Annotated in this window: 57 protein-coding genes (1 of these 57 only partly in view); 34 read left to right on the top strand and 23 right to left on the bottom strand. The window is 41.6% G+C overall.

Annotated features, from left to right (window positions below):
- The 4 genes in view from RG47T_RS17430 to RG47T_RS17415 are tightly spaced (at most 9 nt apart) and all read right to left on the bottom strand, a layout consistent with a single transcriptional unit that may run on beyond the window.
- Positions 1-195, bottom strand: partial view of a hypothetical protein gene (locus RG47T_RS17430; RefSeq protein ID WP_074490709.1) — the 5' portion only. The gene continues 48 nt to the left of window position 1, outside the view; 195 of the gene's 243 nt are visible here — the first part of the coding sequence; its start codon is at positions 193-195; its stop codon lies beyond the left edge, outside the window.
- A 9-nt stretch (positions 196-204) separates the two neighbouring features.
- Complete coding sequence (locus RG47T_RS17425) at positions 205-546, bottom strand: hypothetical protein (RefSeq protein ID WP_074490708.1); 342 nt, start codon at positions 544-546, stop codon at positions 205-207.
- 1 nt (position 547) lies between these two features.
- Positions 548-1,318: a non-homologous end joining protein Ku gene (gene ku, locus RG47T_RS17420; protein WP_074490706.1), complete on the bottom strand. Its 771-nt coding sequence runs from the start codon at positions 1,316-1,318 to the stop codon at positions 548-550.
- On the bottom strand, positions 1,315-1,587 hold the full coding sequence (locus tag RG47T_RS17415; protein ID WP_074490704.1) for a hypothetical protein: 273 nt from the start codon (positions 1,585-1,587) through the stop codon (positions 1,315-1,317). The genes ku and RG47T_RS17415 overlap by 4 nt, the downstream gene beginning before the upstream one ends.
- Before the next feature lie 118 nt (positions 1,588-1,705).
- Here RG47T_RS17415 and RG47T_RS17410 point away from each other — a divergent pair, with 118 nt between their 5' ends.
- From RG47T_RS17410 to RG47T_RS17390, 5 genes are all read left to right on the top strand, one after another.
- Positions 1,706-1,900 carry a DUF2188 domain-containing protein gene (locus tag RG47T_RS17410; RefSeq protein WP_074490702.1) on the top strand — a complete coding sequence of 65 codons (195 nt, stop codon included), beginning with the start codon at positions 1,706-1,708 and terminating at the stop codon, positions 1,898-1,900.
- A 1-nt stretch (position 1,901) separates the two neighbouring features.
- A complete protein-coding gene (locus RG47T_RS17405) occupies positions 1,902-2,132 on the top strand; it encodes a hypothetical protein (RefSeq protein WP_074490701.1) in 231 nt (76 codons plus the stop codon).
- Positions 2,133-2,138: 6 nt separating this feature from the next.
- On the top strand, positions 2,139-2,912 hold the full coding sequence (locus tag RG47T_RS17400; RefSeq protein WP_074490700.1) for a DNA-formamidopyrimidine glycosylase family protein: 774 nt from the start codon (positions 2,139-2,141) through the stop codon (positions 2,910-2,912).
- An 81-nt stretch (positions 2,913-2,993) separates the two neighbouring features.
- Positions 2,994-3,329, top strand: a complete 336-nt coding sequence (locus RG47T_RS17395) for a hypothetical protein (RefSeq protein WP_074490699.1) — start codon at positions 2,994-2,996, stop codon at positions 3,327-3,329.
- A 40-nt stretch (positions 3,330-3,369) separates the two neighbouring features.
- Complete coding sequence (locus RG47T_RS17390; RefSeq protein WP_139235726.1) at positions 3,370-3,678, top strand: hypothetical protein; 309 nt, start codon at positions 3,370-3,372, stop codon at positions 3,676-3,678.
- Positions 3,679-3,697: 19 nt separating this feature from the next.
- On the opposite strand, the gene RG47T_RS17385 is transcribed toward RG47T_RS17390, so the two are convergent.
- The gene (locus RG47T_RS17385) at positions 3,698-4,501 is read right to left on the bottom strand and encodes an SOS response-associated peptidase (protein ID WP_074490696.1); all 804 of its coding nucleotides are present in this window, start codon (positions 4,499-4,501) and stop codon (positions 3,698-3,700) included.
- Positions 4,502-4,504: 3 nt separating this feature from the next.
- Entirely contained in the window at positions 4,505-4,993 is a 489-nt protein-coding gene (locus RG47T_RS17380; RefSeq protein WP_074490694.1) for a hypothetical protein, read from the bottom strand.
- A 147-nt stretch (positions 4,994-5,140) separates the two neighbouring features.
- Between RG47T_RS17380 and dinB the strand changes: the two genes are divergently transcribed.
- Genes dinB through RG47T_RS17365 form a run of 3 tightly spaced genes read left to right on the top strand, consistent with a single transcriptional unit; the run spans position 5,141 to position 9,490 of the window.
- Positions 5,141-6,298, top strand: a complete 1,158-nt coding sequence (gene dinB, locus RG47T_RS17375; RefSeq protein ID WP_074490692.1) for a DNA polymerase IV — start codon at positions 5,141-5,143, stop codon at positions 6,296-6,298.
- A 5-nt stretch (positions 6,299-6,303) separates the two neighbouring features.
- Complete coding sequence (locus tag RG47T_RS17370) at positions 6,304-9,246, top strand: DNA polymerase III subunit alpha (protein ID WP_074490691.1); 2,943 nt, start codon at positions 6,304-6,306, stop codon at positions 9,244-9,246.
- Positions 9,247-9,256: 10 nt separating this feature from the next.
- Complete coding sequence (locus tag RG47T_RS17365) at positions 9,257-9,490, top strand: hypothetical protein (RefSeq protein WP_074490690.1); 234 nt, start codon at positions 9,257-9,259, stop codon at positions 9,488-9,490.
- On the opposite strand, the gene RG47T_RS17360 is transcribed toward RG47T_RS17365, so the two are convergent.
- From RG47T_RS17360 to RG47T_RS17335, 5 genes are all read right to left on the bottom strand, one after another.
- Complete coding sequence (locus RG47T_RS17360) at positions 9,470-9,730, bottom strand: aspartate/glutamate racemase family protein (RefSeq protein ID WP_074490688.1); 261 nt, start codon at positions 9,728-9,730, stop codon at positions 9,470-9,472. The genes RG47T_RS17365 and RG47T_RS17360 overlap by 21 nt on opposite strands.
- 73 nt (positions 9,731-9,803) lie before the next feature.
- On the bottom strand, positions 9,804-10,466 hold the full coding sequence (locus RG47T_RS17355; protein WP_074490687.1) for a metal-dependent hydrolase: 663 nt from the start codon (positions 10,464-10,466) through the stop codon (positions 9,804-9,806).
- A gap of 116 nt (positions 10,467-10,582) precedes the next feature.
- Entirely contained in the window at positions 10,583-11,110 is a 528-nt protein-coding gene (locus tag RG47T_RS17350; RefSeq protein WP_216351070.1) for a Crp/Fnr family transcriptional regulator, read from the bottom strand.
- 1,334 nt (positions 11,111-12,444) lie between these two features.
- Positions 12,445-13,197 (bottom strand): glucose 1-dehydrogenase, encoded by a 753-nt coding sequence (locus RG47T_RS17340; protein ID WP_074490684.1) that lies wholly within the window; start codon positions 13,195-13,197, stop codon positions 12,445-12,447.
- A gap of 79 nt (positions 13,198-13,276) precedes the next feature.
- Entirely contained in the window at positions 13,277-13,870 is a 594-nt protein-coding gene (locus RG47T_RS17335) for a Crp/Fnr family transcriptional regulator (protein WP_074490683.1), read from the bottom strand.
- Positions 13,871-14,015: 145 nt separating this feature from the next.
- Here RG47T_RS17335 and RG47T_RS17330 point away from each other — a divergent pair, with 145 nt between their 5' ends.
- Both RG47T_RS17330 and RG47T_RS17325 read left to right on the top strand, forming a co-directional pair.
- Complete coding sequence (locus tag RG47T_RS17330; RefSeq protein WP_074490682.1) at positions 14,016-14,309, top strand: putative quinol monooxygenase; 294 nt, start codon at positions 14,016-14,018, stop codon at positions 14,307-14,309.
- A 218-nt stretch (positions 14,310-14,527) separates the two neighbouring features.
- Entirely contained in the window at positions 14,528-16,180 is a 1,653-nt protein-coding gene (locus tag RG47T_RS17325; protein ID WP_074490681.1) for an aldehyde dehydrogenase family protein, read from the top strand.
- A gap of 139 nt (positions 16,181-16,319) precedes the next feature.
- Here the strand turns inward: RG47T_RS17325 and RG47T_RS17320 are convergent, their stop codons facing one another.
- Positions 16,320-16,823 (bottom strand): DUF892 family protein, encoded by a 504-nt coding sequence (locus RG47T_RS17320; RefSeq protein ID WP_074490679.1) that lies wholly within the window; start codon positions 16,821-16,823, stop codon positions 16,320-16,322.
- Positions 16,824-16,983: 160 nt separating this feature from the next.
- Positions 16,984-17,148 carry a response regulator gene (locus RG47T_RS17315; protein WP_245770855.1) on the bottom strand — a complete coding sequence of 55 codons (165 nt, stop codon included), beginning with the start codon at positions 17,146-17,148 and terminating at the stop codon, positions 16,984-16,986.
- A gap of 25 nt (positions 17,149-17,173) precedes the next feature.
- Here RG47T_RS17315 and RG47T_RS17310 point away from each other — a divergent pair, with 25 nt between their 5' ends.
- Together RG47T_RS17310 and RG47T_RS17305 are read left to right on the top strand one after the other, a co-directional pair.
- Complete coding sequence (locus RG47T_RS17310; protein ID WP_074490676.1) at positions 17,174-17,848, top strand: sensor histidine kinase; 675 nt, start codon at positions 17,174-17,176, stop codon at positions 17,846-17,848.
- Positions 17,849-17,925: 77 nt separating this feature from the next.
- On the top strand, positions 17,926-18,285 hold the full coding sequence (locus RG47T_RS17305; protein ID WP_074490674.1) for a response regulator: 360 nt from the start codon (positions 17,926-17,928) through the stop codon (positions 18,283-18,285).
- A 308-nt stretch (positions 18,286-18,593) separates the two neighbouring features.
- Here the strand turns inward: RG47T_RS17305 and RG47T_RS17300 are convergent, their stop codons facing one another.
- The 3 genes from RG47T_RS17300 to RG47T_RS17290 all read right to left on the bottom strand — a co-directional run bounded on the left by RG47T_RS17300 (position 18,594) and on the right by RG47T_RS17290 (position 23,289).
- Positions 18,594-21,308: a PAS domain-containing protein gene (locus RG47T_RS17300; RefSeq protein WP_074490672.1), complete on the bottom strand. Its 2,715-nt coding sequence runs from the start codon at positions 21,306-21,308 to the stop codon at positions 18,594-18,596.
- Between the two features lie 449 nt (positions 21,309-21,757).
- Positions 21,758-22,621: an SDR family oxidoreductase gene (locus tag RG47T_RS17295; protein ID WP_074490671.1), complete on the bottom strand. Its 864-nt coding sequence runs from the start codon at positions 22,619-22,621 to the stop codon at positions 21,758-21,760.
- 98 nt (positions 22,622-22,719) lie between these two features.
- The gene (locus RG47T_RS17290; RefSeq protein ID WP_074490669.1) at positions 22,720-23,289 is read right to left on the bottom strand and encodes a Crp/Fnr family transcriptional regulator; all 570 of its coding nucleotides are present in this window, start codon (positions 23,287-23,289) and stop codon (positions 22,720-22,722) included.
- Positions 23,290-23,827: 538 nt separating this feature from the next.
- On the opposite strand from RG47T_RS17290, the gene RG47T_RS17285 reads away from it, so the two are divergent.
- The 6 genes from RG47T_RS17285 to RG47T_RS17260 all read left to right on the top strand — a co-directional run bounded on the left by RG47T_RS17285 (position 23,828) and on the right by RG47T_RS17260 (position 28,832).
- Positions 23,828-24,751, top strand: a complete 924-nt coding sequence (locus RG47T_RS17285; RefSeq protein WP_074490668.1) for an AraC family transcriptional regulator — start codon at positions 23,828-23,830, stop codon at positions 24,749-24,751.
- An 81-nt stretch (positions 24,752-24,832) separates the two neighbouring features.
- On the top strand, positions 24,833-25,348 hold the full coding sequence (locus RG47T_RS17280; protein WP_074490667.1) for an SDR family oxidoreductase: 516 nt from the start codon (positions 24,833-24,835) through the stop codon (positions 25,346-25,348).
- Positions 25,349-25,385: 37 nt separating this feature from the next.
- Positions 25,386-26,135 (top strand): SDR family NAD(P)-dependent oxidoreductase, encoded by a 750-nt coding sequence (locus RG47T_RS17275; RefSeq protein ID WP_074490665.1) that lies wholly within the window; start codon positions 25,386-25,388, stop codon positions 26,133-26,135.
- Positions 26,136-26,218: 83 nt separating this feature from the next.
- Positions 26,219-26,971, top strand: a complete 753-nt coding sequence (locus RG47T_RS17270) for an SDR family oxidoreductase (protein ID WP_074493551.1) — start codon at positions 26,219-26,221, stop codon at positions 26,969-26,971.
- A 143-nt stretch (positions 26,972-27,114) separates the two neighbouring features.
- A complete protein-coding gene (locus tag RG47T_RS17265) occupies positions 27,115-27,648 on the top strand; it encodes a DinB family protein (protein WP_074490664.1) in 534 nt (177 codons plus the stop codon).
- 59 nt (positions 27,649-27,707) lie between these two features.
- Positions 27,708-28,832: an alkene reductase gene (locus tag RG47T_RS17260; RefSeq protein WP_074490662.1), complete on the top strand. Its 1,125-nt coding sequence runs from the start codon at positions 27,708-27,710 to the stop codon at positions 28,830-28,832.
- Between the two features lie 510 nt (positions 28,833-29,342).
- On the opposite strand, the gene RG47T_RS17255 is transcribed toward RG47T_RS17260, so the two are convergent.
- A complete protein-coding gene (locus RG47T_RS17255) occupies positions 29,343-30,218 on the bottom strand; it encodes an RNA polymerase sigma factor (protein ID WP_074490660.1) in 876 nt (291 codons plus the stop codon).
- A gap of 116 nt (positions 30,219-30,334) precedes the next feature.
- Between RG47T_RS17255 and RG47T_RS17250 the strand changes: the two genes are divergently transcribed.
- The 4 genes from RG47T_RS17250 (at position 30,335) to RG47T_RS17235 (ending at position 34,367) form a co-directional block, all read left to right on the top strand.
- A complete protein-coding gene (locus tag RG47T_RS17250) occupies positions 30,335-31,114 on the top strand; it encodes an SDR family NAD(P)-dependent oxidoreductase (RefSeq protein ID WP_074490659.1) in 780 nt (259 codons plus the stop codon).
- Positions 31,115-31,254: 140 nt separating this feature from the next.
- On the top strand, positions 31,255-32,358 hold the full coding sequence (locus tag RG47T_RS17245) for a D-TA family PLP-dependent enzyme (RefSeq protein WP_074490657.1): 1,104 nt from the start codon (positions 31,255-31,257) through the stop codon (positions 32,356-32,358).
- Between the two features lie 237 nt (positions 32,359-32,595).
- Positions 32,596-33,414: an SDR family NAD(P)-dependent oxidoreductase gene (locus tag RG47T_RS17240; RefSeq protein ID WP_074490656.1), complete on the top strand. Its 819-nt coding sequence runs from the start codon at positions 32,596-32,598 to the stop codon at positions 33,412-33,414.
- 62 nt (positions 33,415-33,476) lie between these two features.
- Complete coding sequence (locus RG47T_RS17235) at positions 33,477-34,367, top strand: helix-turn-helix domain-containing protein (protein ID WP_074490655.1); 891 nt, start codon at positions 33,477-33,479, stop codon at positions 34,365-34,367.
- 164 nt (positions 34,368-34,531) lie between these two features.
- Here RG47T_RS17235 and RG47T_RS17230 read toward each other — a convergent pair whose 3' ends face one another.
- Entirely contained in the window at positions 34,532-35,524 is a 993-nt protein-coding gene (locus RG47T_RS17230) for an NADP-dependent oxidoreductase (protein ID WP_074493549.1), read from the bottom strand.
- Between the two features lie 13 nt (positions 35,525-35,537).
- Positions 35,538-36,089 carry a hypothetical protein gene (locus tag RG47T_RS17225; protein ID WP_074490654.1) on the bottom strand — a complete coding sequence of 184 codons (552 nt, stop codon included), beginning with the start codon at positions 36,087-36,089 and terminating at the stop codon, positions 35,538-35,540.
- Between the two features lie 108 nt (positions 36,090-36,197).
- Between RG47T_RS17225 and RG47T_RS17220 the strand changes: the two genes are divergently transcribed.
- Complete coding sequence (locus tag RG47T_RS17220) at positions 36,198-37,103, top strand: LysR substrate-binding domain-containing protein (RefSeq protein WP_074490653.1); 906 nt, start codon at positions 36,198-36,200, stop codon at positions 37,101-37,103.
- Positions 37,104-37,451: 348 nt separating this feature from the next.
- Here the strand turns inward: RG47T_RS17220 and RG47T_RS27085 are convergent, their stop codons facing one another.
- Positions 37,452-37,526: a DUF4113 domain-containing protein gene (locus tag RG47T_RS27085; protein WP_074493547.1), complete on the bottom strand. Its 75-nt coding sequence runs from the start codon at positions 37,524-37,526 to the stop codon at positions 37,452-37,454.
- Positions 37,527-37,578: 52 nt separating this feature from the next.
- On the opposite strand from RG47T_RS27085, the gene RG47T_RS17210 reads away from it, so the two are divergent.
- The 6 genes from RG47T_RS17210 (at position 37,579) to RG47T_RS17185 (ending at position 48,794) form a co-directional block, all read left to right on the top strand.
- The gene (locus RG47T_RS17210; protein WP_074490651.1) at positions 37,579-39,234 is read left to right on the top strand and encodes a hypothetical protein; all 1,656 of its coding nucleotides are present in this window, start codon (positions 37,579-37,581) and stop codon (positions 39,232-39,234) included.
- A 27-nt stretch (positions 39,235-39,261) separates the two neighbouring features.
- Positions 39,262-41,070: a DUF4365 domain-containing protein gene (locus RG47T_RS17205; RefSeq protein WP_074490649.1), complete on the top strand. Its 1,809-nt coding sequence runs from the start codon at positions 39,262-39,264 to the stop codon at positions 41,068-41,070.
- A gap of 55 nt (positions 41,071-41,125) precedes the next feature.
- Positions 41,126-42,259: an HNH endonuclease gene (locus RG47T_RS17200; RefSeq protein ID WP_074490648.1), complete on the top strand. Its 1,134-nt coding sequence runs from the start codon at positions 41,126-41,128 to the stop codon at positions 42,257-42,259.
- A complete protein-coding gene (locus RG47T_RS17195; RefSeq protein ID WP_074490647.1) occupies positions 42,252-42,953 on the top strand; it encodes a hypothetical protein in 702 nt (233 codons plus the stop codon). The genes RG47T_RS17200 and RG47T_RS17195 overlap by 8 nt, the downstream gene beginning before the upstream one ends.
- Before the next feature lie 66 nt (positions 42,954-43,019).
- Positions 43,020-47,798 carry a caspase family protein gene (locus tag RG47T_RS17190; protein ID WP_074490646.1) on the top strand — a complete coding sequence of 1,593 codons (4,779 nt, stop codon included), beginning with the start codon at positions 43,020-43,022 and terminating at the stop codon, positions 47,796-47,798.
- A gap of 3 nt (positions 47,799-47,801) precedes the next feature.
- Positions 47,802-48,794 (top strand): DUF4238 domain-containing protein, encoded by a 993-nt coding sequence (locus tag RG47T_RS17185; protein WP_074490645.1) that lies wholly within the window; start codon positions 47,802-47,804, stop codon positions 48,792-48,794.
- A 12-nt stretch (positions 48,795-48,806) separates the two neighbouring features.
- On the opposite strand, the gene RG47T_RS17180 is transcribed toward RG47T_RS17185, so the two are convergent.
- The 3 genes from RG47T_RS17180 to RG47T_RS17170 all read right to left on the bottom strand — a co-directional run bounded on the left by RG47T_RS17180 (position 48,807) and on the right by RG47T_RS17170 (position 52,791).
- Positions 48,807-50,666 carry a hypothetical protein gene (locus tag RG47T_RS17180; protein WP_074490643.1) on the bottom strand — a complete coding sequence of 620 codons (1,860 nt, stop codon included), beginning with the start codon at positions 50,664-50,666 and terminating at the stop codon, positions 48,807-48,809.
- Between the two features lie 456 nt (positions 50,667-51,122).
- Positions 51,123-51,320 carry a PTS sugar transporter subunit IIBC gene (locus RG47T_RS17175; RefSeq protein WP_074490642.1) on the bottom strand — a complete coding sequence of 66 codons (198 nt, stop codon included), beginning with the start codon at positions 51,318-51,320 and terminating at the stop codon, positions 51,123-51,125.
- On the bottom strand, positions 51,304-52,791 hold the full coding sequence (locus tag RG47T_RS17170) for a recombinase family protein (RefSeq protein ID WP_074490640.1): 1,488 nt from the start codon (positions 52,789-52,791) through the stop codon (positions 51,304-51,306). Before RG47T_RS17170 ends, RG47T_RS17175 begins: the two co-directional genes overlap by 17 nt.
- A gap of 254 nt (positions 52,792-53,045) precedes the next feature.
- On the opposite strand from RG47T_RS17170, the gene RG47T_RS17165 reads away from it, so the two are divergent.
- The 5 genes from RG47T_RS17165 (at position 53,046) to RG47T_RS17145 (ending at position 57,645) form a co-directional block, all read left to right on the top strand.
- Entirely contained in the window at positions 53,046-54,761 is a 1,716-nt protein-coding gene (locus tag RG47T_RS17165; RefSeq protein WP_074490638.1) for a sacsin N-terminal ATP-binding-like domain-containing protein, read from the top strand.
- A gap of 30 nt (positions 54,762-54,791) precedes the next feature.
- Complete coding sequence (locus RG47T_RS17160) at positions 54,792-55,172, top strand: Crp/Fnr family transcriptional regulator (protein ID WP_216351069.1); 381 nt, start codon at positions 54,792-54,794, stop codon at positions 55,170-55,172.
- Positions 55,173-55,290: 118 nt separating this feature from the next.
- Positions 55,291-56,169, top strand: coding sequence for an NmrA/HSCARG family protein (locus RG47T_RS17155; protein ID WP_074490637.1), 879 nt, complete (start codon positions 55,291-55,293; stop codon positions 56,167-56,169).
- Between the two features lie 57 nt (positions 56,170-56,226).
- Entirely contained in the window at positions 56,227-57,066 is an 840-nt protein-coding gene (locus RG47T_RS17150) for a pirin family protein (protein ID WP_074490635.1), read from the top strand.
- Between the two features lie 156 nt (positions 57,067-57,222).
- Complete coding sequence (locus RG47T_RS17145; RefSeq protein WP_171972553.1) at positions 57,223-57,645, top strand: cupin domain-containing protein; 423 nt, start codon at positions 57,223-57,225, stop codon at positions 57,643-57,645.
- Positions 57,646-57,671 lie beyond the last annotated feature (26 nt).

Below are 57,671 nucleotides of genomic sequence, written 5' to 3'. Positions count from 1 at the left end.
GATAATCGTTTTTTTATCGATCAATCCAGCCGCTGAATCGCTGATCCCTTCTTTAATTTTCCGGGTGATCTGGCGGCGGTATTGTGCGCCTTTGTCGGTTAAAAATAACCAGCCCAGGCCAATGCCCGCTGTAATGCCAACTGCGATACCAACGATAAGGCCGGTATGATCTTCTTTTTTAAATGGGTTTTTCATATGTAATTTTTAAATATCGGGTACCTGGTAACTTTCGATGAACACGGCAAGGTAAGCCTGCTCCGCTACACTTAATACTTGTCCCTCAAAGTGCTTTATACTGCCGCTTTCAAATACGAATTTTCCCAAATAGTCCGGGTTTTGTTCATCGGGCAGATCATCATTTTCGCCGCCAAACTCTGCCGGTTCGGTGAACAAGTGAGTTTCATCACCAAATGCGTCTTTATAAATCTTATACTCCCCGCTGGAACGCCAACCACGTTCGCCTTCCTTTTCATACATTGGCTCTATGATCACGTAACGGTTGCTGCCGTCCGCCTGTGGAATACTGGTTTGCACCGGATTCATCATATTATGCACCTTTTTTAGCGGATAAGCTACTCATTAATTGATCGTAAAGATCATCTCCTTTAGCTTTAACCGGTTTCAATTTCTTAATAGTCGGGCGTTTACCTTTGGCCTTTTGTTCAATGATCTTTATCAATTCATCATGATATTCATCTTTGTATTTGGTTAAATCCATAGGCTCGGTATATTGCTCGATCAATGCCAGGCCCATGTCCAGTTCTTTCTTGCTTACCTCAATTTTCTCATCAAGCTCCAGATCTTCCTGCTCGCGGATCTGCTGGGCGAAACGGATACGTGTTACCACTAAGGCCTGATCGACCGGGTGCACAATGCATAAACTTTCGGTGCTGCGTAAAACGAAACGCGCAAGCCCGGCCTTCCCTGATTTCTTCAATGCCGCCAGCAACAGCGCGTAGGCCTTATTTCTTTTGGTTGCCGGTGCTGTGTAATAGGAGGTTTCATAAAACATGGGATTGACGGCAGCGATCTCCACGAAATTTTCGATAACGATCTCTTTGGTTTTTTCGGGCGCGGCAGCTTCAAAATCGGCTTCTTCAATGATCACATAGTCATCGTCATATTTATAGCCTTTAACAATTTTATCATACGGGACTTCTTTTTTGGTGTTTTCATTGACCCGCTGAAATTTAATGTGCGCATGGTCACGACTGTCCAGCATATCCAGGTCAAGCCTTGTCTCTTGTACGGCTGAATATAATTTAACGGGGATACTCACCAGACCGAAACCGATTGAACCTGTCCAGATACTTCTCATAGCTTTAATTTTCTAATATTATCATTAATTCCGTGGGGATGGTGCGCCTCGATCTTATCAGCCAAGAAGTGCAATATTTGCTCGCCAACGTTTCCTGGGTTTTGGCAGATTTGCAAAAAATCATGATCATCCGGCGTAAAACTTGCCACATAAGCGCCGTTCTCGTACACCCTGTATTTACATTTATCATCATCATGGTGCGCGTATTCACCCACCTCGAAATGATGTATTTCCTTATCCACACTAATGGTGATCGGGTAATTTTCCATGTTGATATAACCAATGGAGCGCCTTATTGTTTATGACGAATGGGGCAGCGCTAAAGTTCGTATAAAGACAGATTAAACATTAAGCCGGTCAACTTGTTGTTTAAGAAAAGGAGATATTATGCCCTGGACTAAAGGAGATTACCCGCCATCTTATAAGAACCAACCCGAATACTTGCGGGACAAAGCCGTAGAGATCGCGAACGAAGTTTTAAAAAGCACCGGCGATGAGGGCGAAGCCATCGCCACCGGTTTAAAACACGCACGTAAACATTTTGATGAACACTCGGACGAAGTGCCGGCTAAGGAGAAATAGGATGGAAAAGCAGGAGATATTAGAAACTTTTACCTTTTGCGAATTGGAGCAAAAGAAAGAACACAGCTATCGCGTAACCGCGCATGAGGAGCAATATGTCTTAGAACGGGATGGACAGTTTATCGCTGAACTTAATCACGGAAACGGCACCTGGCAACAAGCCAGCGGAACACCGCTTAGTGCAAAAATGATCAACAGAATAGGCGAACGCATCGAAGCCCATTATTGCTAACACGACATGGCTGAATTACCTGACCTTACCGTTTTTGCACAAATACTGAATCACCGTTTCAAAGGAAAAACGCTGAAACAACTGGAAGTAACTGAGCACCGCAAATTAAATGTGAGCGCAAAAGATCTACAGGACGCGCTTGAAAACCAAAAATTAACCAACGTCACCCGCGAAGGCAAAACGTTGCAGTTCCATTTTTCCAATGACCAGGTGCTTGGCCTCCATCTGATGCTGCGTGGCGAATTAGTTGCCATTGAGAACAATGAAAAACCCCGCTTTCAGATCCTCGCTTTTCATTTTGCACAAGGTGATGGTTTTGCAGTCATCGATCTGCAAAAGCAGGCAACACCGACACTCAATCCCCAACCGGTCGCAGCACCTGATGCACTTAATCTGGACAAAAAGGCGTTTGTTGATCTGTTATCTAAAAAGCGCACCGTCATCAAAACTTTGCTCATGGATCAAAAATCCATGCGTGGCATCGGCAATTCCTACGCTGATGAAATTCTTTACCATGCGGTTCTGTCCCCCTTTTCAACCGCCAAAGCCATACCTGTAAAAGAGATTGATAAGCTATTCAAGAGTATCGGGACCGTATTGCAAAAGGCAATTAAGGAAATTGGCGAAGCCAATGGCAATAACCTGAAAGGTGAGCTAAAAGACTTTATGGAAATACACAGTCCGCTTTTAAAAGCTACCAGAAAAGGTGAGCCTATTAAAACTGATAAAATTGGCGGACGCACTACTTACTACACCGATCAGCAGCAACTATTTCTTTAACAGGTAGCTACAGGAACGTAGATAAAGTGCAAACGGAGGCCGAAAACATTAATTTTTAGCGGTAAACTTTTATCTTTAAGCATGGAAGATGATATACCAAGCGCAGAAGAAACGCAGCTCCGGGACTGGCTAAACAACAACCAAGTTTACCCCGGCAAACTTGAAATGCAGTCATTAGTCATCAATTCTTTTTACAGTGAATTCGAAGACCAACCTAATGACGACGACCTCACTCCACTGGACGAACTGGACCCGGACGAATTAGGTATCAGTGAAGGCTTCGACTATAAGACTTTTGAAAAAAGTGATGCAGAAGAAGAACAAGCCTGGCATGAGCGTATCGCTTATGCGCTGAATAACCTTGACCGGTTTCTGGTTTATATTAACGAGGAGTGGCGCGATTTGCCCGAAGAATAACCCCAATGGACTACATGAATAACAAGAACAGCCGCCTGCTATGCTATCCATGAATTACTTCCTGTTACCTGATGCACGGCGTGATATTATTGTTCACGGACCTACCGGGTTGAGGTTGAACGTTTATAGCCTGGAAAACGAAGATTTCCGACCCGCAAAAGGCGAATTGCATGTTTTTGGCGATGATCATGGCGAGTGGATGGCGTTTGAAACCGAAGGTTGGAATGGCGGCGACACGCAAATCTTTTCAAATGCGGTGTTATGGTATGCTGTTTACCTGGATTACCCTTTCATGGAAATCACCACAGACGACCCTCGCCCCGAATACCGGCTGAAAAAAATCGAATAACCAGGCAAAATCGCGTAGTTTAAAAAAGACTAGCCTGTTCTGGCGGTGGTTCTTCCTGACCGTAGACCGGCAGCTTTCTCCCCCAGTCATAATAGGCGTTTGGTACGATACCTTCAGGTTTCGGCTTACGGCTGCGAATGGAGTAAACCGGATAATGCGCGATGGCATCCGATGGCATTTCAAAATGGAAAAACTCATCCATGTCATCATCTCCCAGATCATCCAACACCCAAGCTTGTTCCATTTCAGGTGTCAAGAATAATGGCATCCGGTGCTTATTGTCCCCGGCATTGTGTATCCACTGCATTTTTTCGTTGGCATGCCGCGTGATCATGGTGAATGACGCTAAATTTCGAATATCACCCGTATACTGATCTACTTCCTGGCTAACCTGGTAAAGGGCCGGCACATAAAATCCCTTACGGCCTTCGAGGCTGATATGATACGGGATCTTATTTTTAAATCCTTTTACTTCCCGGTGCTCATAAATGCCAGTAACCGGGATCAGGCAGCGATTGTTACGTATTCTATACCAATAAGATTTTTTATCTCCAATGATCCGTTCAGAGCGGGCATTAACATAGTTTAGTCGCTGTTTTTGTCTCTCGTTAGGGTCGTCAATGAACGTCGGTACCACACCCCAGCTCATATTTGCTAATACTAAAGCTTTCCTGTTGACCACAATCGGGTGGGTTGGCAATACCTCACAGGTTACGTGCAGCATTTCATTTGGATAATGCGACAGGCTAGGGGCCAGTTGAATGCCTTTAAAGTCCTGGGTGACTATCTGTATTTCTGAATGAAAGCTGATATCTCTGCACATAAGCTATTTGATCATGTCATAAAAAAGGGCGGTATGGCTTTGTTCACCCGAGGTGATCTCTGCTTTTAGCCGGCCGTACTCCGTAAATATACGCACATCATAATGATCTTCCTTTTTCATGCGGATATAGTGAATATACGCAGAAACACCCTTCACGTAAGCTTTTTGCAGCCTTTTTTCATGCCTGGCATCTATGGTACCATTATAGAACATTGAAATGCCGGAATCGTTTTTCAACAGCTTAACTACGCCCTGGTATTGGTTCGGGTCCAGCAAGTTTTGGGCCTTACCTTCCTTAGGTGCTAATTCCTTTTCATGGCAATTTGATTCCTGTTCGTCCGCATAGGCCGACAGTAAAAACGTTTTTTGTGATGGTTGGCCCGGCCATTGAAAGCGCTGGATGACCACATAAGGCTTGCCCGCCCCCATGAGTTTCTTCAGGGTGTCCTCCTTGATGCGCAGGAATGGGTTATAAAACAAGCTATCAGTCATTTAGCCCCGCTCTAAAATTATTTTCAAATATAAACAAAATGCTAATATTTTTAGTATTAGTTTTGTTATCCGTTTTCTGAACGAATAAAAGCAAAAAAAATACAATGATTAAACACTGAAGTTTTAATACTAAAATCCGTAGGCATTATGAGCACAGACCGCCAGATCATCCACATGGACCAGGATGCATTTTTTGTATCCGTTGAAGTCCGTAAAAATCCAGAACTGACAGGCAAACCGGTGATCATCGGCAGCCTCTCGGATCGTGGCGTGGTCGCTTCATGCAGTTATGAGGCGCGGAAATTCGGCGTTTACTCAGCAATGCCGGCAAGAATGGCGCGGATGCTTTGCCCGCATGGGGTTTGGATCAAAGGCAACATGGACGAATATTCCAAGGCCTCCCATGAAATCACTGAGATATTAAAGGAAAATGTACCGCTCATTGAAAAGGCCAGCATCGACGAACATTATATCGATATGACCGGCATGGATAAACATTTTGGCACGCTGCTTTATGCAAAGGAATTGCGCGCCAAAGTCATCCGGGAAACGGCGTTGCCAATTTCGTTCGGCCTTTCGGTGAATAAAACTGTTTCCAAAATGGCTACTAACGAATGTAAGCCAAATGGAGAACTGAATATCGAAAAAGCCGTTGTACAACCCTTCCTCAACCCCTTGTCCATTCGCAAAATTCCCGGCTTAGGAGAGAAAACTTTTATTAAGCTGAGCGACATGGGTATTAAGAAGATCTATGAACTTTCACAGGTCCATCCGGAATATATGAACAGTATTTTGGGAAAGAACGGCATCTGGCTGCTACAAAAAGCCAAAGGCATAGATGACTCGCCGATTATTCCCTATCAGGAGCAAAAATCCATCGGCACACAATCAACCTTCAAAAATGACAGCATCGATCTGGTAGCCATTAATTACCTGTTAACTTCCATGGTGATGGAGCTGGCCTTTGAACTGCGCCAAAAAAAGAAACAAACGGCCTGTATCACTGTGACCGTCCGCTATTCCACAAGGGAAGACGTTACTAAACAGGCCGTTATTCCTTATACGGCTTTAGATGGACCGCTCATTAAAAAGGTAAAGGAATTATTCAAGGCGGCCTATCAAAAAAGATTACTGATCCGGCTGGTGGGCGTTCGCCTTTCAAATCTGGTCAATGGCTTTGAGCAAATCGACCTCTATTCGGAATCTGAAGAACAATACAGCCTTTGCCAGGCGATGGATAAAATACGCCGCAGGTTCGGCCCTGATTCCATAAAACTGGCTTCCGGTATCAATCTAAACCTTTAATTCCCATGTACCTTAACGTTCACTCCCAATATAGCCTCCGCTTTGGCACCATGTCAATCCCGGCATTGGTGGAGGAAGCTATTGCCTGCGGTGTGACCCAGATGGTGCTCACGGATATCAACAATTCCACCGGCATCATGGAATTTATGCGGGAGTGCGACGAAAAAGGGATTAAGCCCATCGCAGGACTGGAATTCAGAAGTAATAAACGATTGCTTTACTTTGGCATCGCTCTTAACAAGGAAGGCATGAAGGAATTGAATGATTTCCTCACGGAGCATAACCTGGAACAAAAAACCTTGCCCAATCTTGCTCCAGCATTTAAAAATGCTTGTATCGTTTATCCTTATGGTCATAAGGAGCCGTTGAGAGAAAACGAATTCCTGGGCATCCATTATGGCCAGCTCAACAGCTTATTTAACAAAGACCTTAGCATTATCAGGGACAAACTTGTGGCTTTGCAGCCGGTATTTGTCGCTGATAAAATTGAATACCGCTTACATGAATACTTGCGGAGCATTGATCTGAACGTGGTACTGACAGAGGTAACTGCTGAGGATAAATGTGCCCCCACAGATAAATTTCTCGCACCCGGCCAACTGGAAGCTAAATTTTCCAGGTATGCCTTTATACTTGACAACACCCGGAACCTGATGAACCGCTGTGTGATGGATTATCCCAAAGGCAGGGTTAATTTAAACCGTAAAACCTTTACCGGCAATAAGAAGAATGACCGGGAGCTTTTGGAAAAGCTGGCGATCAGCGGTATGGAATATCGTTACGGCAAATCCAATAAAGAAGCCCTAAAAAGGGTTAAACATGAATTAAAGGTCATTTATGAACTGGACTTTTGCGCTTACTTTTTGATTACCTGGGATATTATCCGTTACTCCAGCTCTCAGGGCTATTATCATGTAGGCCGGGGTTCCGGGGCAAACAGCATTGTGGCCTATTGTCTAAAAATTACGGATGTTGACCCTATCGAACTTGACTTATATTTTGAAAGGTTCCTGAACGCACAGCGGACTTCGCCGCCCGATTTCGATATCGATTATTCCTGGGATGAAAGGGAAGACGTGCAGGATTATATTTTTAAGCGCTACGGCAGTCAGCATACGGCTTTGTTGGGAACCATGTCCACCTTTAAAGATCGCAGCATTATCCGGGAGATCGGTAAGGTTATGGGTTTGCCTAAGTCAGAGATTGACGGCTTCACTGACCAGACGCGGGCGGCAGTCAACCAAAACAATGATACCTTCAGAAAAATCGTAGCTATCCATGAAAGGATGGCCAATATGCCGAACCAGCGCTCCATTCATGCAGGAGGCGTATTGATCACCGAAGAGCCGATTACGTATTATACGGCACTTGACCTGCCGCCAAAAGGTATGGCAACCGTACAGTGGGATATGTATGAAGCCGAAAAGATCGGGTTTGATAAGTATGACATTCTGAGCCAGCGGGGTATTGGGCATATCAAAATGGCGGTCAAGTTGGTTGAAGAAAACCAGCAGCGCAAGATCGATATTCATCAGGTCAAAATTTTCATGAAAGACCCGGTAGTTAACGCCAATCTAAGAAAAGGTAATACCAAAGGCTGCTTTTACATCGAGTCACCGGCGATGATTCAGCTTAACCGGAAACTCAAATGTGATAGTTATTTGGTTTTGGTTGCGGCGAGTTCCATTATCCGGCCAGGTGTTGCCAGTTCAGGTATGATGGGAATGTTTATCAAATACCACCATGCTCCTGACACCGTGCAATACCTGCACCCGGTCATGGAAGAAATATTAAAGGAAACTTACGGCGTGATGGTTTACCAGGAAGATGTAATCAAGGTTTGTATCCATTTTGCAGGGATGGACGGTACCGATGCTGACATTTTAAGGCGGGGAATGAGCGGCAAGTACCGTTCAAAAAAGGAATTTGAAAGATTGGTGGAAAGGTTTCACCAGGAAGCCGTTGCTTTGGGCCGTCCGGAGGATATTGTAAAGGAAGTATGGCGACAGGTATCTTCCTTTGCGGGTTACAGTTTTTCCAAAGCGCATTCTGCCAGCTTCGCCGTGGAAAGCTACCAAAGTCTGTATTTGAAAACCTACTTCCCACGGGAATTTATGGTGGCGGTATTAAATAATTATGGTGGATTTTATGACCGGGCACTATATGTGCAGGAGTTGCAGCGCTCCGGGGGAATTGTACATCTGCCCTGTGTAAATAACAGCGACAGCATTGTCAATATTATCGGGGTAGATGTTTACCTTGGCTTCGTGGGTATTCACGGTTTGAACGAAACATACATTGAACTGATCCCGGAAGAGCGCCGGAAAAACGGACTATACCAAAGCCTGGAGGATTTTATCAAAAGAACCGGTATGGGATTGGAACACGCGATAACACTCATCCGAGTAGGCGCGCTCCGGTTTACCGGAAGGAGCAAAAAGGAATTATTATGGGCGATACATCTTTTATTGGGAGCCAAAGCAAAGCCCAACAATAACGCGGAACTATTTTGCCTGGAGGCAAAGAATTATTCCTTACCCGTTCTGGTCAATACCCAATTGGAGAACGCATATCATGAACTGGAATTGCTTGGATTTCCCTTAAGTATGAACATGTTTGATCTACTGCAAACAGACTATCGTGGCGAAATGGGTGCCAACGATTTGATCAATCATGTGGGTCAGGTGGTTAGGATGGTAGGTCAGTACATATGTGAAAAAACAGTTCATACCAAAAACAATAAAAGAATGTGGTTTGGTAATTTCCTTGATGTAGAAGGGAACAGCTTTGATACGGTACACTTTCCAAACAACACACCGGTTTATCCATTTCGCGGCACAGGATGTTATTTGATACTCGGCAAGGTAGTTGCTGAATTCGGCTTTGCCAGCCTGGAAGTGCAAAAATTTGCCAAGCTGCCCATTTTACCTAATCCCGTAATTTCTTAACTAATAAAAAATGGACAGAATTATTATTAAATGCGCAATTCAAGGCCTGGAGTCAGAACTGCAATTGGATAAAAAGGCGATGCCTGGCGAGGCAGGGCCATGTTTTATGATTACAACAAGCGGAAGTTTTAAAGGCTATATAGCGCGCCAGAAAAACGGCAGTTATAAATCATTAGGAACGTCATATTATACCAGCGAAGATTTACAAATCATCACGGTCCAATTAAGTAAAAGTACTCAATGAAGCAATACAGTCCGCGCCCGCATGCTCAAGCTGTATCGCAATGCCTGATAACATTTTTTCTACGGCATCCCAGTCGCCTGCACTTTGTAGTGAACTAAATTCTTCAAAGTCCACCGAATAGAGCAGTAGTTTAGAAGAATGCGCGCTGCCAAGCCGCTGATTTGTTAGTTGATTAAGCGTCTTATAATAAACAGATGTAGCATACCAGCTAACCCCACCAATCAGTCCTAATGTCTTCATAAATTATTTATTACTTTGGTTATTATTTTCGTGAAGCTGGGTGCTTTTAAGTAGCCGCCAACGGTAGTGTTTATTACTGTTCATTCAATACTCTATTTTTATCTACCCAATATGACAAGCCAACGATTATGGCCATCATTACAACAAAAGAGTAAAACAAAACCATAACAGAGTCGGGCGGTGTGGGGCCGAAAGTATTAGAGAGCGTAATGAGCAAAAGCAATATAACCAATGTCCAAAGCCCCCAGTTACCCGCTTTATTTTTGGCCTTGGTAACGCTGGTATAAACGAATACGCCTGCTAAGAAAATCGCAGTTTCTACTATTAACGTAACGGCTACATGATTCCAAAGACCGAGGCCTACCTTATAATCTCCAAATGGCGACAGGGGTAAGTCTGCTACATGCACTATAACATCCAGCAGCCAATGGCTGAGCACACAAAGACCGATAACTATAGCGCTTCGGTTGTCACGCTTCACCAGCCAGTGAATGCCACCTACAATGATGCCCCACACCAAACCCATAAACAAACTATGTGTATAGGGGTAATGCAGAAATTCAAAGGCGTTCGTTTTTGTATAGCCGGGCTTAACGGCTACTTTTTCTACGCCAAAGACCAGTAAAAAAGGCCAAAGAATGTCAACAAATTGTGTCGCAATAAAAAGCGTGGCTAAAGAAACTTTGGGGGCTGCTTTTTTTGCGGCGAAGGAAACGCCAAAATGACCTATAAACATAATGTTTTGATTTCTTGTGAGTTGTAAAGGTGACAAGAAATTTAAACATTACTCTTGACAAAAATCAAGAAGTTACAGACTTTGTTTTTTTCTTATCCTGCTAAAAGTTTCTGGAGTCATTCCCAACATGGAAGCAATGTATTGTAAAGGCACCTGGTTAAAAAGGGCAGGGTTTTGTTCAAAAAGGCCTGATATCTCTCTTCAGCAGTCATAGATAAATGGCTGAAAATCCTTTGTTCCATGGTAATAAAACCACGGGCAATAAATAATTTTTCAAATTCGTGCCACTTAGGTAGCAAATCGCCCAGTCGATTATAGTTATATTTTGAAATGGTTGAAATTTCAGCATCCGCCAATGCCTGAATGGATAAATGGGCAGGAGTTTCAAATATAAAACTGGATAGATCCCCCGTGAAATAGCCTTTTGTTGAGATCCATTGCGTTACTTCTTTTGTGGCAGTGCTTGCAAACATTCGCAGAATCCCCGAATGCACAAAGCTCAAACCATTACAGCGGTTACCCGATCTCAATAAGAAGTCTCCTTTTTTAATTGTCGTTACTTTAAAAAATGAAACTATTGTGTCCAAATCGTTCGATTCAACAACGCCAAAGTAAGATTTTATGTATTGTTCAAGTTCTGTCATGATTGTGGTGGGTATTCAACATTACCATTAAGGCAATAGTATTGTATGGGAAATCAGGGAATGTGAGTCGAACTCTTTTACAAGAGCCAAATTAAAATACAATAATAATATTTGAATTTTTATCTGTTCATCTCCTATACGCTAAGCATTGTCAGTTGTTCACCGCAGATGTGTTTTTGCAATCCTGTCGGGGTCTTTCCGAATTGCCTTTTGAAAGGTATGAAAAGTGCGACAGGTTTTAAAACCAGGTCAAGATAAATGTATAAATAATACACATTCGGATCGCTTAACAAAATATCAAATATAAAAAATGAAAGACTACGTATTTATTCTTCGATTGAAAGCAATAACCCCAGAGAACATTGCGCAGGTTGGGCCAAAGTGGGCCGAATTGGTTCCTAAATGGGCAGTACAAGGGCATTTGTAGGCAACTCAGTAATGGCAAACGAAAGGTACCTTATTTGGGGTAAAGGCCATACCATTGTCAATTACCCTGTTAGAAGCAATGGCCTTATTGTCCTAGACGTATTTCGCATCAAGCTGGAAGTTTGGAACAAGCCCTTGAACTGGCAAAACAATGCCCGACACTTGATGCGGGAGGTTCAGTGGAAGTTCGCGAGGTTCAGCCGATTCCGTAAGTGCCACATCATTAATTTGTGAAAACTAATGACATTCGCGGGGTAGAATCATTCGTTTTACCCCGTTTGTTCCTGATTAATAGGAGATTCAATTCTCGTTTTTATCCATCAGCTAAATAAAAAATTTAAATCAAAATCACATGAGTATAAATACATCTTCTACGAAATTTTTTCATGCAAATCAAAGGGCTTAAATATAAGCTTATGGATTGCACAATCGCTTCTGGCAGCTTTTTTTCTGTCTACAGGACGACTTAAACTTGTAAACCCAGGTATGGTTGAAGACTTGCCGTTGGCGTTAATTTTTTGAGGCTTGATTTATTTTTCGTGCCATTTAAACTACGCACCGCCTATAATTTACGTTGTTTTTTACTTTATAGCCTATCACAAAAGAACTATTAACGCTAATTTCCAGTTCAATTAAAAACGCCCCGGTTATGCTGCCGGGGCATTTTATTTTAAACCAATTAAATTGTACAGTTGAGAAAGATTATAGCATTCAACCTAAAAATTTAATTTTGAGATTTTAACAATTTTCTAACTCTTGCATAATTAATCATTTTTGGTTTCGTGTAGGATAAATAGCCTTAAATTAATAAATTTATAAACACCAAATTATCACATGACATTTGACAAATTGGAGGATAAACTGCTAACAGTTCGGATTAGTTCTATTAGTCGTGCTAAAAAAACTTATTAAAGTTCTCTTACGCCACCATCCAGCAATAGTTCAGCACCCAACATAAAAGATGAGTCATCTGAAGCCAGGTAAAGTGCGGCGGCTGCAAGTTCTGATGCTTCGGCTACACGTTTAACCGGGGTGAAATTGCCCATTGCTTCTTTCATTGCTGCGGCTCCTTCCGGGCTACCTGCAACTGTTGCAAATACCGGGGTATCAACCGGTCCAGGGGTTAATGCGTTAACACGTATTTTGCGATCAAGCAGTTCAGCAGAGAAGCTACGTGCCAATGAACGTACAGCAGCTTTGGTTGCTGAATAAGCCGCATGGTTAGGAACACCTTTTGCGTTTACAGTTGAAGAAATCAATACTACAGATGCACCGTCGTTTAACACTGGAAGAGCTTTTTGTACTGAAAAGAACGCGCCTTTGAAATTGATGTCGCTAACCTGGTCAAATTGGTCTTCAGTAAAATCTGCCAATGGACCTAAGATATAAACTCCTGCGTTAACAACCAGGGTGTCCACTTTACCAAAATGGTCGGCTACAGTTTGATAGATACGGGTAAGGTCAGCCAGGCTAGAAACGTCGCCCTGGATACCCAGGCCGTTTGCGCCGATTTCGGCAACTGCCTGATCAATCGATTTTTGGTTACGGCCGGTAACGGCTACTTTAGCGCCTTCCTGCGCAAAACGTTTCGCGATGGCTAAGCCAATGCCGCTGGTACCGCCTGTAACAACGGCTACCTTATTGCTCAATTTTTGTGACATAATTTTTAAATTTTAGACCACAAAGTTGCGGGCAATTGTACCTTCAGAACGATGAACTAGCTTAAGAAAAACATGTGAACTAGTTCACTTTTTTTCGCACTTTATCGTTACGAATCTTTGATAAAAACTCTCGGGTCATATTCAAATATGAGGCGAGCGCGTATTGTGGCAGACGCTGCACTACTTTTGGGTATTTGGCAACAAAGTCGTTATACCGCTCCTCGGCGCTCTGGGTTAAATTAGATACAATACGCCGTGCAAGATAAGCTGCTGAATGTTCGGCCATTAGCCTGAACAATGTTGCTAACTCTAAATTAGCATCTTTGAGCTCTTGTTCTGTTTGATGATCGATCTGAAGAATAATACTATTTTCCAAAGCTTCGACAAACTGCGTTGCAGGGGTTTGATGAATATAGCTGTTGTAGTCCGAAAGCCACCAGTCTTCCACCGCAAATTGTATAGTATGTTCGTTCCCCTTATCGTCAATCACATAAGAATGGAAAGCCCCCTTTAATATGTAGATTCGGTATTTGGCAACAAATCCGGGTTGAATCAGCAATTGTTTTCTTTTCACCTTTACTACCTGAAAAGCACTCATTAACCGCCCCATGTTTTCAGGCGAAAGCCGGGTCTTATGATTTATGTTTTCTATAAAGCGCGAAAGATCTTCCATGTTGTAAATACAAATTAACGCATTTTCCAGGCAGCAATTTATGTGAACCAGTTCACCTTTTTTAAGACTTAGCTTGGATAACTTTGCCGTCCGCGATCAGGGCTAATCCTGATTAGCGGATTTAAAGCATTAAAAAAATAATATCATGGAAAAATTTGCATTACTTGCACGCCTGGAAGCCAAACCCGGCAAAGAACAGGAGGTCGCTGATTTTATAAAAAGCGCATTGCCTTTGGCCCAGGCCGAAACACAAACCGTACGTTGGTACGCGCTTCAGCTCGGGCCATCTACTTTCGGAATCTTCGACACCTTCACAGATGAACACGGCCGGGACGCACACTTGGGTGGAGAAATCGCCAAGGCACTGATGGCCCATGCGCCTGAGCTGTTAGCTACCGATCCGGTTATCGAAAAGGTAGATTTACTGGCGGTTAAATAAATAGTAGCTGCTCGGCAGCTAACTTCGGAGATACTTTCGATTAACTCCGGACATCCTATCAGGTTAACAACCCGATGGGATGTTTTTGTTTTAGAACTTTCATTGCAGCAACAAAACGTGAAGTAGTTCACCTTAATTTCTTAAGCTAGTTCATCTTTCTTTAGGTACTCAATCCGGAAATTTGCTTTATCAATTGGAAAATTGATTAAAGTAATATCATGGAAAATAAACAACAGAATTCAATGTCAGGATTATTTCCTGTGATTGATGATATACCGGGAGAAATCAGGTTGCCCCAGCCGTTATATCAACGACAGATTTTGATTAACGGGCAACTCCAAGACTGGGACGGACCCACTCATTTAGTTACTTCTCCAGTCTTTGTAAAACACAATAAAGACGGAAAAGCAGAACCCTTTATGATTGGCAGCTATCCATTAGCAACTGAAAAAGAAGCCAATGATGCATTGGAAGCTGCGCTCAGCGCTTTCGACCATGGAAGAGGCCAATGGCCGTCTATGTATATGCAAGAACGTGTCGACTGCCTGGAAGACTTTCTGGTAAAGATGAAAGCTAAACGTGAAGAGGTCGTTCGTTTATTGGTATGGGAAATAGGTAAGACTGTTCCAGACGCGGAAAAGGAGTTTGATCGTACGGTAGAATATATTTACGAAACGGTTAAAGCTGCCAGCCGCTTACGCAATAAAAACTCCGCAATTATTTGTGCTAACGATTTTATCGGGCACAGTACTAAAGTTCCATTTGGTGTTGTTTTATGTATGGGCCCATTCAATTATCCGCTTAATGAAACGTTCACCACACTGATACCGGCACTGATCATGGGCAATACCATTTTGTTTAAACCGCCAAAGCACGGTACACTCTTATTTGCGCCGTTGCTGGATGCATTTGCCGAATCATTTCCCGCAGGTGTGGTAAATACTGTTTACGGTCGGGGCCGGGATATTGTGCCCACCTTAATGGAAAGCGGCAAAGTAGATGTGCTGGCATTAATCGGCAGCAGCAAAGTAGCTGACAGTCTGAAAAAAATGCATCCTAAGTCTAACCGGTTGAAAGCAATATTAGGCTTAGACGCCAAAAATGCAGCGATCATTTTGGCAGATGCTGACCTGGATAATGCAGTCCGCGAAAGTGTCGCAGGGGCATTGTCATTTAATGGACAGCGTTGTACCGCATTGAAAATCTTATTTGTCCACCGTGACATCGTAGAAGAATTTAATCAGCGACTAATTTACGCGGTGAATCAGTTAAAAGTTGGTATGCCCTGGACAAAAGGTGTAAATATTACCCCGTTGGCAGAACCTGCTAAACCTGCTTACCTGAAGGATGTTATTGGCGATGCGTTAAGCCACGGAGCACAGGTGATCAACAGAACAGATGATGAAGAAGATAGCTTTGAATCTATCGTTAAGCCTGCCATCGTTTATCCTGTAAACAAAAACATGCGGCTTTATCATGAAGAGCAGTTCGGCCCGGTTATCCCGGTGGTGCCTTTCGAAGATTTGGACATGCCGGTGTCTTTTATCAGCAACTCCCCATACGGGCAGCAGGTGAGCATTTTCAGCGGAGATACGAAAAAAATAGCTTATCTTATCGATACCCTTAATGGTGAAGTGGGCAGGATCAATATTAATGTGCAATGCCAGCGTGGCCCGGATTCATTTGCCTTTAACGGTAGAAAAGACTCGGCAGCAGGAACACTATCTATTGATGAAGCTTTACTGGCCTTTTCGACAGATTCTGTGATTGCCACTAAGCAAAGTGATGCGAACAGCAAAATATTTGAAACAATCCTGGCGGAAAATCAGTCCAAACGTTTGAATAGCCAGTCCACCGTTTGTCCTTTTTAATTAATGGTGAGAATTCATTTATCATGCTTTAGTATATTCAAAGAAAAAAGCTCTGGCTGCATTGGGCCGGAGCGTTTAATGACTGGCTAGAAGATGGCATAAATCTAAGTCTGACATGATAATAAATATGCTAGCTTAATTAAGCACCGAAAAGAGTTTTTGTACGGTCTATCTTAGCATCTTTAAAATTTAGTGTTAGTAATAAGCTAATGGGTTTGTTTTTTAATTCTGATGCGGCAGTTTGTAAGATTTTGAATGAGGCCGTCTCCATGTTGGCAATGTTGTATAGGTAATATCGTAATGACATATCACGCAACGACGGACTATCTCCAAAAAATGGAATCGAGCTAAATGCATTCTCAACAACACAAATAAGACTACCGCTGTTATTAACTGTGGGTTCTGCATCAAGCAATTTGAATATGGCATTCAAACTTGATAATTGGAGAGTTACATCCTCAGTCAGTTTTTCAATTGGTTTTTTAAGATCTTCGAAGTAACCTTGTAATCCAATTTCAGGCAATCTTTCGACAAAATGCGATTTTGCTGTATAGATGTGATTTAAATGGACTACAAAAAACGTACGTACCTTTTCAGGTACTAATTTATTAATCGTCTTGTCGTAATAAAGTTTGTTTTTCATAAATCAGTTTGATAGACATGGAGTGAAATTGCTAAAGAGATAATGTCGGCGGTAAATCATTGGAGAGTATTTTTATTACAAACGGGATAAAGATTTTCAATTGTGACTGAAAAAATGTTAGCGATTTTTATGAAATTGCTAAAGGAACAAAATGCGCAAATCAAGCGGCCAACTGTTTTTTTATTCTTTCAAGTAAGTAATCTATATCAAAAGGCTTGGCAACAAAATCATTTGGCGCACCAGGCAGGTTAAGCGATGCAGCAAGGTCATGTGTCCCTGAAATCAGAATAACGGGTACTGAACAGGTCAGGTTATTCGACTTCATCTCTTTGCAAATCGAGCGGCCATCCATGCCGCCAAGCATTACATCCATCGCCAGTCACGAATTAAAGACTCCTCTTACCTCGATTAAAATGTTCATTCAGGCGATGTTGGATAAAGTGAAACCTGATGAGGGTAGTTTTGAACACGATGCGTTACAACGTGTCAACCGCCAGGTTAACAAAATGACAACCCTGATTCAAAATCTACTGAATAACACCAAATTACTTGACGGAACAATGGAGCTCCATTGTGAACGATTCAACCTTCATCAATTGATTGAAGAAGTTGTATTCGAAGCTAAATTAACTTTGCCCGGTTATTTTTATATTTTGAAAGATTGCTCAACAGCTTACGTGTATGCGGATCGCCTCAAGATCAGCCAGGTGCTGGACAACCTGATCAGCAATGCAGCTAAATATTCGCCTAAAGGAAGTGAGATCACTATAAAGTGCAAGGTTGAACAAGAAAAAGTACACCTTTCTATAACAGACAATGGAATTGGGATAGCTAAAAATGAACAGGAAAGATTATTTGACCGCTATTATCGTGTAAATAATGACAAGATTAGAAATATATCCGGATTCGGTATTGGATTGTACGTGGTGGCCGAAATACTACATTCACATAACAGTAAGATCTACCTTGAAAGTGAAGAAAACGTAGGATCTACTTTTTTCTTTGAACTTCCCGATGCACTGTAAGAGGCATAAAGAATTTTAATAAAACTATTTATAGTCTTCGGTATAAAAATTGTACCGCAGGAGTTAAATTGAAAATTATGGCATCGAAAATACTCGTTATAGATGACGATCCTGATATCAATGCAATTCTCGAAATGGTGTTAAAGGATAAAGGTTATGAAGTCTATTGTTCGTTAACATCCCTTCCAATTCGGGAAATAGCTGACATCAAGCCCGAGCTTATATTACTCGATTTACGCCTTACTGGTTCAGATAGAAATGGAGATGTTATATGCAAGGATATAAAAAACGATGAAGTTATTGAACAAATACCTGTAATCATTATGTCGGCTGAATTCGATATTGCAAAAATTGCAAGCGATTGTCATGCCGACAATTTCCTCCCAAAACCATTTGAGATTGAAAATCTATATAAAATGATTGAGCATTATATTTAAAACGTTTATATTCAAAAATTCACAGAAATAGCGTTAAATACTGCCATAATTGTCCATTGTGCGGGTGGTTTTCGCTGCACAGCTGGCGGCGATATTATCCATAAGGTTTTTGGCGATAAAGTCAAAGTTTATGAATTATGTGAATCTATAAAATGCGTTTTTATAAAATGAATTTATTGCCCAATTCATAATAAGCAGACCCTTGCGTTGTATTAAAAGTTTGTCCAGCTTTAATGGAACAATCAATGACTTTACCTCCTTTTTGGATAAAAAATATTTTATACTCTTGTCCTTTTATTGGTAAAAAATTAAATCGGCAAGGTAAACCAAAAGGTTGAACCTTCTCCCAAGGTGCTTTCTACGCCTATCGTTCCGCCATGCCGCTCGATGATCTCTGCGCAGATAGATAATCCAAGGCCGAGTCCGGTATAAGTGCTGGATGATTTATTGGCCTGCCAGTAACGGTCAAATAGCTTTGGGATCTGCTGCTGGGAAATCCCCGGACCGAAATCCCTTACCGAAATTTTGGCATATTGATCTATTTTTTCAACGATAAGATGAATTTGGTTTGACCCGGGGGCATATTTAACTGCATTGTTTACCAAGTTTACCAGCACCTGTTCGATACGGAGTTCATCGGCAAAGACGTTAAGGTTCTTTTCTCCGGTCAGGATCAGCTCATGGTTTCCCTCAATACGCACATGGCTACAGCAGGTATCTAAAATCTGTGGGATATCGAACCATTTTTTCTGGAGTTCAAGCTTTCCACCCGAATGCTTGCTCAGGTTGAGCAGATCCTCTACCAAAATGCTCACCTTTGACATGGAAGCACTGGCCCCTTCGATCAATTGATGCGCTTTTGGGTTCGTTATCTGTGTTTTAATGCGTTCAAGCAGCTGCAGATTGGCCTTAAGTACGGTGAGCGGTGTTTTAAGCTCATGGGCGGCTACTGATAGAAAATCGTCACGACGTTGTTCATAGGCTTTGCGCTGGGTGATATCCAGGGTAACCCCAATCATTCTTGAGGGATTGTTTTGGGCGTCGTAGCGTGGACTGCCGGAGGCGTGAATCCATCGCTTTCCGCCATCCGGTAGCTGGATCTCATATTCTGATTCGTATATTCCGTTATTTGCTATGGCACCGGCTACCGCTTTTTGAACGGTTTCTCTATATTGGGGGAGGATGGCTTCCATAAGGTCTGGGAAGTTAAAATCCTCTGCTATATTTCTTCCGAAGTTTAGTTTGCAGCGGTCGCTGCATTCCATTTTTCCAGTTGCAAGTTCAAGGTCATAAGAACCCAAGCTGGCCGCGCTAAGGGCTACGGATAGCCGGTCTGAGATGTCTTGGGCAGAGTGAATGGCATTAACCTGCTCCGTTACTTCTCCCGCTACGATCATGATCGAGTGAGTGCGCCCTTTTCTGTCCTTGATCGGCTTATATATAAAATTGAAATAGCAGTCTTCCAGCTTGCCCTCGCGGTGCAATACGACTTTTTCGCCTGTTCCATAGGCAGATTTGCCGCTACTGTAAACCTGATAAAGTATTTCTGAAAACGGTTGTCCCTTCAATTCGGGAAGTGCTTCGTCCAAGGGCTTTTCCAATATGGCTCCTGTTTTCCCCCAAAGGCGAAGCAGTTCGGGGTTGGCTGAGATGATTGACAGCTCCGGGCCCGATAATAACCCAATGGCAACAGGGGCATCAAAGAACAGTTCCAATGCCCGCTTTTCGCTGTAAGCAAGTGCTATATTGCGTTTTTTGAGTTCGATGTTCAGCGAAGTGAGTTCAATATTTTCCTTATCACCTAGTATACCTGCTGCCACAAGGATCTGGTTTGCAGCGTTAAGTTCTTCATTGGTAACATGGAATTCCTCATTGAGCTGGGCAAGCTCTTCGTTTGTATTTTGGAATTCCTCATTTACCTGAGCAAGTTCCTCATTAGTTGCCATGTATTCCTCGTTCACCGCGGACAGCTGTTCGTTGGTTTGGTTAAGCTGTAGCTGGGTATCCTCCAGTACTTTCCTGACTGCGACGATCTGGGTAATATCGCTGACAGTCGCCATAATCTTTATAACCGTTCCATCGGTTCCAAGAAGGGGATGATAAGCGAAATCCACATAGTATTTTTTCGAGCTGCCATCGGGTGCGGTAATATCAACAGCTATTTCCTTGATCTCTAATGCATTTCCTGATGTCATCACTTCCCTTAACATTTCGGGGAAGGGCTGATCGAGTAGTTCCGGAAAAACCTCAAGGATCTTTTTGCCAATGGTTTGCTCTGGGCTGCGTCCCCATAGCTTAAAGATCGGTGCGTTGGCCATCTCAATAATGAATTCTTCTCCCTTCAAAATGGTCATGCCGATGGGTGAACTGGTGATCAATTGCGACCGTTCATTTTCCAGGGCTTGCAATTGGTCGGACAACTTTTGTAGCTGTTCGTTTGTAGCATTGAGTTCTTCATTGGTGGCCTGATATTCTTCGCTAACCGACTGTATTTCTTCGTTAGCTGCATTTAGTTCTTCGTTAGCCGCATTTATTTCTTCGTTGGCAGCTTGAAATTCTTCATTGATTGCCTCCAGTTGCTCATAGGCCAGTTGTTCGCCAAGCTGTTTTTCCTGGGCTAACTTGAGGGCATTGATCCGGTCAGATACTTCGGTCGCGGTGTGAAGTATGCAAATGACCTTACCTGTATCGTTCTTTATGGGGCGATAAATGAAATCAAAATAATAAGTTTGTTCGGTGTCCTCAATGTTGAGTTTAGCAGGGATATCCTTTGCTTTATAGGTCTGACCTGTGCGCTGGGCATCTTTTAGAGTATGGGTGAAAGGTTGTCCTTTTAGTTCAGGAAACGCTTGTTCGAAGGGCATTCCTTGTACCGATGTATCTTTTCCCAAGATATTGAGCATTCCCTGGTTGATAGCCTCAATCCTTAGGTCTTCTCCGGTGTAAATGGCTGTTGCATCATTAGAAAGCAGCAGAATGTCAAGAAGGGCTTTGCTGCCCAGTGAATTTACAAAATCTGTCATTAAAGGCGATAATGGAAACAGGCAATAGTTTCCCTTGATACAAAAATAAAAAAAGCAATGAAAAATAAAAATGTGTAGGAAAGATAACTATAGCTATATATTGGCTTTTATCTGAAATGTTTAGCACGCAATGGCCCATGCTAACGACTGCAACAATCTCTTTGGTCAATAAACGAAACGTTCATAGCGTCTATTTTATTAATTAGAGCCATGAAAAAATCACCTGTTCCTGCATGTATTAATTATATATCTATCTTATAATATAAATAAATCTTAATTGGCGAGCATCGGATTAGAAACAAAAACTAAACTGATCCCCAGACTGGACGTGATTCAAACCAATTATTGGCTACGGCAGGAACGCCTGTTTACAGGCCAGAAAACCTGGAATATCTGGCTATTCACTGCCGTTTTTTATTGGCCGAAAGTGTTAAATATCTTCTTGCTGTTTACGCTAATAATTCGCCCATGCCGAAGATCGTTAGGCCTTCTCCAAATTGCTCAGCAACAGCTTGGTTAGCTGCTTCGATGTATTCCCCTGTGATCGGGTCAACAACCGTCCTCAAAGGTCTTTTGCCTTTTTCTGTACCGATCAGCTTAACGATGGCGTCCGCCACATCCTGCGGATTGGGGTTTTTGGTTTGGATCAGCCCGCCTATCGCAGCCATCATTTTGTTCGGGATATCGGCGATCACACTGTAGCCTTCAAATACGGACTGGTCTGAAGCATACTGTGTTTTCTGCTGCATTTCGGTAGGAAAGGCACCCGGCTCCAGGATAGCCACGTCTATACCTAACCTTTTAACTTCGTAATGCAATCCTTCGCTTATTCCTTCCAGACCGAACTTAGACCCGGCGTATATGGTTGCGAACGGAAAAGAAACCCTGCCAAAGCCGCTGGTTACATTAATGATCAGGCCATCGTTCTGCTTACGCATAGCCGGCAGCACCTGCTTGATGAATCTCCAGGGCGCGAAAACGTTCACATCGAAAATGGCCTGTACGTCAGCGGTAGTGAAGCTTTCCGCTACACCGTTCATCGAAACCCCGGCATTGTTGACCAGTACATCGATGACGCCTTCTTTTGCGATGATGCTGTCGACCGCCGCTTTAACACTTTGGTCGTCGGTCAGTGTTACATCCAGAACGGTAACATTTTCTAATGCGGATAGGGTTTCGGCTTTTTCTGCATTTTTACCTTTGGTATCTCTCATCGTGGCATACACCTGGTGGCCTAAAGCAGCAACGCTATGTGCCGTTAGCCATCCGAAACCACTATTGGTTCCGGTTATTAATACGATCTTTTTGCTCATCTTTTTAATTGTTTAAATAAGGAAGCAAAAGTTGTGAAGTGAGGCAGGAATACTTTTACCATTTGGTAAAAAGCACTGTTTACCGTTAAAAAAGACACTTAACGGACATTTCGCCTGATGCGGCTTAAGGATTGCTGGGTAATGCCCAGGTAAGAAGCGACATGGGAAAGCGGCACCCGATTGACAAGGCCCGGAAAATGTTGATTGAATAACAGGTAACGGTTGGTCGCATCTTCGGAGACCAAAGGACTTCTGCGTTCGATCGCTTTCAACAGGCAGTTTTTTAAGATAAGGTTCTCGATGTCTTTCCAGCCAACGATGGTATTGCCGATCTCATCCCAGTCCTTTTTGGAAAAAACAAGGAATTTACAGACGGTTTCTGCCTGAATATATTCGGATGAAATGATCTGCGCCTCGAACCTTTGCTGGTCTGAAACAAAATTATTTTCTTCAACAAATGAATGCGTGATCTCTTCCCCTTTATTATTATAGTAACAAAACCGAACCACGCCTTCCAATAGAAACCCTACGTACCTTGGGACCTTACCGGCTTCAGAAAAATAGTCCTCTTTATGAAATTCAAGCGTTGTCGCCTTATTTAGAATAAGGTCTATTTGCTGCCTGTTTAGATTGCCGAATTGCAGTATGTAATTGATGAACGCTTCCATAGGTCAAATTACGTTTTTATTGTGGGTAATCTATTTATCATTTGGTAAAATCATGTTATGCAAACATAATCGAAAGCGAACAAAACTGGTGATACTAACGAACCACACCACCTAATTCCGGGCAAGATGATGTTGGGCCTCAACCGGCCTGATTTCTCCGAATTCGCTTTTGATTTGATTAAAAATCATGAAATCCAGCCTTTCGAACTTAAACGAGAACATCCCAATAATTCTAATTAAGTTATAAGTCTATTATAAGCAATTTACAAGTAGCATATTGTGAGCCGATTACCCCATGGGCTACAATTTATGACAGCCATCACAGGGATAAAATCGAAACGATTGACGCAAGCTTTGAAGATATTCATTAAAATTTAGTCTTCGATCAAGCTCATCCATTGGAATGGACAAATGGTTTTCTAACGGATATAAACGAATGATTACCCGTAATTAAATTGTAAAGGTTTATCCCGCATTAGACAATACTGCGCAGATAATGTATTTTTACTTTACCATAAAATATAACTTCAAGTAATAGATGCCCGGAACATCTGTAGATCAGAAAACAATTAATAACATTTGGGATATTCCCGATTTGCTGCCTATTTCAAGGGAGGGCTTCCAACCGTGGAACATTCACATTATTCCAAGGGCTCCCCATACCTGTAAAAATTATCTTTCACCGAACAGAAGGGATTTCTACAAAATAATGTATGTAACAAAAGGCATTGGCGTGTTTACACTGGGTTCAAACACTTATCATATAGACAGCCCTACGATCTTGTTTATTCATCCCGGTGAAATCATTTCCTGGAAAAAGTTGAACAAGGAGTCAGAAGGGTACGTTGGTTTTTTTAAAAGAAAATATGCCGACCGTTATCTTAGCTTAAGGGCATTGATTGAAAAATACGAATTATTTACTGACATAAATAAAAGTGTCATTAGATTAACCCAGGATGACATTGCTGTTTTAAATCCGTTGTTTGCTCAGATGCTTGAGGCTGAAAAATCAGGCGGCGCAATGGCGGAAGAAACCATGCAAGCTTACTTGCAGTTACTTTTATTAAACTGTACAAGGATAGCCAACTATGCTGAACCCGATGCAATTTCCGGCGACTATAAGCATCTGCATGAGTTTTTTCATTTGTTAGAAAAAGAAGCCAGCAAAATTAATTACGTAAATCCGATTCGTTTAAAAACAGCTACTGCATTCGCTGAAGAATTATTTATCCACCCAAATTACCTTAATGCGTTACTAAAAAAGCATACCGGCCAAAATGTAAGTGTGCATATCAAAGGCCGTTTACTGGAACAAAGTAAGATATTCCTGCTACAGACTGATTGGAGTTTGGAGGACATAGCCTATGCAGTTGGCTTCGCCGATCAATCCAATTTTAGCCATTTCTTCAAAAAACAGAGTGGGATGTCTCCTGCTAATTTTAAAAAAAATCATATTCTTTGATTTTCACAAATTTATCTTTGATTCTTCTTCAAAACAGCTAGCCAATCCTGATGACCTTTGTATCAGCAAAGAAAATCAGCGATGAAAGCTCAGTCAAAAAAGATAGCACTTTTTACACAGGTTAATGACCAACTAAGCCTGGCCAATGCGCAATTTCTTGGGCATGCAGGTTTTAATGTCGCTATCACTGCCTCAACCCAAACCGACCTTTCAACTGCTGTAGAATTTATAGGCCACGGTGCAATGGGCATATTAAATGAGTCGGAAAATATTGGCGGGTTATTTACTATCTATCAAAAAGTGGCCTGCTATTTTGGTGGCAGGATCAATTTGCTATTGCTTAATGCTAATATCTCATTTCAGGAGATTACTGACTTCAGTGAAGCCTATTTTACGATACAATATGCGCTTCCTTATCTGGACCCGGAAGCTGTCATCCTATTGAATACAGGACTTCTTACCAGGGAAATTTTGAGTTCCGCATTCCAAAAACGTAAAAAACAACAGGGTTTAAATACGGCACTCAAATGTGAATTGCCAAAACCATTATTGTCATCTTATTTCAATGATATAAAACTCGGGGACGAGCGTTCCTGATCTCTATATATTTCTTATCCATAAAAATTAAAAAAAAATGAAAAAGTTAGAAAACAAAGTAGCAGTAGTTACAGGAGCATCAAAAGGTATTGGTGCAAGTATTGCCAAACATTTAGGCGCAGCAGGTGCAAGCGTAGTCGTGAATTATGCATCAGCAAAAGATGGTGCAGATAAGGTAGTTGCTGAGATTACCGCCAATGGTGGAAAAGCCATTGCTGTTCAGGGTAGCGTAGCCAACGAAGCTGACATCAGCCGTTTATTTGCAGAAACCAAAAAAGCCTTCGGCGCAGTTGACATCCTGGTGAATAACGCAGGTGTTTACAAATTCGGTGGCTTAGAGGATGTGAATGCAGCTGATTTTCATAATCAGTTCGACACAAACGTACTTGGCCTGCTTTTGACTACCAAGGAAGCCGTTAAAAATTTTAACGAAAAAGGTGGCAGTATCATTAATATCGGTTCTGCCGTTAGCAAAACAACTCCTCCGGGAAGTTCAATTTACACAGCCACCAAGGGTGCCGTGGCAGCAATCACCGGCGTATTAGCGAGAGAACTTGGTGCCAAAACAATACGTGTAAACTCCCTTAACCCTGGTTTGGTGGAGACTGAAGGAACTCATACAGCAGGTTTTATCGGCAGCGATTTTGAAGCAGGACTGATCGCGACCGCCCCACTTGGCCGTACAGGTTTACCTGAAGATATTGCTAAAGTTGCTGTATTCCTGGCATCTGAAGATTCAAGCTGGGTAACCGGCGAGGAAGTGCTTGCAAGCGGAGGCGTAAGGTAATCCTGATGTCCTTGAATAATAACCATATCCAACAGCTCTTCTTGTTTAAGCGGGCTGTTGGATATGTTAATGATCAAAACAACATGAAAAAATTACAAAACAAAATAGCCGTAATTACTGGTGGTAACAGCGGCATAGGTTTGGCAACAGCAAAACTGTTTGCAAGTGAAGGTGCGAAAGTCGCAATAACAGGCCGCGACCAATTATCGGTTCAAAATGCCGTTAGTGACATCGGTTCAGATTCAATTGGATTGGTATCGGACATCGAAAATCTGGCTCAAATTGACGATACCTATCAACATATTACCGCCAAATTTTCAGGCAAAATTGATATACTGATCGTTAACGCTGCTGTATATATTACAGGCCCTCTTACAGGATATACTGAAGAGATGTTTGATAAGACCAGTGATATAAACTTTAAAGGTTCCTTTTTCTCCGTACAGCGCGCACTACCCTATCTTAATGATGGTGCATCGATTGTACTTACAGGTTCAACAGGAGCAGAAAAAGGAAATGGTAAAGGGGCAGCTTATTATGCGACAAAGGCAGCCTTACGATCATTGGCACGAAGCTTTTCATCTGAACTGCTTGACCGTAACATCCGCGTGAATGTGGTATCTCCAGGGCCTACAGAAACTCCGGCATTTGAAAGAACAGGCGCATCTCCTGAACAGGTTTTGAAAGTTAAGGAAGCGCTGATCAGTCATACTCCGGCAAAGCGGTTGGCGCAACCAGAAGAAATTGCCCAGGCTTTTCTTTACCTGGCTTCAGACGACTCAAAATATATGCTTGGATCAGAATTGCTAATAGACGGAGGTTACAGAACCCTCTAAAAGTTGATCCACTAATATCAACCAGGCTTACAATTAGGTAAAACACAAACCGGGTTATCAACTAATCGGAGTGTAAAACTATACTCATAAGAAAACGCATAGGCAAACATTAAAATTGAGTCTATTTATTAATATAAGAAATCATGTCAGACCAACAAAAAATCAACATTGCAGAGCAGCGGGTCCAACAAATTATAGATCAGGTTATCAATTTTTGGCTGGCCCAAAATAAAGCCATTGATACCTTCTTGAATCAGCATCCGGACGAGGTCTATTTACAAGAAGTTGCACCGGGTAGAAATAGGGCTGTTTATGTGCTGGCTCACCTAATCGCCACGAATGATGGCCTTTTGCCATTATTCGGGTTTGGCGAAAAATTATTTCCAGAAATCGCACCTCTTGCAACCGAGGGTGAAAGTGCTGTGGATTTTGAGCTCTCGTTTAAGGATTTGAAGAAACAATGGGAATCGTTGAACCTTTTCCTTGAAAAAAGATTTAGAGAATTAACACCCGAGGAGTGGCTTGGTAAACACAATTCTGTATCCGATGCAGATTTCTTACTGGATCCGCAGCGTAATAAACTGAATGTATTGATCAATCGGGCAAGTCATCAAAATTATCACAGAGGGCAGCTCATATTTTTAAATGAAAGAAAGGTGTTAGCCAAATTGAGTTGATAAAGATTGACTAAATCAAGAATCAGCGCAAACATTAAAATATTCAAATAAATAAATATATGTCAACAGATAATATCATGGACCGGGGAAAATTGTTCTCGCCGGTCAAATTAGGATCAATAAATTTAGATCACCGAATAGTAATGGCTCCGTTAACACGTATGCGTACTGTCGAGAATTTTATTCCAAACGACCTGATGGTGGAATATTATGCCCAGCGTACAACATATGGCGGTTTAATTATCGCTGAAGCTACCGTTGTATCAGAAACAGGCCATGGTTATTACGGTGCACCGGGAATATACACGATTGAACATGTCGCAGGATGGAAAAAGGTTACAGAAGCAGTACACGCAAAAGGAGGAAAGATATTTTTACAATTGTTTCATGCGGGCCGGGGATCTCATACTGAATTACAACCTAATGGCGCTTTACCGGTAGGTGCTTCCGAAGTTCCGCACAACAACGTCGTTTATACGCCAACAGGATGGAAACCGGCAACACCTAACCGGGCCTTGGAAACAGCCGAAATAGCAGGAGTTGTCGAGGATTTCCGTAACGCATCAGTGCTTGCGAAAGATGCAGGTTTTGATGGTATTGAATTGCATGGCGCAAACGGTTATTTAATTGACCAGTTTTTGCAGGACGGAACAAATAAAAGAACTGATGAATATGGCGGATCCGCAGAGAATCGTGTCCGTCTGCTATCTGAAGTGGTTGGGGCTATGGTTTCAGTTTGGGGAGGTGACCGCGTAGGCGTCAGGCTTTCACCAAGCGGTAGCTTCGGCGAAATGTCTGATCATAATCCCATTGCGTTATTCAGCCACGCGGCGGAAACATTAAACCAATTTGGATTAGCCTATCTGCATATCGTTGAACCGAGAGTTTATGGTAGCACAGTTGAAGTTGAAGGACTACGACCTATCGCTGCCGAGCATCTGCGTAAAATATTTAAAAACGCCATTATTTCAGTGGGTGGATATGAATTTGAAACGGCTAAAGAAGTCATTGAGAAAGGAGATGCGGATCTGGTTGCTTTTGGACGTCATTTTATTTCCAACCCGGATTTAGTTAGACGCTTCGCAGAGGGGCTGCCATTAAATGACTATGACCGGAATAGTTTTTATGGTGGGGACGCCAGGGGCTATACTGACTATCCTTTTTATAATCGTGAGGAAGCATGAATGATGATTTAAAGTGCCATCGCTATCTATAAACTAATACGATTATTTATAGGTTCGATTAGCTTAAATTTTGAATTTTCTCATTTTCAACCCTTTTATTTATAAGTGTTATTGCTTCAGTCAGACTAAGCTATACCAGCATTTAAAATTTGGGCCTTTAGTCAGGAGAGTTTGTCGGAATGGTAGTTGATGACCCAGATATTAATACAGATTGAAAATTTTATAACGTTAGTCAAAACGATCACGCAGCTTTACGCCGGGAGGAAGAACTTATTATTCAATGCCCGTAGTCACAAATGTTAACCAAGACAAGGTTATGATCATCACCAAGTAGAAGAATACATCCGAAATCTTAAAAGAAGGTTTTAAGTATTCGTTCTTAAGGTTTATCCGCTAAAATATCTTCATATTATTAAAATATGCTGGTCCGTTGATTATTTTCTGAAGTTACTTCCTTCTGGCGTTTAAGAACAAAACCGTATTTAGCTATTATCAATTTTGTTGAACTCCCTAATTCAACCTAAAAAGCTCTATGACCTGGGGATCAGACAATAGCTTAACACCCAGATCCTTGCCTCTGATAGCTTTTTGATAAGGCTGGCTGGTGAACAGGTAAAGATACTTTTGCTCCATCAAATAATCCAGTGCCTCATTCTTTTCATCAGCGAGGCTTCTGATGGAACTGGCGATATCACCAAAGAATTGTCCGGTATTGGTATCAACCAATCCGTCTTTCATAAATCCCTTAGTTTTTTTATGACAACGGCAACTGTTAGCAGGGTTCATGAGGCCACATTTATTATCCATAAAATTGAACAGGTCGGCCTTCGCCCTGGATAATTGCTTACGGAAGTTTTCAGGCGTCATATCCAATAGGTCCGCTGCAATATTTGATTTCAGATTAAAGATACTGCCTAAAATCAATATGATTCGCTGCTCACGGTTTAAGCATAACAGGGTGCTTGTCATACATTTATTCCTGATGGTGGTAATCTGCTCACTGTACTCCTCTTGTTCTTCCGTCGTCATCTCGTCCTGATTATGAACGGTCTCTACAAAATCTCCTAACTCATCAAAAGAATAAACTTCTTTTTCAGCTTTTTTTCTTTCCGTATTTAAGAAGTGATTAAATACTAACCGATACAGCCAGGTCTTGAAACTGCTCTTTTCCTGATACTGCTGAAGTTTAGTCACCATCTTGATCAGAACCTCCTGAGTAAGATCATGCGCATCATCCTGGTCCCTAACGAATTTCAGGGCCACATTATAAATAAAATGCTGGTGACGGTCAATCAACTCATTGATAGCAGTGGATGAACCATTTAAAGCCTGCTGTATCAGTAGATTATCTTCGTTTTCAATGTATTGTTCTGTATAAGGAAACATAGCAAAAATGATTAATGGAGCAACAAATATCAAAATTGGTCTGGTTGTTTGTCACATTATTTTGTCACACTTTTTTGCGGCCGTGTCTAAATAATAAATATTAAAAAATAGGAACCATGAAAACAAACACATTCAACGGAAAAACAGCATTAATTATTGGCGGCACAAGTGGCATGGGCAAAGCAACAGCTCAAACCTTATTGGAAGAAGGCGTAAATGTTATCGTTGCCAGCAAAACTCAACAAAGCATCGAAGACGCGATTACTGAATTATCAAATAACGGCGGTAATTTAACCGGTTTAAAAGTTGATCTGACCGATCAGGGTTCAGTGTCCGAATTTATATTGGAACTGAATAAGATAAATGAGATAAATTACCTGGTAAACGCTTCCGGTATTTTTAGGCCAAAGCCATTTTTGGACTCAAGTGTTGAAGAGTACGACGCTTTACTGGATATCAACCGAGGTTTCTTTATGATCACCAAAGCAGTAGCAGCCAAAATGAAGGAAGCGGGCAAAGGCGGTGCTATCGTTAACATCGGTTCTTATTGGTCAGAGCATGCCATCAAAGGTACGCCAACTGCTGCTTACGCTATGGCAAAAGCTGGCCTTCACGCCTTTACTCAGCAGATAGCGATGGAATTGGCTGAGTTTCAGATCCGCGTAAATGCTATTGCACCGGGCGTAGTTGAAACTAACGTTTTAACAAGTTTACTTGGTTCTGCTGATCAGGCCACTGAACTTTACCAGGGTTTAAACGCCATTCACCCACTTGGCCGTAATGGTCAGCCAAATGAGATCGCCGCCGCAATTAAATATCTATTATCAGATGCTGCTGCATGGACAACGGGCGCTATACTGCCAGTTGACGGCGGATTAAGTGCAGGCAGGAGTTAATTAAAGATTTGCTCCCTACGAAGCGATCAAGGTCTTCTTGGTAAATACTCAGCTAATCGGATAACTGTAAAATTTATAAACAGTTATCCGATTAGTTCATTTAATGATTTAACGAAATTGTTATCCAATACTAAAAATGTATGATGACCAAATCAACAAATCCTTATTATATTTCAAATGCAGATCAGACAGATACACCTTTTCTGGCTGTTTATCCGGATAAAGTTAAGGCCAATATCAGCCGGTTGATCAGCATTTTTAAAGATAAAAATCAGCTGCGACCGCATGTGAAAACGCATAAATGTCCTCAGGTTGTTCAATTGTGCATTGATGCAGGTATCACAAAATTCAAGTGCGCAACTATAGCTGAAGCCGAAATGCTGGCACTGGTTGGTGCCAGGGATATTTTAATGGCTTATCAGCCGGTGGGCCCAAAAGTTGCGCGTTTTATAAATCTGATGACTACTTATCCTAATGCACACTTTTCATGCCTGGTTGATAACCAAATCGCTGCGCAGTATATTGCTGATGAGGCCAAAAGATTTAACGTTACTGTTAATCTTTGGATTGATCTCAATGTCGGAATGAACCGTACAGGGATCGTACCGGATAAAGGTGTGCAGCTTTACAGCTTCTGCAAACAATTCCTGCATATTAAAGTGATAGGATTGCACGCATACGACGGTCATATCACTGATCCCGACAAGGAAACGCGAATAGCGCAGGCAGCGAAGGGTTTTACCGCTGTAAGAGAACTCTATCGTGAACTTATGGAAAGTGGAATTGACAGCTTGCGTTTAGCGGCAGGAAGCACACCGACACTGCAATTTTACGCGCAGCAAGGCGATGTTGAATGCAGCCCCGGCACTTTTATTTACTGGGATAAACACTACCAGGAGTTTTATCCTGAACTTGGTTTTCACCATGCGGCAACAGTTGTTACAAGGGTTATTTCCAAACCATCTTCAAGGAACGCCTGCCTGGATTTAGGTTACAAAGCGGTCTCATCCGAAGGCCCCGAGACAGAACGGGTAGAATTCATTCAATTTCCCGGAGCAGAGATCATTTCACAATCCGAGGAGCACTTACTGATTGATACTGGCATAAATTCAATGCAAATAGCTGAAACCGTTTACGGATTGCCCTATCACATTGGCCGCACAAGCAATCTTTACGACCGCTGCGCAATTATTACCGATAATCAGATTACGGAGCACTGGCCGCATATGGCAAGAAAAAGATAAATTTTTGAATTTGTATGAAATTCTAATCAAACGGACTTACAACGGTATAAATACAATAGGTTTTACGGCAGATGGCTAAGCAATTTCGAAACGACAGGAACGTAATGTGCTAGTTGAATTTAAACAGCTAATCGTCCTAAAAATATTGACGTACAATCGTGTTAATCTTTCCGACTTCTGTGTTAACAGGCACCCGTAATTGCGCCATAGTTTTGGGTTAACAAAAAAAATCATACAATGTCAAAAGTAATATTCATTTCAGGGGCCTCCAGGGGGTTCGGAAAGATCTGGGCAGAAGCGTTTTTAAATGAAGGTCACAGTGTGATCGCAACTGCCCGTAACACAGATTCTCTAGGTGATTTGGTCAGCAAATTTGGCGACCGGCTGCTACCGTTGCAACTAAACGTAAATGACCGCGGAGCCGCTGCCGCTGCCATTAAACAGGCAAATGACCACTTCGGCAGAATTGACGTGTTGATCAATAACGCAGGTTATGGCCTGATGGGTGCTGTAGAGGAAAGTTCTGAAGAGCAAGCCCGCAGTATAATGGACACTAATTTTTTCGGTTTGCTTTGGCTCACCCAGGCAGTACTACCGGTAATGAGGGCGCAAAACAGCGGTCACATTATTCAGATAGCTAGCGTACTTGGATTAGTAACCTGGCCAACAATCGGCCTGTACAATGCATCAAAATATGCAGTAGAGGGGTTGAGCGAAACCTTGGCACAGGAAGTTAAAGATTTTGGTGTTCATGTGACAATTGTGGAACCAGGTGCCTATGCAACCGACTTCGGTGGTTCTTCTGCGGTACATGCAACAGCTATCCCTGCTTATGATGAGTTGAAAGCTGGTTTTTATGCGGCGATTTCGGGAATCTCTTTAGGTAAACCGGAAGCTACCGTAGAAGCGATCCTGAAACTGGTGAACAGTGATAACCCGCCTCTGCACTTCCTGTTAGGCAAAGATGCTTTACCCTTAGTTACAAAAGAGTATGAGAATCGCTTAACTGAATGGAAAGCCTGGAATGAGGTTGCTGTAGCCGCTCACGGCGAATAACTAATGTATTAACAATGACAATCTGCAGCAGTTAATGATGCAGATTGTCTTTAACTTTGGATATGCTTCATTTCGAATCGATCAATGATATTAGGACGGCAAGTGGCTTGCCGCCAGCTGAGCATCCGCTGATCTCCGTGCTGGCTGGTCTAAAAACATGTCCGTTCGGCGGCCGGGAATTTACTACGAACTGTTACATGATCGCTTATAAAAAATTCATTTCCGGCGTGATGCTATATGGCCGTACCTCCTATGATCATAGAAACGGTTGCCTATCATTTATTAAACCCCGCCAGGTCATGCAGTTCAATAACCTCGACCTGGAAGAAGATAACTTCATTATTTGCGTACATGAAGATTTTTTAATTGGGCACCACCTTTACAATGATATTCAGAAATATAATTTTTTCGACTATGAAGTTAACGAAGCCCTGCATCTTTCACCTAAAGAAGAACAGACCATTTGGGAACTTTATCATAAAATAGAAGCGGAATACAACAATAATCTGGATGAATACAGCCAGGACATCATGCTGACGCATATTGATTCCATTCTTAAATACGCATTAAGATATTATAAACGCCAGTTTATTAATCGTACGGTCAGCTCGGGAAAAACCGTCTCCAAATTCAATGAAGTATTAGCGCGGTATTTTCAGGATGGCGCATTGCAAAATAGTGGCCTGCCCTCTGTCGCACAGATTGCTGAACACTTAAATATGTCACGTCGGTACCTAAGTGATCTGCTCAAACAGGAAACAGGTAAAACCGCCATCGAATTGATTCATCTGTCATTAATAAAAGAAGCTAAAAATCGTCTGCGGAATCAGGATCAAAATATTTCGGAAATAGCATACCAACTGGGATTTGATAACCTCTCTTACTTTTCAAAATTGTTTAAAAAAGAAGCCGGATTGAGCCCGATTGAATTCAAAAAGCAGTTGTTGAATTGATTCCGAAGATGCAGCTACGATAAAGCAAAAAAATATTTATGCGGTTGCTGCAGTCTCACTACCGCATAATTTTAAATTACTGAATGGTCTGCATAAGTGGGCAATCTCTTAATGATTCATATTGGCTTTGGTGCTATGCTTTATTGGTCAGAATGCAATTAAGATTAAATTTTCACAATCATTTTACCTTCGTTCTTCCCGGTAAATAAACCAATAAATGCTTCCGGCAATTTGTCAAAGTCGTTAACTATTGTTTCCATATTTTTTATTTTGCCATCTTTCAGCCATTGTTGTAATACTGCTCTTCCTTCGGCAAACCGGTCTTTATAGTCTCCTATTAAAAACCCTTGTATCAGCAATTTTTTAAATACAACTTGTGGCAGGAGCCTTGGTCCCATTGATATCGCTGTATCATTGTAATTAGCTATTGATCCGCAAACCACTACACGTCCGTAGTTGTTCATTCGAGCAATAACACCATCGGATATTTCACCGCCTACATTGTCGAAATAAACATCAACGCCGTCCTTGCACAGACCAATTATTGCAGCTTCGATATTTGGGGTAGTTTTATAATTGATCGCCCCGTCAAACCCCAGTTCCGATTGAATATAGTTTGCCTTCTCATCGTTTCCAACAATACCAATAACCCTGCAGCCAAGAAGTTTTCCTATTTGACCGGCAATACTACCAACAGCACCGGCAGCACCGGATACCACGATGGTTTCACCCTGCTTTGGCTTACCTATTTCTTTTAGTGCGAAATATGCCGACAAACCGGTAGTACCCAGGACGCCAAGGTAGGCGCTTAATGGCAACTCACTAATCTCAATGAGATTCAGCCCGTCTGTGTTCCGGATCATGTTGTTCCGCCATTCCATATACCCCGTAACGATATCACCGATTTTGAAACCCTTGTGCGTCGATTCAATCACCTCAGCTATGGCACGCGAAACAATAACATCTCCAGGGTGAAGCAACGGCGGGTGTTCTCCTGCCATTGCGGCTCGCAGATAAGGATCAACCGAAAAATAAAGCGGCTTAAGCCATAGTTCGTTTTCCGCTACACCTACCATCGGCTCTTCTTCTAATTTGAAATCTGTTACCCGGGGGAGCCCATGCGGCGCATGCGCCAGCTTAATTATCTTGCTTTTCATATCATTGCTTTGATTAAATACCATAATTACCGGTCATCGCTTTCTTTTCTATGCTTTTAGCAAACAGGGGTGTTTCCTCGTGATTATGGGCATCGGAAGCAATTTGGCGTTCGTTCGCCGCCTGAGCAAGTGATATGTTATGTGTTTTGATATATTCCAAGAACTCCGGCGTTGCCGTAGCATGAATCTCGTTGTCGTATTCGCAGGTATGGTCATCCAATTTGGTAACTTTCAGTTCCCATAATACCTGTACTTTGCTGCGGCCATTGGTAGTAATCGCATCAGAAACGGATAACATACGGCAATAATCCGGTCGATATTCGGTAGCCACGTAGTGCTGAATAATTAGCGCTGTACCGATTGTTTCTACGTTAATAGACATAGGCGTACCATCAAAAGTCCGGGTAAAACCGGCTGCAATATGAGCGGAAGAGCAAGCTTGATATTCTTCATCGGGGAGGTTAAAAAGCCAGTCGGCAATATTTACTTTTTCAATTGGTGCATTGATAATCGCTTTTACTGTAGAGTGTGAAAGTGCATTTTCGGGAGTTTGTTTAATTTCCATTGCTTGTTTTAATTTGATAAATCAAAGTTCGGGCGTTTAATATTATCGTCTAAACTCTTTTTTTCGATATAGTTCATCGTTAAAACCGATTATTATTATCTTCATTTTATGGAACTTCGTCAACTGAAATACTTTATTAAAGCCGCAGAATTGCAAAACTTCACCGATGCGGCGGGTAGGCTTTTTATTACTCAAAGCACTTTGTCGCAACAGATTAAGCAACTGGAGGATGAACTAAAATTGCCGCTGTTTGATCGAATTGCAAAAAGGGTGAGGCTCACGGAAGCTGGTATAACTTTTCTGCCGTACGCCCGCAAAACTGTTAAAGATGCAGAAGATGGCAAAGAAATACTCAACGATCTGATGAACCTGCATAGGGGTACCTTAATGGTAGGTGTAACCTACGGACTAACTAATCTGCTGACCAAAGCTATATTCGATTTCACCGAACAGTTTCCTGACATCCATTTAAAGATCGGTTTTGGAACTACCCAGGATTTGCTGCGCAGCTTGGACGAAGGTAAACTTGATTTCATCTTATCCTATTACCAGGATGACAAGAATGGCAACTATGTTATAGAGAGGTTGTTCTCATCTTGTATGGCGCTAATAGTGCATGAGAGCCACCCGATGGCAGGTAAAAAGCAGGTCGGCATCAAAGAATTACAGCATATACCTTTATTGCTACCTTCCGGCGGATACAGTATCCGGAATTATCTCGACCGCATATTGACAAAGCACCAATTGCCGCTTGATATCAGGATGGAAGTTAATGATATCAACACCTTGTTACAACTGGTTGGCAGTGGTCGTTGGGCTACGGTGCTGATGGGCTCGTCGGTATTTAACCATCCCGAATTGAAAGTAATTAAGATCACCGGTGATGGAATGACCAGATTTGGTACAGTTACCTGGCCCAATGGCGCATACCGAAAGAAAGCCGCATACATGTTGTATAACAGCCTTGTTGAAAACGCAAAAGATTATCATGTTGAAAGTTCATTAGAATTTTAGCGATAACTTTCGGTGTAGCAAACTTAATTTATAGGCTTTAAACGACCCTGAAGTAAGCCTTTTATCAACATGCGGTAAGATTCGATGAAGTGCGCTGAATCTCTGACAATAACTTCGGATAATTTGGAAGCGCATTGCAGAAATTAAAGAGGGGTGAAAGCTCGAATACAGTCGAGTACCGTCACATGGTGAATTGGCGAAAAGAGGTCAACGTGTTGAACTTTTATCCTACGATACCATTGACGTCTCATCCTCGCATGTGATCCGGGTAATCTGCCAGGTAAATACATCCAAAGTTTTATCCGTGAAGTCAACCGTAAACAGCTCAACGTTTAACGATATATCATTTCAGCTGGTCGTGTACTGCTTAGTCAAAAACTCTCGCTTTATTTTCCAGGTCTTCTCATAACTCTCAGCCGCCACTTGTTAAATAATAGTTTTCTTTTCGGGGATGTCTGCCTATTTTAGCTTTCTTATGGCTAAGAGCAGGGACGAATTCAGCAAATCAACAAAGTTAAAACTGGCGCAGCGTGTTGCCTATCAATGCAGCAGTCCGGGCTGTACCAATATTACTATTGGCCCGCATCAATCAGATCCTAACAAAGTAATGAACCTGGGCCAGGCTGCACATATTCATGCAGCTGCCGTAGGTGGGCCCCGCTATTTAGGGAGCATGACACCGGAAGAGCGCTCGTCGCCTGATAACGGTATATGGTTGTGTAATATGCATGCACGGGCGGTCGATCTAGATGCAGCTACTTATACGGATGCTTTACTCAAGGTCTGGAAAAAAGCTGCTGAGGATAAAGCGGCTAGAGCTTTACTTAACGCTGAGCGCGAGATTGAAACCGGTATGGAAACGTTAATTGTCCTTGATGTTGATCTGATGTTTACGGGTGAATGGATTGGCGCCCGGGGGGATCAATGGACTTTTGTGGTTAAGGATTTTTTATTCGGTAATGTCGAACGCCTTAGAAACTTCGGCAAGAACGAACTGTTACCGCGCCGCCGCTACCTTATTATCGAGTCACAGAACGAGGGACGATTGTTGCAGGAAGGGTGTGACTGGCATGTTAATGCCAAAGGCCAGCACGAAATTACAGTAAGGGTTTATCCGGAGATTAGCCGGATATCACTGAAAGAACTGGGTTCGGATATAGCGAGTGCTTATGATGGCGATCTGTTGATAGCTGATGGCGACTTCCAAAAGGTGAGCGGTGCGCAACATGCGAAGCAGGTGATCGAACGTAATCTAGGCTTACCATTCGGCAGTTGGATCTTCAAGCCGATGATGGGTTCTTATTTCCCGATGTATTATGCGGCCTATCAGGACAATTTGCCGATGCTTAATCGCCTAACGCGGATGGAACTGATACGGCTAATGACCATACCTACCTCGCTATTGGAAACAGAAAAGGATGCACCACTGAATTTTGTGAAAAGCATCACGGAGGTTTCGGTGATGGCACCATTAAAAGGACTTGCAGGTATTTTTATATCGCTGCTTTGGTCAGATGGTACCGCCTGGTCAGACACGCTATATGTCAACTACAAACAGGACGATACGGAGCCGGATGAAGAAGACCAGGAAATCATTGCTTTGTTGCGGCAGACTTTTGAGCAGCCACCATTGGCGCTCCTGCAAAAAGCGGCCAGTGTTTTTAAGGGAGAGGAATTAAAGTTGAAACGGGATAATACGGTGATCCAGCGTTTATTCAACGAAACCTTGCCTACAATCGTAGCAATTGCACAGCCTGCTATGCAAGAAGAAATTTACCCCTTGTTTGATTCCTACGAAACATCATCTTCCATAGACCGCAGAGCGTTCGGATTTTATACTACTGCCGATATCGAATTAGCGGTCACCAAAGGAAACGTAGCGGAGATCGGCTTACATATTATTCTCCGGGGTTTCAAGAAAGCGGGCGTCGATGCTTTTGATGTTTATGGCGACTTGTATATTTTCTTTGATGACTATTACTTTGCGGTGAAACCTTCCCATCACGGGCCTGTGTGGCACAAGAAATTATATGATGTCGAAATTACCAGCGAAGATATCCGGGCAATCGCGGCGCAATGGGTAGAGCACCTGGCTACACTCACAACGCGGCAAATCAATGCTTTGAAATAACATTTAAAAGAATGTTAAATTTAACCGATGAACCGAAACCCGCAATTGCCACGTTCCAGCCGGCAGGAAACTTTAGAGACGGACTCCCGCAACCGGCTTGCGCCGTTGTTTAATGTTGAGCTGTTTGAACTCCGACCGGAAAATCTGCGGGATAAAGGCATTGATATTATTGGAGAAATCAAACAGGATAATGCGTACACGAACTTTCGTTTTGCTATCCAGCTAAAGGCAACGGAATCGGTTAAAAAACAAAAGGACGGTGCTATGTCCTATCCAATCGAGGTCAATAATCTGCAATATCTGCTGAACTTCGGCTCACCTGCTTTTTATATCCTGCATGACCATCCGGAAAATCAGTTTTACATCGCGTCGGTTGCAGAGGTGTACCGCAGTTTAATGAGCAAACACCGGCCTGATCAATTGCCCAAAACTTTCAAAGTTAAGTTTATTGACTTGTTGAATAAAGCGCAGTTTGACCGCATATACAAAGAAACTTTTGACAATGGGACGCTGCTGAAAAAGCTGAGCAGTCATATCCGGATGCAATCGCAGAACGAGCGGCCGCCTACAGGTTTTGTGATCGATGAGCTTCAGGATGTTTACAGTGTTGAACAAAACATCGCTTTTATTGAGCAAGTAGGTCATCATCTGCTCAATCAACACGCGCTTCCACAGATCGTAGACATTGAGCAGCGCAGTCACCCGCGTGGCAAAGTATCAGCGATCTTTAATATGATTTGCGGAGTGGCTTACTTGCACCAGGCTAACCTTTTTAAAGCGGTTGAGCTGTTGAAGCTAGCCTATAACGATAGGGATAGCTTGCACCCGGAAGACCGGAGCATGGTCGCCTATCAATTCTTCCACGCAAAATATTTGCTTGGCCTGACTGACGTAGAGGAGTTCAGTAAAGTGGCCGCGGAGATTATGGCCAATGAAGACGCAGGTACTTTCCTGCAATTGTCGAATTTGCATAATCAGTTTGTTGCGAGTAAAGAACCGGATCAGGGTAAAAAGCTAAGGACTTATTATGAAGGTGCCATGCGGATTGCCAATAAGCATCCGGGATTTCATGATATGCGGGTTGTTGCCTATGCAAAGGTATTGCATGCTGAAGCTATCTTGCTTTTGCACGAGCTGGCTAAAAACTCTTTACTGACGATGGGGCGCAAAGTAGATGCTTTTTATGACCTCGTCGAGGCCGACTGGCTGAAATTCGATGAGCAGTTTTTGAACCAATTGCAAGCGTTATACGGTTACGCGTTGAAACACCGGAACTTCCCGGCTTTAAGCAACCTGATGATGGAAAAGATCGAATGGGAGTTTGCAAAGATTTATCATTTTCATTCTTTCTGCAGCTGGAATAAGGATACGTTAAGCATAGGCACGGAAGTTATTGAGGAAGATAGGGTGCTTTTAGAGAAATTCCTAACTGACATTGATAAGATAGCGGAAACTTATGACCGCTTACAGCAGCGGGAAAACCAGTTCAATTGTCTGCGTTGTAAATATGAGATACTTGATTTTTTGGGTAATACAGAGGAAGCTGCGCAGATCACGGAAGAGATGAAAACGTTGATTTCCACTTATGACATGAATGCCTTGCGTCGAACCTATGAGCAGCTATTACAGGGAGATATCAAGCACCGCAAATTTATGGCTGACTTAACCGAGCGGCGCGCGATGGTTGACCGGATTGCGAAAAACAGTGGCATTTACGAGCATCTTTATAAGGATATCGATGAAGAAATGAACCGGGTATTGAAACGACAGCCCGAATGGTCGCTCACGGAGCTGTTCCCGTTAAGCTATCCTGGAGAAAAAGTGAGTAATGAATAAGGCCAGTTTGATACTGGCCTTATGGTTAATTATCTTTATACATTATTTGTTCTAAATGGCTGGCAGCAAAGACCCAAACATTTTTACTTTTCAAAATACGGAGGAACAGCTAAATCAATTTTTAGATGCTTACCATCCTGAATTGATTATGATTCCGCCGGATGAACCCATGAGAAATTTTAAAGCAAGAAATCTAAGGGTTTGTCGGTTTTGCAATGCCCCGGCAGGTACAAAAAAATTTAAAAAAGTAGCCCATGTAATTCCGGAATCGCTCGGTAATAAATATTTGCATTCGGATTTTGAATGCGATGATTGCAACGCGCTTTTCGGAGAAAATGAAAATGATCTGGCCAATTGGTTAGGTATCGCCAGGTCAATATTAGGTACGACGGGTAAAAATGGCATACCAACGTTCAAATCCGCCAATGATTTAATTACAGCACGCCTGGTTGATTTTTTTAGCGGCAAAGCCACGAAGATCAGCACGCCCGGCGTAGGAACCGATGCCATTAATTTTGATCCTAAGACAGGCAGAACGGTAATCAAATACACTAAGAAACCTTACTCACCGATCAGGGTTTATAAGGCACTTCTAAAAATGGGATTATCCATGATCCCAAACGAGGAAGTAGAACAATACCGACCAGCTTTTAAATACCTATTTAATCCAGCCCCCAACGGCTTGTTTGATGAGTTTGCAAAAATCATGAGGCATCTGCTACCAATGGAACATCGGTTTATTAAACCGGCGGGAATGTTATACAGGAAAAATGATCCGGCGGCAAAATTACCGCGGCATGTGTTCGTCCTTTATTATGAAACTTATATTTACGCGTTCCCTTTACCATTTAACGAACTTGATTGGAACGCAGGTTTATATAAGGATTTAGAAATGGGTTGTTTGTTTCCGCCGCCTATCGTATTCCATCCGCCCCATGAGTTGAGTGTGGCATTCAGCCATAATGTAAACTTATCCAGGTACGAAAAGGTAGTTGGCGAAGAAGATGCGGTTTCATTTGAAATGAAACTTGAAGACTTAAAAAACATGACAAGCTTTGACCCTAAAACGGGAATTTCAAAACATGGAATTGTCGACCCCGGCGAAATTGTCGGCATGTTTATCGCACCTGCGGGAACCACCTTGGACACGACCAAGACTTACGAAAATCCTTTTTTAAAGAATGAATAACAGCCCATCGGTTTTTGCCAAAAAGACACTAACCAAGAAAGAATTAGCCAATATCCGTAAAAACGTTAGCCGCTCAAATTTTGTCGAATGGCTGAAGCATAACTACCATGCTATCCGCTGCTATCATGCTGCCCGGCCGACAAACATCGATCTATACTTTGACAATGGCTTTCGGCCAAGTGACCTCCAAAAGTCCTTCGCATCTTTTGAAATACTTTTAAAAGAAATCGGGTACAAAGGGCCGGTCGATGTGCAAGAAACCATGGAATTATTTGAGGGTAAAAGCAACCGTTTTATTTACTTTATACTGGACGACTACGATTTTATTGATCTCGCGCCGCATTATTGGATATATGGAAGTGAGTTTATGCTTTGCCTCGCCCAAAATACAGCCTATCATATCAAAGAGCATCTCAGGAATACGGGTACACCCACTATTTTCGCCTGCGATATTCCGTTTAGCGAAATTGATGATCGTGAATTACTGAGTTTGCATGACCGCATCTTAGACGCTACGGGGACGATTGAACAAATGCGAAATAATATCTTTTCCAACTATTCGATCATTATCGAAGGTCATCTCGATGGCGCTTACATTTCAGGACACGCACATCCGACGGCAAGAGTTTATGACGCGCATGATAGCCGTTATTATACCAACCACACTCAGACCTGTTCCAGGTGCGCAATGTGATACCTTAAATATCATTGAATAAAGTTGCAGGTAGGATGATTACATTTGTTCGATAACCTTAACACCATGCAAAGGGAAAGTTTCATTTTAGCTATAGGGATCGACAATTATCCCGGCCCTCATTTTGGGTCGTTGGAGAATGCGAGCGGTGATGCTAAACGCTTTTCTGAACTGTTAGTAAGCCGTTATGGTTTTCAGGAGGTAATGCCGCCTTTATTGAATGAAAAAGCCACACAGGAGAACATAACAAACGCCCTTGATGGCCTTGCTTTCCGGATCGGCAAAGAAGATAATCTGATCATTTATTTTGCTGGACATGGCGGTAAAAATCCCACCAGCGATATTGGTTATTGGGTACCCGTTGATGAGGGTCAAAAAACATTTCAACGGATTCAAAATAGCTATGTACTGGATTGTATCGAAGGAATAACCGCCAAGCACATCATATTAATTTCTGATTCCTGTTTCTCAGGAACCTTACTGGAGAAAGACCGAGCGGGAAATCCGGACCTATCTCATGAATATCTAGACAGCCTGAACTCCGGCTGGATATTGGTTTCCGGCGGTATTGAAAAAGTAACCGACGGCGAAAAAGGTAAAGGGACTCCGTTTAATCAGACCATCTGTGAATTTCTGGAGAAGAATACGAAGCCAAGCGTCGCAGCCGGGGAATTCTTTGACGAGGTGATCAGGATTACGCGAGAGCGTACGTTACAGTCGCCAGGCGTTGCACCGATCAAACGGGGTGAAATTCATCATGGCGGCCAGATGATCTTTAGATTGAACGAAACGAATCGGGGAAGTGGGATTAGTGACATTAGCGGCGGCGCTACCGCCTTTTCAAAGCCTGTATTTGCTTTACCAAACACCACACTACCGCCGGCTTACCTCCCGCGTACCCTGACCTATTACGATATACAAAAACCTGCAATTACCTGGTTTTATGAACCTGAAGTTGGCGAACTGTTTTTAAAGGATATCATAACAACACAGAAAAGGATCGTTGTCTTAGGAAGTGCCGGCTCGGGCAAGTCAATTGAATTACAGCAATTGATGAAAACCTTGCAGGAAGATACCAACAGTGAGTTTATACCTATTTATAAAAAATTCAACACGTATACTGACGAAGACATCGCTGATTACCTCCCCCAAAATTGGGAACAGGCGGACAAATCAGCCTTGGTGTTATTTTTGGATGGGCTTGACGAGATTCAGCCAAAGTTCTTTTCAACAGCTTTGCGAAAGCTGGGGGCGTTTTCAGATCGCAATCCGCAAATAAGGATAGTAGTGTCCTCCCGCACCAACTTTTATGAGCTACCTGATGCCAGCTTTTCAGGCACCTTAGATGGTTATGCAGTCTACACCCTAAATGACATTTCGCTCGCGCAAATAAAAAAATATGTCGCCGATAGCCACGGTATTAACGGTGACGAGTTTATTTATGCAATTTATCAGCGGGGTTATCTTGATTTGGTGCAAAAACCATATTTCCTGAACATCCTGGTAAATTATTTTATAAAGCATGGCAATTTTGATTCGGGTAGGGCTGCCATTTTGGAAGACGCGATCAATCAATACGAAACGGCCAATAAACAGCAATATCATTCAACTGATCCTCCCCTCAAACATAAGGATTTGCTGCCGTTACAGGAGAAGATCGCATTTATACTGGAGCGGACCGGCAGAAATTTCATTGACGATAAGGAGTTGGCCAGTGTATTGACTGCGGATGAATATGAAGCCGCAAAATATCTTTCAGCCTTCAAGTTGGAACCTGATAAAGCACAATGGCATTTTGAGCATAATAATATTCAGGAATACCTCGCCTCAAGAGTCTTATCGCATCTGTCTTTCGAGGGGATGATGAAGGTATTGACGGTTTCATCAGCAGGTGAACCAAAGATTAAACCAAATTGGGTGAACACCCTCTCATTTTTGATCAGTGTTGGGGAAAAAGAAAAAATTAAACCATTGCTGGATTGGCTGATTGCTAACGATCCTGAGATACTCGTTCGCTTTGACCCTGACAGGGTGCCAAAAGAGAATAGGATAGCATTATTCAAAGATATTTTTAATTTCTACAGCCAAAAACAAGTATGGCTTTCATCTAATAAATTTTCAGATACCGATCTGGCGCGTTTCGGACATTTCGAAGAGGTGTTGATTTTCCTTTTGGAAATATTGAAAGATGGAAAAGCTACTCGTATAGATGTTTTAAACGCTCTGCATGTTTTATACCGCTTCGATATCAGCAAGTTCAGTAGCTATAAAGAAGCATTAAAAGATATATTGATTTCTTTGATCAAACGGCCCGATTTTAATAGCAGTGATATATACACCGTCATTGGGGCTTTATCTAAATTAGGTATTGATGATCCGGAAACAATTGAATTTTTATACCAGCAATACGGGCAACGAGAAAATCAATATTTAAGAGCCGCGCTTTATAAAATCATCGGTAATTCTGAGGTCCTTGATAAATATGTTCGCGTGTTCACCGATGGGTTGCGGATGAACGGCTTTAACTATCAAAGTGAGGACCGGGATACCGTTACCCTGATGGATGAGGGCATGCAGCTCAAGGAAGGGCTGGAGAAGATCAAAACGCCAGCAGCCATAGCAGAATTATTGACCATAGTTGCCGGCGATATAAATACGGTACATCGCTTTTTTTCGGAATATAAAGAAAGCATGGAAAAAATACTGGCTCATGTTTTCGACGCTTATATAGAAGATAAAAGTCTCTTCAAACTTATAGTTCAGCTTTATGCCAGGCAGGCCACAGAAACGAACAAGCCTCATATTGATCAGTTCCTGTCATTTTTTGATAAAAACGATCTTAGATGGGAAACAACTTTTTATTTGCTTAATGAGGTCTCTATCAGGGATTACGAAAAAAGTTCCGGCATTGGTGCGTTAGTAAATGAACATATAATTGATAATTTGATTACGCAATATTCAAAGGGTATTATCTCAAAGGAAAGTCTTGAAAAGGTCTACAGGGATTTCAAATGGAGAGAAAGTGGTAGCGGCAACTTCGAGGATATATTATCGTATTTCAAACAACAACTTTCCCAAACGGATATCGAAATTCAAAACGAACCAGAGATTGACCGTGCAAAACTATTCCGCGAAGCCGCACAAAAAGGTTTTAATCTTTTATTCGATAAAGAAGGTTTTATAGCAGAAGTAAATCAAATATTTGATTTTTTTGAGAAAGAAGAAATCATCGGCGAGGATTTATACTCGTATAAAAGTGGGGAATACGTTGATCTGAGTCAGCGGTTTAGTACCTCAACCGTCGATCTAATCAGGGAGTTTACTTACCGGGGCAGCGTCGCCCAAAGGGAACATCTTAATCATTGGATGAATGAAAGTGAAGAATTTACCAATTTCAGGATTCAACTGATTAAATCACGGCTTACTGCATTGCCCGAACTGGAGGTTTCACAGGAACAAGAACAATATATCAGGAATTGGAGCCAGGAGAAAGCACCTACTGGAGGCTTACTTTGGTATTTTATTAATAGATTTAAAATAGAATTACCCGAAGAACGATTGCTCACATTTACACGGTACTATAATCAAAGCGACGAGATCAATATTGAAACTGGCGGGTTTATTGAGCTGCTGGAGAAATTCGTTAAGCCTGATGTACTAAGGAAAACTGTAACGGAAAACTTAAATAATGGCCTACAGAACATTTTAACATGGACCTCGAACGCCGGTTATGCGTTGAGAAATGACCTTACCCAATCGTTCCCGCTGATCTTATCGCAAATCGAAGGGTTTAATGAAACTGAGTATAAATTTGCTGATTTGTTGAAACTGTGGTTTAGTAAAACAGGAGATACCAAGCGCCTGATTAAATTTGTGGCCAACACGCAATCACCAGACATGAAAGAGCGCGCCATTAGATTATTGCGTGACTCCGGGGAGGAAAATGACTACCTTATTGGATATTTCAGGTCGATAGCAGATAATGACTCTGTTAGTGACGAGGAAAAATTGGATGCGGCGAATCGCCTATTAAAACTGGGGATCATTGACGGTTTTTACATCATCACCAATCATTTTTTGAGCAATCCAAACCCACTTTTCGACTTCAAGAGACATTTCAGGAATATTAATTATGCCAGTAATCCACAGGTGATACCAGTGTTGATGGAATTATTATATATCGGCAAGCAGGATGATTATAAAAAGGATGTATTCAATGACCTGGAGACAAAAGTATTGGAAGTCCTATTTGAAATTGGCGTGCAATCTAATAAAAGCTTCAATGAGGTAAAATCTGCATTGGAAGAATTTATCGCCGTTAATCAGGGTAAATTGGCAAATATTAACTTTCTGCATTTTACAATTATCAGGATGCAGGAGCAGCTAAGTTTAAAGCTCTCAAAAGAACTCACCGTAGAAGAAGCATTACAGGAATTTCAGTTATTGGGCAAAAGCGAGGCGACTGTAGCGAACCAGGTCAATATTAATGTAAAAAAACTTATCATCAATAAAAGAATGAAGATTGAAAAAGTAATAGCCAAGAAAGGTAGCCAGGTCAACATTGCGGATGTAATTAAAAAAATAGAATTTAATCCGGTTTTGAATTCAGCAACGAAAAATGATTTTGACCAGGTGAAGCAACTGCTTGTTCAACTGGATAACGATGATTTACAGGAGATTCAGGCAAATGTCGAAGCTTTACCGGCCGAGTCTTCAGATCTTACAATTTATGAAAGCGTTCGCGTTCAACTGGACAATTTCGCCCTAAAACATGGTGTGCCAATTATTGATGGAATTGCCGCCACCGTACTTTACGAAGTGCTAAAATCAATTTTCAAAATTTAAACGATGGATAGTCCGCCTCCATCATCCAAACCTAAGCGACACCACTACGTACCGCGTTGTTACCTTAATAACTTTTTGTCCAAAGACCACCTTTATATTCTTGACATCAGGAAAGTACAAGAGGGTTTAAAAGAACGGCCAAAAGAAAGTCACCCAAATAAGATTTGCATAGACGAAAATTTCTATAGTATCAAATCCGAACACCGTGGCACTAATTTTCAGCTTGATCAGTATGATGAGCTTTTTGTCGAATCCACAGTTTTACATGAGTTAGAAAATCGTTACACGCAAATTTTTATGGCACTTACGCGTAGTGAGCCATTAAAAATGGCAGACGCAATCTATCTGTGTGACTTTATTATTCAAATGAAGATCAGGAACCCGTTTTGGTTAACCGAAGTGATCAGCAAAAATAAAGACAAATGGATTGATGATAGCATTGCGCAGATCATAAAAGAAAAAGGCAATGATAACCCCCACTTTAAAAGATTACCAGAGGAATTCCGGCAGTTTGTAATAGAATCGGTTAGGGCGGATCAAAAAGGAAATAAAACGTTTGCAAAGCAGATGCAACTTTTTGGCCTCATCCAACGATCTGGTTTTGATAATGAAAGAAATGAAAAATATCGAAATGCTATTATTAATTGTAAATGGCAACTTTTAAAAACACCGCTTGGCGGACCCCTATTGATCACTTCTGATAATCCTGGTTTTGCAAAAAGCCTGATCGGATTGATCCATAATAGTTACTTTAAAGATGATTCCGCCTTTTATTTTCCGCTTTCACCCCATTATTGTCTGTTAATAAATGGTTTTGAAAAGGATAATGCATACACCATTAAGGTCGCTGAAAAAAGAATTGACCTTGGGATGTTGACTTCTGAGCAAGTTATACAAATTAACGACCATACTATTCAAAGAATTAACAGGTTGTTGATAGCCCAGGACACTTGGTATATCAAACAGATTTCGGATTTAAATAATCCTAAAAAATAAAAGTATGGCGTCCTATGATGTCTTAGGTGGTTCAATTTGTTGAATGAGATCTGCGATATTGACCTGCCCGCCGTTTTCAGCTACTACCTTGTTAATCTGAAGGCTTGCTTCAACATTCAGCGTGTTAACATATAAATTTAAATGATTAATGCCGGCGTTTCCATGGAAACCGCTTTTTTTCTCAGTAATCCAAACACGGAATGCGTCGGCCTTAGGGATACTGGAGCCTTGAAAAGTCGAATGAAGATTCGCGTTGCCGAGTTTTTCTACCAGCTCAACAAAGGCTTGCTTTGGCGCTGGGGTCATACGATATTGATGATCTAAGAATTCCGCAAGATTCTCTGCGGTTGTTTTCTTAAATTTCGATATGAAAATTGTTTCTAAAACGATTTGGCGGTACTTCCAAATACTCTGTTCATTTTCCTGAGCAGTTAAATTAGGATCATTGCTGAATCTGTAATTATTCAAATCAAAAGAGAAATAGCGGATACTGGTATCTTGATTATTATTCTGTTCAGATTTTTCGTTAACCTTGAATTTTCTGGCAAAATCGATGACCCGGCTGCATATCTGCGCCAAGGTGAAATTATCTGCCAAATATCTAAAAGGATAGTTACCGCGGCCAGCGATATTAGTTTCAAGCGTTGACAGATTCGCACCGAAATAAATACTATCTATTTGGTGATCGTAAACCTTAACAACTGCCATATTTTTTTCCAAATCGTCTATCCTTTCCTGAAAAGGACGTGCATGGTCGACCAAAAAATCATCTACAATTGTATTGCCTCTGGTGAGTTTTGTCTCATAATATTCAACCGCAGTAGTTGCATTTGCTTCTAATTCAGCTAACTGATTGTGAAACAAGGTCAAATTGTTAGCGACTTCAAAACGTTGTGTCATTTGTTCCTTGAAGTCCTGGATATTAAATATCTCCGTATTGGAAAGCAGGTCGAAATTCTGAATATACCGCCCATCAATGCCATCTTCTCCTTTTTCATTCAAAATAAGGGGATATGGGAATTGAACTTGATTGTCAAACTTTTTGAATTGGGATTCATATATAGTTAAGATCAAAGCTAGTTCGCGCAAAACGCGATCCACCAGCGTAATCTTGGGCTTTTGGCCAGGTACTGAAAAAGTGGGCTGATTGAAATTAGGAATCGCAAAACTCTGCAATTCGCTTTTATTTAATGTAAGCTCTTTGTTCAATAATTCATCCGCTAACGTTTTCAGGACGTTGTACCTTACGCGAATACCCTCGCTATCCTCGTTTGGTCTTAAATACAACAAAATTTGCAATTGGGCATCATTGCTTTCGCCGCTATCGAGTAATGCAGATAATAGCTCTTGTCCCAGGCCGGGTATCTGCAATTTGTTAGTTAAAGTAATAATGTTACTGATCGATGCTGTAGCATATCCTCGGTAGTTGTCGACATTTTTATCAAGGACAACATATTTTTTAAATTCATCTATTTTATTGACTATTGTTCGAAGTAATTTTATCGTTTCTGAATCTTCAAGATGCCTGCCACAGTATTGAGGTTCGACAGTGTTCTTAATTATCATTTGCTGAAAATCCCTGATAATTTCATTGGCTCGCTTTTCAGTATCGCTCATTGCAACCATAGATGCGGCAACAGGATAGTTGCCGGGCTTGACGACAGTTGCTTTTCCAGCTGTCATCGCTTTCGACCATTCTTCATCGCTTATAAATTCCTTGAAGTATAAGTGAAGTTTTGGCCGAGCGCTTATTTTTTTAAACTCTGCAAAAAGAAAGGAACTGTATAATTCGTTATTCCGGAATAGTTCCAGGTAAGGAAAGGTACCTATTGATAACTCATAAAAGTAATCTTGCTCTATCTCCTGGCTCATCCTGAACGGTCATAATATTTAAGATAACTAAGTTAAGACGATTTCCCGCAATTACCGGATATTAGCACATTTTACCTAAACAACCCTGCAATTATCGGGGTGGTAATGGTATGCGTAAAGTTATCGTTATTCGAATAGTGCCTTCATTCACTTACCACGATTGGAAGAATTAAAAACACAAATTCTTACGGTCGGAATCAAACTTTTATTTAAAATGAGTTGTGGTTTCAATGATTTTATTTGCATCTACAATAGCTTCAATATCACCATGAAAGTTAGAACTTTTGCCGCTCGACCTACTTAAGGAAACACCATACCATCGGTGTTTCCTTTTTTTATGCCAATAAAAATCTGTGACCCAAATCGTTAAGTCTCGTCATTTTTAGTTCGAACTTTGCTGACAAAATCCTTAGACTTTTATTCAATTTGGTCTAAAAAGGGAACTGAAAGTTGCTTTTAAGCTGTTTTCTCAAGGTTCGAATTCTCCTTAAGGTTAGGCGCATTTTGATTGGCTTTATGTTTGTTGTAATTCTTTGCTATAATATACAGAAATTCTAATATAACGCTCGCCTCAGTATCATCCACTTGTATGCCATTTTTAGCTAATATCGACATAGCCTGTTTGACGGAAGTCTTTTTATCTATAAAATTCATTTTTATGAAATGGTTTGTCTGTTTGTGATAATATTTTTGATAATGCATTGTTTAAATCTAAGGAAACGTCACCTGTTTGGAGATTGAGATTACCCGGAGGAATCAGGATGGCGAGACTCTTTTTATCAGCAATATCAAAATTCGAGTATCCCTGAAAAATATTCACAAATGGATAATTACCCGATTGCCGTTGCTTATCAATGCTTTTTAGTTTGATAACAATGTCGTCCAGCTCCTTTTTTAAACAATCCAAATTTGCTTTGCACTCTTTTTTCAAGTCGCTGTAATCATCATATTTCAGTATATCTGATACGAACAACTTTCGGGCTTTTGATAGCGTAGCTTCTTGTTCTTCAAGTTGCCTTATTATTATTTTTCGCACCTGCAGATATTCTGCTTTTTGTGTAATTGTATTAGAATCTTCTACAATACAATTGAACAATTCCGTTACTTTATTTGAAAGTGAAAATTGTTGAAGTTGGTGTTTGTAGCTGTCATTAAGCTTGAATGCATTGATCCTTGTTTTACATTTTCTAGGACAATGGTAATAAGGGTATTTTTTCGTTGAACCTTGGGAAAAGCTTCCAGTAAGTTTCCGAGCGCAAACAGGGCAGACTAAAAATTCTTTTAAGAAAAACGTTGCTTTTAACTCGTCTGTTTTACTGTTGATTTTTCTTTTTGTATTGATGATATCTTGAACCTCGTAAAACAGCGCTTCGGAGATTAATGGATCATGAATTCCTTTAATCATTTGTCGCTCCAAAGAATCCAATTTTATCGAAATAAGGCCACAGTAAACCGGATTACGAATAAGCTTAGAAAAATTTGAGCTGGAACATCTAAAGCCTTTGGCATAGGCCATATTTCTGACCTCCGCAATCTTATAGATATTTTTAGCAAGCTGTTGAAATACCCATCTAATAATTCCAGCTTCGGGCTGTGTTGGTGCAATGAATTTTTTGCCATCCAATCCTGTCAAGTTAATAAAACCCAAAGGCGCTTTATTCGGGTATCTACCCATTTGCTTTGCTCTACGAATGCCGTTCGTTGTGTTCAATGCCCGTCTCGTATTTTCTGCCTCGGGGACTGATAAATAAACCGCCAGCATCACGGAACTTTCTGGTATGGTTAAGTCGATTGGCTGATCGATAGCCATAACTGCAGTATTATGTTTTCGCAATATGCCTATCATCTCATAGGCATACTGAATATTGCGACTAAACCGGTCCCATTTGATAAATAAAATATTATTTTCCTCATGAGATGATTTCTTCTTGACCATGGCAATCAGTTTCTTCCACTCTGGTCTGTTAAAGTTCTTTGCCGAAAAGTCTTCCCGATAGATGCCTTTAACTTTTATATCGTTATGGTCGCAATGTTTTAATAATCGGTCCTCTTGCTCAGGGAGAGAGTAACCTTTTCTTTTTTGTTCGTCCGTACTGACACGGACATATATATAAGCTGATTTCATATGGACAGTACATAAACCTTATTATAAGTTCGGCATTTTTTCTCAAAAAAGAAATAAATACTAGCATGCTGCCCTCAACAATATGGGTAATCTCGACGAATATGTTCGTTATCAGCGCCTATTAAGCATGCTTACTACACGGAGCTAATTCAATTGAACGAGCAATACTTTGTCAAACAAATATTCATCGGGTATATATGGTAATATGATTATCTTACCCGTTCCAAATCACAAATTATTACGACTTAAACCGCATGACACCAAGTGAGCTATCTTCAGACTTAATTGAAGCAATAGATGAAAAACTATCTTCAGAAGTATTGCAGGCAATAATTACTAGAATTTTTAGAGGCAACTACAATCGCGATGCCATTGCTTTGCATTCAGACCGTGGCGTTCAAAACCATTTTACAAAATCCTACCAATCAAGATTCTTTTTGGAACTTTTGCAAAATTCCCGAGATGCCATTTCCCTGGATAAAGTTAAAGAAGGCAAAATCAAGGCCTGGGTTAGTAGCGATGTCTTCTATTTTGCCAATAACGGTGCAGAGTTTAATGAGAACGGTATTAAAAGTATTTGTTATCCGGCGATAAGTACCAAAAGTGATAGAGGAATGATCGGGCATAAAGGTATCGGCTTCAACGCTATTTTGGAGATCACCAATCACCCTGCAATTATTACAAACTATGGGACAATGTATTTCAGCAACGAGGATGCGGCTGCCATTATTAACGACGATGCCAAACCTGCAAACCTGCTGCCGCTGTTTCAGTTGCCACTATTTGACGAAACAAGCCTGTCTGATTTATATCCAGAACTGGCCAGTGAAGGTTTTACCACCTTGTTTAAATTCCCGCTCGATAAAAAAACGGACGGACAGTTAGTATTGAAGCAAGCAAAGGAAATTACCGCGCAGGATATTATTTTCTTAGCTGACATTTCGGAATTAGCTATTGGGGATAACTTAAAAAGAATAACGGATAAAGAACCTTTTATCAAATTACAGGATGGAAGCAACGACAGGTATTTTAGACAATATAACCACCCCTTTAAACTCTCGAAAGAAACTATTGATACATTTCCGGAAGATGAGGCCGAGCAGTTTAAGACAGACTTCTCGGTTGAATGCAAATTTCTTCTAGAGGTTAATGAAAAAGGCACATTCATTCCGGCCAGTAGTTCAAAATTGTATTTGTACTATGCCCTTGAACCTGTTACAGGATTATCGTTTGGTTTCCATAGCTTTTTTTCGGTCACTATTGAAAGAAAGTCTCTTACCAAAATCAGCCCGCTGAACGATTATTTATTTAAAGAAGCGGCCCGTTATTACGGGGATGAATTTTTAACGCTCATTAAATCACATCACCCTGAGTCAGTACTGGAAATACTGGCCTATGAGCGGAAGGACAACGCAGGCTTGGAAAGTTTCTATACACTCCTGAAGACGAACTTAACGGGAAAGGCATTTATCAATCATCCCTTATCTGACCACTACCTTCGTGCGGATGAAGTTTTACTGGTGAATAAAGAAGAATATAATCTCTTCAACGGGAAGCTCGGCGATAAGTATTTATTTCAGGCACCCAGTAAAACCCTTGAATCATGGCTGATTAAGGAAGGCAATGTCGGAACACTTAACAACACATATATATTTAACCAAATTGAGTCGAAGTGCGAAGAAAACAATAGAAATCCAGCATTTTTTCAAACCTTATACAACTTAAACAAGACATGGAAAATAGACTTTGGGGCAAAAAAAATCCTGTTAACGGAAAACGGGACTTTAATTGCCGGTAACGATACGGAAGTATTTTTCCTTTCAAAGGCTGAGTATTCCACCCCTGAAATTTTGGAACGATCCCTGGCTTTTTTAAAAGCAGGTTTAAAAGTAGATGATTTTAATGACCAGCAGCGCAAGCAACTGGGCTTAACTGAATACAGTGAAGAAAAACTACTTTCAGCGGCTTGACTGCGACAATACAGCGTAGATGACAAAGGTGTGGAGCATATTGTACAACTGTACATTGAAAATTATTGGGCAAGCGACCGTGAAAGCGCCGTCATGCTTACACCATCGAAATATTATATTGATGCCTGGGAAGATACCGAGCTACTCATTGCCACAGTAGCAGACATGCTGGAGCTGATAGAAAAAATGCCCTCATTTGGACAAATGACAAGATTAATGGATCAGAGAAGTTTCATTGCTTCTCAGCGAAGATTGAATTCTACCATTAGTAATGCAGCAGAAAAACGTTATGAAGAATTTGCCGCAAACCATCCTCAGTTTATTCAACGATTTCCCCAACATCTCATTGCTTCTTTTTTGGGTATAACTAAAGAAACTTTAAGCAGAATCAGAAAGCAAGCAAGTAAGTAACTTCTATTTTTAAATTTTGGTTTTACAAAACCGTTGACATTTGTCAACGGTTTTTTTTATCATATCTCATCGTCCTAAGGCGTGCTGTTGCTGCAATTTTACATTATAAAACAAACAAATGGAAAAGCAGACAATAGTAGTAATTGGAGCAACGGGCTCACAAGGCAAGGGTATTGTAAATGCCCTTATAAACGAAGGCTCTTTTAATGTAAGGGCAATAACCCGTAATCCGGAAAAATATACTGGCCAGGCTGGTGAAGCAGTTTATGCAGATTTACAAAATTTGCAATCCTTAAAAGATGCATTTACAAATGCTTATGGCGTATTTGTAGTAACCAACTTTTGGGAAGGTGCAGATGAAATTGCCCAAGGTAAAAATGCCATCGAAGCGGCAAAAGCAACAGGAGTAAAACACTTTATTTGGTCAACACTTCCAAATGTAGAGATCATTAGTGAAGCAGCGTTTGAAGTCCCTCATTTTACCGACAAGGCCAAGGTAGATGACTTGGTGAAAAGTGCGGGGTTTAAATACACCACATTTGTTCAGCCCCCATTTTATTATCAAAATTTGGTTGGAATGCTGGGTCCACAACCAAAACAAGATGGAACAACAGGCTGGACACTGCCGATTGACCCCGCAAAAAAAGCGATCCATATGTCAGACATTAATGATCTGGGAAAAGCAGTTACCGGTGCATTTTTGCAGCCTGAAAAGGTTGGAAATGGCAGTTATCTTTCAGTTGCCACCGAGTTGAATAGTTTCAATGATATTATTGAGGCCTATAAAGCTAATGGCAAAGAGTACAGCTTTTCACAGGTGCCGGTTGAATTGTTCTCAACTTTTTTTGAAGGGGCAAAAGAGCTCGCTGAAATGTTTGAATATTTTGAAAAACACACGTACATGGGACCAGGTTCAGCATCAAGGATTGAATTGGCAAAAGAAATTGCCACTGGCGACTTTGTGTCTCTCCAGGAATGGCTGAGTAAAAACAATTAAGAAAATGAAAAAAAAACGAGTTTCTCAACAAAAGGCAACAGTACTACAGTAGGCACTCTGTCTATCCAGCGACTGTTACCTAATCGGTATGCCAACAAGGTTGGTCCGTTTGTATTTTTAGATTATGTCGTTCCAGTTGTTAAAGAAATTATAACCGAAAATGGTATGGGAGCGCATCCCCACCGGGGCATTGCAACATTAACATATATTCTTCAGGGCGAAGTTGAGCATTTTGATAGTGCCGGAAACGGAGCGATAATTCATTCAGGAGGTGCACAATGGATGAAAGCGGGTACCGGGATAATCCATGATGAAAATTTAAATTATGACCCCCAAACAGAGAGCAAATTTATTCAGGGTTTTCAGTTTTGGATAAATTTACCTGCAAAAAATAAGGCTGAAAAGCCTGCACATATAGCGATACAAGCTGGCGAAGTCCCCAGAAAAGAATTGCCGGATGAAAGTGGTTGGTTAAAGGTTATTGTTGGGAAGTATGAAGAATTGAGTTCGCAGATCCCGAATTATTCTGAGCAGTTTTTGTATCATATTCAATTGAAAGCAGGCAAAAGCCTTTCGATACAAATTGATAACGAAATAGAAGTTGCTGCTTTTCTGCCCACTCATAATGCTAAGCTAAATGACACTGAATATCAAAAAGGAGAGTTTGTAGAATTTGACAGAATTGCCGGAGAAATTGAAGTAAAAAACACCTCTCAGATAGCTATTGATATCCTGTTATTTGGTGGCGAAGAATATACAGAACCTGTGGTAGCCGAAGGCCCTTTTGTGATGAACTCACAAGCCGAAATAGCTGCTGCTTACCGGGATTTCTATGAAGGTAAATATGGCAAAATAAAACCTCAGCAAAAACAAATTAGTCCGGTATCAGTGAATTGAAAATTCCCTGATCTGCAACCTTGTACTTTTTAAGTTTTAAAAAATCAAAGATTAATAATATAAATAAGGCAATAAATGTAACCTATTAAAAATAACAACACAAGCATCCTCAAGGGCTTTGCCACTGCTGCCGGTGAAGGCGAACGCATCTGGTTTGTGGCAGACACATTAACGCTTAAAGCAACTGCTGCGAGCACCGGTAAAAGCTATACGGTGGTTGAGTGCCTGACCACCCCCGGCGGCGGGCCTCCGCCACACATCCACACCAACGAAGACGAGTTCTGGTATGTGCTCGACGGGACTTTCGAAATCCATATCGGCGACGATGTGCATGCCATCGGTCCTGGCGGGTTCGCCTTCGGGCCACGCGGCATACCGCATTACTTCCGCAATACCGCGGCTACCCCGAGCCGTATCCTCCTGGCCTTCACGCCCGGCGGAATAGAAGATTTATTCCGCGAGTCCGGTCAGCCCGCCACCAACGACGGACCTGCACCCGCGGTTGACGAGGCCGAAATCGCCCGCATGAAGGCGGCGGCACCGAAGTACGGCATTGAGCGCGCCGCCATTGAGGACTAAGTGTGAGCAGCAAAGCTCAAAATGCT

It is taken from the genome of Mucilaginibacter polytrichastri (assembly GCF_001911425.1).
GTDB classification, from domain to species: domain Bacteria; phylum Bacteroidota; class Bacteroidia; order Sphingobacteriales; family Sphingobacteriaceae; genus Mucilaginibacter; species Mucilaginibacter polytrichastri.
The sequence above is the reverse complement of the archived record's forward strand: the minus strand, read 5'-3'. Positions and strand labels throughout refer to the sequence as shown.

Excerpts from the sequence above, each read along its gene's own strand:
- RG47T_RS17300 (WP_074490672.1), bottom strand. The coding sequence starts at position 21,308 with ATGACAGATTTTGTAAATTCACTGGGCAGCAAAGCCCTTCTTGACATT.
- RG47T_RS17335 (WP_074490683.1), bottom strand. The coding sequence starts at position 13,870 with ATGGAAGATCTTTCGCGCTTTATAGAAAACATAAATCATAAGACCCGG.
- RG47T_RS17185 (WP_074490645.1), top strand. The coding sequence starts at position 47,802 with ATGGATAGTCCGCCTCCATCATCCAAACCTAAGCGACACCACTACGTA.
- RG47T_RS17195 (WP_074490647.1), top strand. The coding sequence starts at position 42,252 with ATGAATAACAGCCCATCGGTTTTTGCCAAAAAGACACTAACCAAGAAA.
- RG47T_RS17190 (WP_074490646.1), top strand. The coding sequence starts at position 43,020 with ATGCAAAGGGAAAGTTTCATTTTAGCTATAGGGATCGACAATTATCCC.
- RG47T_RS17325 (WP_074490681.1), top strand. The coding sequence starts at position 14,528 with ATGGAAAATAAACAACAGAATTCAATGTCAGGATTATTTCCTGTGATT.
- RG47T_RS17245 (WP_074490657.1), top strand. The coding sequence starts at position 31,255 with ATGATGACCAAATCAACAAATCCTTATTATATTTCAAATGCAGATCAG.
- RG47T_RS17255 (WP_074490660.1), bottom strand. The coding sequence starts at position 30,218 with ATGTTTCCTTATACAGAACAATACATTGAAAACGAAGATAATCTACTG.
- RG47T_RS17405 (WP_074490701.1), top strand. The coding sequence starts at position 1,902 with ATGGAAAAGCAGGAGATATTAGAAACTTTTACCTTTTGCGAATTGGAG.
- RG47T_RS17200 (WP_074490648.1), top strand. The coding sequence starts at position 41,126 with ATGGCTGGCAGCAAAGACCCAAACATTTTTACTTTTCAAAATACGGAG.
- RG47T_RS17175 (WP_074490642.1), bottom strand. The coding sequence starts at position 51,320 with ATGAATTTTATAGATAAAAAGACTTCCGTCAAACAGGCTATGTCGATA.
- RG47T_RS17250 (WP_074490659.1), top strand. The coding sequence starts at position 30,335 with ATGAAAACAAACACATTCAACGGAAAAACAGCATTAATTATTGGCGGC.
- RG47T_RS17165 (WP_074490638.1), top strand. The coding sequence starts at position 53,046 with ATGACACCAAGTGAGCTATCTTCAGACTTAATTGAAGCAATAGATGAA.
- RG47T_RS17390 (WP_139235726.1), top strand. The coding sequence starts at position 3,370 with ATGCTATCCATGAATTACTTCCTGTTACCTGATGCACGGCGTGATATT.
- RG47T_RS17425 (WP_074490708.1), bottom strand. The coding sequence starts at position 546 with ATGATGAATCCGGTGCAAACCAGTATTCCACAGGCGGACGGCAGCAAC.
- RG47T_RS17415 (WP_074490704.1), bottom strand. The coding sequence starts at position 1,587 with ATGGAAAATTACCCGATCACCATTAGTGTGGATAAGGAAATACATCAT.
- RG47T_RS17275 (WP_074490665.1), top strand. The coding sequence starts at position 25,386 with ATGAAAAAGTTAGAAAACAAAGTAGCAGTAGTTACAGGAGCATCAAAA.
- RG47T_RS17410 (WP_074490702.1), top strand. The coding sequence starts at position 1,706 with ATGCCCTGGACTAAAGGAGATTACCCGCCATCTTATAAGAACCAACCC.
- RG47T_RS17285 (WP_074490668.1), top strand. The coding sequence starts at position 23,828 with ATGCCCGGAACATCTGTAGATCAGAAAACAATTAATAACATTTGGGAT.
- RG47T_RS17355 (WP_074490687.1), bottom strand. The coding sequence starts at position 10,466 with ATGTTTATAGGTCATTTTGGCGTTTCCTTCGCCGCAAAAAAAGCAGCC.
- RG47T_RS17315 (WP_245770855.1), bottom strand. The coding sequence starts at position 17,148 with ATGAAGTCGAATAACCTGACCTGTTCAGTACCCGTTATTCTGATTTCA.
- RG47T_RS17225 (WP_074490654.1), bottom strand. The coding sequence starts at position 36,089 with ATGGAAATTAAACAAACTCCCGAAAATGCACTTTCACACTCTACAGTA.
- RG47T_RS17370 (WP_074490691.1), top strand. The coding sequence starts at position 6,304 with ATGTACCTTAACGTTCACTCCCAATATAGCCTCCGCTTTGGCACCATG.
- RG47T_RS17385 (WP_074490696.1), bottom strand. The coding sequence starts at position 4,501 with ATGTGCAGAGATATCAGCTTTCATTCAGAAATACAGATAGTCACCCAG.
- RG47T_RS17380 (WP_074490694.1), bottom strand. The coding sequence starts at position 4,993 with ATGACTGATAGCTTGTTTTATAACCCATTCCTGCGCATCAAGGAGGAC.
- RG47T_RS17395 (WP_074490699.1), top strand. The coding sequence starts at position 2,994 with ATGGAAGATGATATACCAAGCGCAGAAGAAACGCAGCTCCGGGACTGG.
- RG47T_RS17155 (WP_074490637.1), top strand. The coding sequence starts at position 55,291 with ATGGAAAAGCAGACAATAGTAGTAATTGGAGCAACGGGCTCACAAGGC.
- RG47T_RS17310 (WP_074490676.1), top strand. The coding sequence starts at position 17,174 with ATGCCGCCAAGCATTACATCCATCGCCAGTCACGAATTAAAGACTCCT.
- RG47T_RS17220 (WP_074490653.1), top strand. The coding sequence starts at position 36,198 with ATGGAACTTCGTCAACTGAAATACTTTATTAAAGCCGCAGAATTGCAA.
- RG47T_RS17230 (WP_074493549.1), bottom strand. The coding sequence starts at position 35,524 with ATGAAAAGCAAGATAATTAAGCTGGCGCATGCGCCGCATGGGCTCCCC.
- RG47T_RS17260 (WP_074490662.1), top strand. The coding sequence starts at position 27,708 with ATGTCAACAGATAATATCATGGACCGGGGAAAATTGTTCTCGCCGGTC.
- RG47T_RS17170 (WP_074490640.1), bottom strand. The coding sequence starts at position 52,791 with ATGAAATCAGCTTATATATATGTCCGTGTCAGTACGGACGAACAAAAA.
- RG47T_RS17280 (WP_074490667.1), top strand. The coding sequence starts at position 24,833 with ATGAAAGCTCAGTCAAAAAAGATAGCACTTTTTACACAGGTTAATGAC.
- RG47T_RS17320 (WP_074490679.1), bottom strand. The coding sequence starts at position 16,823 with ATGAAAAACAAACTTTATTACGACAAGACGATTAATAAATTAGTACCT.
- RG47T_RS17295 (WP_074490671.1), bottom strand. The coding sequence starts at position 22,621 with ATGAGCAAAAAGATCGTATTAATAACCGGAACCAATAGTGGTTTCGGA.
- RG47T_RS17360 (WP_074490688.1), bottom strand. The coding sequence starts at position 9,730 with ATGAAGACATTAGGACTGATTGGTGGGGTTAGCTGGTATGCTACATCT.
- RG47T_RS17330 (WP_074490682.1), top strand. The coding sequence starts at position 14,016 with ATGGAAAAATTTGCATTACTTGCACGCCTGGAAGCCAAACCCGGCAAA.
- RG47T_RS17210 (WP_074490651.1), top strand. The coding sequence starts at position 37,579 with ATGGCTAAGAGCAGGGACGAATTCAGCAAATCAACAAAGTTAAAACTG.
- RG47T_RS17265 (WP_074490664.1), top strand. The coding sequence starts at position 27,115 with ATGTCAGACCAACAAAAAATCAACATTGCAGAGCAGCGGGTCCAACAA.
- RG47T_RS17305 (WP_074490674.1), top strand. The coding sequence starts at position 17,926 with ATGGCATCGAAAATACTCGTTATAGATGACGATCCTGATATCAATGCA.
- RG47T_RS17400 (WP_074490700.1), top strand. The coding sequence starts at position 2,139 with ATGGCTGAATTACCTGACCTTACCGTTTTTGCACAAATACTGAATCAC.
- RG47T_RS17270 (WP_074493551.1), top strand. The coding sequence starts at position 26,219 with ATGAAAAAATTACAAAACAAAATAGCCGTAATTACTGGTGGTAACAGC.
- RG47T_RS17240 (WP_074490656.1), top strand. The coding sequence starts at position 32,596 with ATGTCAAAAGTAATATTCATTTCAGGGGCCTCCAGGGGGTTCGGAAAG.
- RG47T_RS17340 (WP_074490684.1), bottom strand. The coding sequence starts at position 13,197 with ATGTCACAAAAATTGAGCAATAAGGTAGCCGTTGTTACAGGCGGTACC.
- RG47T_RS17180 (WP_074490643.1), bottom strand. The coding sequence starts at position 50,666 with ATGAGCCAGGAGATAGAGCAAGATTACTTTTATGAGTTATCAATAGGT.
- RG47T_RS17350 (WP_216351070.1), bottom strand. The coding sequence starts at position 11,110 with ATGACAGAACTTGAACAATACATAAAATCTTACTTTGGCGTTGTTGAA.
- RG47T_RS17205 (WP_074490649.1), top strand. The coding sequence starts at position 39,262 with ATGAACCGAAACCCGCAATTGCCACGTTCCAGCCGGCAGGAAACTTTA.
- RG47T_RS17365 (WP_074490690.1), top strand. The coding sequence starts at position 9,257 with ATGGACAGAATTATTATTAAATGCGCAATTCAAGGCCTGGAGTCAGAA.
- RG47T_RS17235 (WP_074490655.1), top strand. The coding sequence starts at position 33,477 with ATGCTTCATTTCGAATCGATCAATGATATTAGGACGGCAAGTGGCTTG.
- ku (WP_074490706.1), bottom strand. The coding sequence starts at position 1,318 with ATGAGAAGTATCTGGACAGGTTCAATCGGTTTCGGTCTGGTGAGTATC.
- RG47T_RS17290 (WP_074490669.1), bottom strand. The coding sequence starts at position 23,289 with ATGGAAGCGTTCATCAATTACATACTGCAATTCGGCAATCTAAACAGG.
- dinB (WP_074490692.1), top strand. The coding sequence starts at position 5,141 with ATGAGCACAGACCGCCAGATCATCCACATGGACCAGGATGCATTTTTT.